We start from the raw sequence: 56,982 nt of genomic DNA, 5'->3' as shown, positions 1-56,982 counted from the left end.
TCACCGCCCTGCTGCTGTCCCTGCCCGGCTCGCCGATCCTCTACTACGGCGACGAGATCGGCATGGGCGACAACATCTGGCTGGGCGACCGCGACGGCGTGCGCACCCCGATGCAGTGGACCCCCGACCGCAACGCCGGTTTCTCCTCCTGCGATCCGGGCAGGCTGAACCTGCCGGTCATCATGGACCCGGTCTACGGGTACCAGGTGACCAACGTCGAGGCCGCGATGTCCTCCCCGTCCTCGCTGCTGCACTGGACCCGGCGCCTGATCGAGGTCCGCAAGGCGAACCCCGCCTTCGGCCTCGGCTCGTACTCCGAGCTGCCGTCGTCGAATCCGGCGGTGCTCGCGTTCCTGCGGGAGTACGGGGACGACCTCGTCCTGTGCGTGCACAACTTCTCGCGCTTCGCGCAGCCGACGGAGCTGGACCTGCGGTCGTTCAACGGGCGGGTCCCGGTGGAGCTCACGGGTGACGTGCGCTTCCCGCCGATCGGCGAGTGGCCGTACCTGCTGACGCTGGCCGGGCACGGCTTCTACTGGTTCCGGCTGCGCACCGAGTAGCCGGGCGGTACGGGGCGGGCGGCGCGAACGGGTCAATCGCCCGCCCTGTACGGATCATCCTGACCCGACACTCGCACACCACCGGAGAAGCACTGCCGCGATCCGGGACACTCTGCGGATTCTGCGCATTTCGTGACGGCCCGGGGAAAGGACGCGACGCCATGTCGGAGGCTGCATCCGCCGGGACCGGGACCACGGGCGCGACGGCACTCGGCCCCCTGGAGCCGATGCTGCGGGCCTGGCTCCCCGCCCAGCGATGGTTCGCAGGTAAGGGCCGGGAGATCGGCCGGCTGCGGATGATCTCGGCGGCCGAACTGCTGCCGCCGGGTTCCGCCCCCGGCCTGCTGCACCTGTTGCTCGACGTGGACGGCGACTGCTACCAGCTGCTGCTGGGCGTCCGTCCCGCCCTGCCGCCGGCCCTCGGGCCCGCGCGGATCGGGCGCGCCGAGGAGGGGCCGTACGCCGGCCAGATCGTCTACGAGGGGCTGGGCGACCCCCGGCTGGCGGCGCTGCTGCTGGAACGGTTGCGCACGCCCGGGAGCCTGGGCCCGCTGCGGTTCGACCGCGACCCGCTGACCCTGATCCCGGCCGCCCTCGCCCCCCGGCCGCTGTCCGGGGAGCAGACCAACTCCTCGCTGATCTACGGGGACGCCTACATCCTGAAGGTCTTCCGCAGGGTGGGCCCGGGCGTCAACCCGGACCTGGAGCTGCCGCGGGCGCTGGCCGCGGCCGGCTGCGCCCGGGTGCCCGCGCCGGTCGCCTGGTACGAGGCGGAGCTGCCCGGGGGCGAGCCGCTCACCCTCGGCGTGCTCCAGCCGTACCTGCGCGGGTCCGACGACGGCTGGCAGCTGGCGCTGCGCCGGCTGGGCGCGGGCGCCGACTTCACCGCCGAGGCGCACGCGCTGGGCCGGGCCACCGCCGAGGTGCACAGCGCGCTCGCGGGCGCCCTGCCCACCCTGGCGCTGGGCCCCGAGCAGACCGCCCGGCTCGCCGCCGGGATGACCGCGCGGCTCGCGGCGACCGTCCGCGAGGTCCCGGCGCTGCGCCCCTTCGAGGCCGGGCTGCGCCAGGCCTTCGACGCGCTGGCCGCCTCCCGGGCGCTGACCGTGCCCGCCCAGCGGATCCACGGCGACCTGCACCTGGGGCAGACGCTGCGCACTGCCGACGGCAGCTGGACGCTGATCGACTTCGAGGGCGAGCCGGCCCGGCCGCTCGCCGACCGCCGCCGTCCCGAACCGGCCGTCCGCGACATCGCCGGGATACTGCGCTCCTTCGACTACGCCGCCCGCTCCCACCGCCCGTTCGCCCCGGCCTGGGCGGACGCCTGCCGTGCCGCGTTCTGCGCGGGCTACGCGGTCACCACCGGCCGCGACCCGCGCGAGGACCCGGTGCTGCTGCGCGCGTACGAGACGGACAAGGCGGTCTACGAGGCCCGCTACGAGTCCCGGCACCGCCCCGACTGGATGCACGTGCCCATGGCCGCGATCCGCCGGCTGGCCGCGGGCGCGGCTCCCCCGACCTCTCCCCCTCCCCCCTCCCCCACCTCACCGCCGCCAAGGAGGCCGCACCCGTGAGCGCCGCCCGACAGCCGTCCACGACCGTCAGCGCCGAGGCCCCCGCCGAGACCGCGCGCCCACCCCGCACCCCCCGCGCGCCCCGGGCCCGCAGGGCCGCCCCGGCGAACGGGGTCCGTCCCGCGCCCGCGCTCGACGCGGACACCCGGCAGCGGCTGCTGGAGGGCCGGCACCACGATCCGCACGCGGTGCTGGGCGCCCGTACCCTGCGGGGCGGTGTGGCGTTCCGGGCCCTGCGCCCGTACGCCAAGGCGGTGACCGTCGTGGCCAAGGGGCTGCGGGCGGAGCTGCACGACGACGGCGACGGGCTGTTCTCCGCCCTGCTGCCGATGACGGCCGTGCCCGACTACCGGCTGCTGGTGACGTACGACGGCGACGACGTGGAGATCCACGACCCCTACCGGTTCCTGCCGGCGCTGGGCGAGCTGGACCTGCACCTGATCGGCGAGGGCCGGCACGAGGAGCTGTGGACGGCGCTGGGCGCGCGGCCGATGGAGCACCAGGGCGTGGCCGGCACCCGGTTCACGGTGTGGGCGCCGAACGCGCAGGGCGTGCGGGTCACCGGCGACTTCTCGTACTGGGACGCGGGGGCGTACCCGATGCGGTCGCTGGGCGCGAGCGGGGTGTGGGAGCTGTTCGTGCCGGGGATCGGCGAGGGCGCCCTGTACAAGTACGACATCGCCCGCCCGGACGGCTCGCACACGGTGCGCGCGGACCCGATGGCGCGGCGGACCGAGGTGCCGCCGGCGACCGCCTCGATCGTGACGGCCTCGCACCACGTGTGGCAGGACGAGGAGTGGATGGCGGGCCGCGGCGCCCGCCCGGTGCACCGGGCGCCGTTCTCGGTGTACGAGCTGCACCTGGCGTCGTGGCGGCCGGGCCTGAGCTACCGGCAGCTGGCCGAACAGCTGCCGGGGTATGTGAAGGAACTGGGCTTCACGCACGTGGAGTTCATGCCGGTCGCCGAGCACCCCTTCGGCGGCTCGTGGGGCTACCAGGTCACCGGCTTCTACGCGCCGACCTCCCGGCTGGGCACCCCGGACGACTTCCGCTTCCTCGTCGACGCCCTGCACCGGGCCGGGATCGGGGTGATCGTCGACTGGGTGCCGGCGCACTTCCCGCGCGACGACTGGGCGCTGGCCGAGTTCGACGGGCGGCCGCTGTACGAGCACCACGACCCGCGCCGGGCCGCGCATCCGGACTGGGGGACGCTGGAGTTCGACTACGGGCGCAAGGAGGTCCGCAACTTCCTGGTGGCGAACGCCGTCTACTGGTGCCAGGAGTTCCACGTGGACGGCATCCGGGTGGACGCGGTGGCCTCGATGCTCTACCTCGACTACTCGCGCGAGGAGGGCGAGTGGGCGCCGAACGAGCACGGCGGCCGGGAGAACTGGGACGCGGTGGCAATGCTCCAGGAGATGAACGCGACCGTGTACCGGCGCTGCCCGGGGGTGGTGACGATCGCGGAGGAGTCCACGGCCTGGGACGGGGTGACGCGGCCGACGGACTCCGGGGGCCTGGGCTTCGGGCTGAAGTGGAACATGGGCTGGATGCACGACACGCTGCGGTACGTGTCGAAGGAGCCGGTGCACCGCAAGTACCACCACCACGACATGACGTTCGGGATGGTGTACGCGTACAGCGAGAACTACGTGCTGCCGATCTCGCACGACGAGGTGGTGCACGGCAAGCGGTCGCTGGTGTCCAAGATGCCGGGCGACTGGTGGCAGCAGCGGGCCACGCACCGCGCGTACCTGGGCTACATGTGGGCGCACCCGGGCAAGCAGCTGCTGTTCATGGGGCAGGAGTTCGCGCAGGGCGCCGAGTGGGCGGAGTCCCACGGCCCGGACTGGTGGCTGCTGGACCCCTCGTACACGGCCGCCGACGACCACCGCGGGGTGCGCGAGCTGGTCCGGGACCTGAACCTGACGTACGCGGCGACGCCCGCGCTGTGGGAGCGCGACGCGGTGCCGGAAGGGTTCGCCTGGGTGGAGGCGGACGCGGCCGACGACAACGTGTTCGCGTTCCTGCGGTACGCGGCGGACGGCTCGCCGCTGCTGGCGGTCTCGAACTTCTCGCCGGTGGTACGGCACGACTACCGGGTCGGGGTGCCCGAGGACGTCCCCGTCTGGCGGGAGGTCCTCAACACCGACGACCCGCGCTACGGCGGCAGCGGGGTGCGCAACGCGCTCCGGCTGAAGCCGCAGCGCCGGCCGGCCCAGGGGCGGCCGCGGAGCCTGCGCATGACGCTGCCGCCGCTGACGACGCTCTGGCTCGTGCCGTAGCGGCCGCCGCCGGCCCCGCCGCCGCGCGGGGCCGGCCGGATGCCTTGACGTACGGGTCGGGGCGGGTGATCGTTTCGGCGGGGGCCCTCGCCACCCCCGTCGGGGAGGGCCCCCGTACCAGGGATCACGGGTGTGCGGAGTGGACGGTTCACCCCGCCTGGTCCGATTACCGGACAGTCGCCGGGAAAGCGGCCGAAAGTGCCGCACTTCCTAGGACTTTCCTACGAGTTGTGACCTTGGGCGAACAACCTGTAGTCGGATGACCCCATCAACTCCTACGGTGTGCCTCGTGCACCAGAGCCCCCCCTTCAACGCCCCCGCCGCCCGCCGCCTGCGGGCCGCGCTGGGTATGGCGCCCGGCCACGTCGCGTACGGACTGCGCGCCCAGTACGGAGTCCTCGTCGAACCCGAGACCGTCATGGCCTGGGAGCGCGGCGAGATCTCGCCGAGCCAGGCGGAGCTGACCGCGCTGGCCGGCGTGCTGTGGTGCTCCCCCGGGGAGCTGCTCGCCGAACCGGTCACCCTGCGCGAGCACCGTGTCGCGCGGGGGCTGGCCCCCGACGAACTGGCCCGGCGGCTGGGCCTGGACGCGAACTCCTACCAGAAGATGGAGGACACCGGCCGCTGGAAGGGCAACGAGCGCCAGTCGGCGGCGCTGGCGACCGTCCTGCAGCTGACCCTGCCGCAGTTCGTGGCCGCCACCGGCAAGCAGGAGGAGCTCGCCGGACTGCTGCGCAGCGCGGTCACCACGCGCTGGCAGGCGTACGTCAAACCGCTCGCCAAGCTGCTGCCGGTACCGCGCCCCCACCTGGAGCGGGTGCTCGGCAGGCTCCACGACGAGTACCAGGCGCGGATGGTGGCGACGCTCAGCTGGGGCGGCGCGGCCGGGGACGCCGGCAGCGGGGACGCGGGGCGGGAGTTCCTGGCCGGCATCGTGGACCGGTTCTGGGCGCTGGCGCGCTCGGCGGAGTGAGAGGACGGCCCCGGCCGGTCCGCGACGGGCACCGGGCGGGGCCGAACGGCCACGGGAAAAGGGGACCGAGTTCGCCGGCTCCCGGCCCCCGGCTCCCGGCCCCCGTACCCGCCGTACCGGTCAGAAGACCGATTCGGCCTCGAACATCCGCGACTCCGGGACGGTCTTGAGCTCGGTGACGGCCTCGGCCAGCGGCGCCATCACGATGTCGGTGCCGCGCAGGGCGGTCATGTTCCCGAAGTCGCCGCGGTGGACGGCCTCCACCGCGTGCCAGCCGAAGCGGGTGGCGAGCACCCGGTCGTACGCGGTCGGCGTGCCGCCGCGCTGGACGTGGCCGAGGATGACCGGGCGGGCCTCCTTGCCCAGGCGCCGCTCCAGCTCGACGGCGAGCCGGTTGCCGATGCCGGCGAAGCGCTCGTGCCCGTACGCGTCGATCGCGCCCCGCTCGTACGGCATGGAGCCCTCGGCCGGGTGCGCTCCCTCGGCGACACAGATGACGGCGAACTTCTTGCCGCGCGAGAAGCGCTCCTCGACCATCTTGACCAGGTCGTCGACCTCGAAGAGGCGCTCGGGCAGACAGATGCCGTGGGCACCGCCGGCCATGCCGGACTCCAGGGCGATCCAGCCCGCGTGCCGGCCCATGACCTCGACGACCATCACGCGCTGGTGGGACTCGGCGGTGGTCTTCAGGCGGTCTATGGCCTCGGTGGCGACCGTGACGGCGGTGTCGAAGCCGAAGGTGCGGTCGGTGGAGGAGATGTCGTTGTCGATGGTCTTGGGCACGCCCACGACCGGCATGCCGGCGTCGGAGAGCATCCGGGCGGCCGTCAGGGTGCCCTCGCCGCCGATCGGGATCAGGGCGTCGATGCCGTACCGCGTGGCCAGTTCGTGGGCGTTCTCGGCGGCTTCGTGCAGCCGGGCGCGCTCCATGCGGGCGGAGCCCAGAATCGTTCCGCCACGGGCCAGGATGCCGCTGACCTCGTTGATGCCGAGGGGGCGGTAGTGCCCGTCGAGCAGGCCCTTGAAGCCGTCCTCGAAGCCGATGACCTCGTCACCGTGGCCCACGACCGCGCGGTGGACCACCGAACGGATGACAGCGTTGAGGCCCGGGCAGTCGCCGCCCGCGGTGAGAACTCCGATACGCATCGTGCTGTGTCTCCTGCTCCTGGTCATGGGGCTTTGGGCCCACCGCTCGCGGGCCCTTTTTCCTAGCGGGCGCACTATCCATCCGCAAGGGTATTGTCAAGAGGTCAAGCCCACCTTAACGGGGAAATTCGACTCGTGAGTATGGACGGAGAGCACGCGTGACGCGCAGCGTGTACGTGACCGGTACCGACCGGGGGGACGGCCGGCAGGTCGTCGAGCTGGGAATCATGGAGATGCTGACCCGCCGGACCGGCCGCGTCGGCGTCTACCGGCCACTGCTGCACGATGCGCCGGACCGGCTCTTCGACCTGCTCAAGGCCCGCTACCGGCTGGAGCAGGACGCCTCGACGGCGTTCGGCATGGACTACCACGAGGCCTCGGTGATCCTGGCCGAAAAGGGCACCGACGAGCTGGTCTCCCAGCTGGTCGACCGCTTCCACCGGGCCGCCCGCGACTACGAGGTCATGCTGGTCCTCGGCACCGACTACGCCGAGACCAGCCTCCCCGACGAGCTCGCGCTCAACGCGCGGCTGGCCAACGAGCTCGGCGCGCTCGTCGTCCCCGTGGTCGGCGGCACCAAGCAGTCCGCCGAGGCCGTGCGCGCCGAGGCCCGCAACGCCTACCGCGCCTACGAGAGCCTGGGCTGCGAGGTCGTCGCCATGGTCGTCAACCGGGTGGCCGCCGAGGACCGCGAGGTCATAGCCGAGCGGCTCGCCGCCCGGCTGCCCGTGCCCTGCTACGTGCTGCCGGACGACAAGTCGCTCTCCGCCCCGACGGTCGCCCAGATCACCCGCGAGCTCGGCGGCGAGGTGCTGCTCGGCGACGAGGCGGGCCTGGCCCGGGACGCCCTCGACTTCGTCTTCGGCGGCGCGATGCTGCCGAACTTCCTCAACGCCCTGACCCCCGGCTGCCTGGTCGTCACCCCCGGCGACCGCTCCGACCTGGTGGTCGGCGCGCTGGCCGCGCACACCTCCGGCACCCCGGCCATCGCGGGCGTGCTGCTCACCCTGAACGAGCGCCCGGCCCCGCACATCCTGGACATGGCCTCGAAGCTCGCGCCCGGCACCCCGGTGGTCTCGGTGGCCGGCAACAGCTTCCCGACGGCCGCCGAGCTCTTCTCGCTGCAGAGCCGGCTGAACTCCGCCACCCCGCGCAAGCTGGAGACCGCGCTGGGCCTGTTCGAACGGCACGTGGACACCGGCGAGCTGCGCGACCTGCTGTCGGTGGCCCGCTCCGAGCGCGTCACGCCGATGATGTTCGAGCACGAGCTGCTGGAGCGGGCCCGCTCCGACCGGCGCCGGGTCGTGCTGCCCGAGGGCACCGAGGAGCGGGTGCTGCGCGCCGCGGACGTGGTGCTGCGCCGGGGGGTGTGCGACCTGACCCTGCTCGGCGAGGAGCAGGCGATCCTGAAGAAGGCCGCCGACCTGGGCGTCGACGTCTCCGGGGCGCAGCTGATCGACCCGGCCACCTCCCGGCTGCGGGAACGGTTCGCCGAGTACTACGCCCAGGCCCGTGCCCACAAGGGCATGACGGTCGAGCTGGCCGCCGACGTGGTCACCGACGTCAACTACTTCGGCACGCTGATGGTCCAGATGGGCCTGGCCGACGGCATGGTCTCCGGTTCGGTGCACTCCACGGCCGCGACCATCCGGCCGGCCTTCGAGATCATCAAGACCAAGCCGGAAGCCTCGATCGTCTCCTCGGTCTTCTTCATGTGCCTGGCCGACAAGGTCCTCGTCTACGGCGACTGCGCGGTCAACCCGGACCCGGACGCCGAGCAGCTCGCGGACATCGCCGTCCAGTCGGCCGCCACCGCCGCCGCCTTCGGCGTCGAACCCCGGATCGCGATGCTGTCGTACTCCACCGGCACCTCCGGCTCGGGCGCGGACGTGGACAAGGTGCGCAAGGCCACCGAGATCGTCCGCGAGCAGCGGCCCGACCTGCTGATCGAGGGCCCGATCCAGTACGACGCGGCCGTGGAGCCGTCGGTGGCGGCGACCAAGCTGCCGGGCTCCGAGGTGGCCGGGCGGGCGACCGTACTGATCTTCCCGGACCTCAACACGGGCAACAACACGTACAAGGCCGTGCAGCGCTCCGCGGGCGCCGTCGCGGTCGGGCCGGTGCTGCAGGGTCTGCGCAAGCCGGTCAACGACCTCTCGCGCGGGGCGCTGGTGCAGGACATCGTCACCACGGTGGCGATCACCGCCATCCAGTCCCAGGCCCCGGCCCCGGCCCCGGCGCCGTCCCGCTAGCCACCCCGCCCACCGCCCCACCGCCCCACCGCCCCACCGCCAGCGAAGGAAAGACCCTGATCGTGACCGCCGTGACCGCATCGCGCGTACTCGTCCTCAACTCCGGCTCCTCGTCCCTGAAGTACCAGCTGCTCGACATGGCCGACGGTTCCCGGCCGGCCGCCGGACTGGTGGAGCGGATCGGGGAGGAGAGCTCCCGGCTGGTGCACGAGCCGGCGGGCGGCGCGAAGCGCGAGCAGCTCGGCCCGATCGCGGACCACGACGCGGCGCTGAAGGCGGTCGCGGCGGAGCTGGCCGCCGACGGCATGGGCCTGGACTCCCCCGAACTGGCGGCGGTGGGCCACCGGGTGGTGCACGGCGGGACCCGTTTCACCCGGCCGACCGTGATCGACGACGAGGTGCTCGCCGAGATCCGCGCGCTGGTGCCGCTGGCGCCGCTGCACAACCCGGCGAACATCACCGGGATCGAGGTGGCCCGCGCGCTGCGCGCGGACCTGCCACAGGTGGCGGTCTTCGACACCGCCTTCCACGCGACGATCCCGGACTACGCCGCCCAGTACGCGATCGACGCGGAGACCGCCGCCCGGTACGCCATCCGGCGGTACGGCTTCCACGGCACCTCGCACGCGTACGTCTCCCGGGCGGCCGCCGGGCTGCTGGACAAGGCGCCCGAGGACGTCAACGTGATCGTGCTGCACCTGGGCAACGGCGCGTCGGCCTCGGCGGTGCGCGGCGGGGTCTGCGTGGACACCTCGATGGGCCTGACCCCGCTGGAGGGCCTGGTCATGGGCACCCGCTCGGGCGACCTGGACCCGGCGGTCGTCTTCCACCTGGCGCGGGTGGGCGGCATGTCGGTGGACGAGATCGACTCGCTGCTGAACAAGAAGAGCGGTCTGCTGGGGCTGTGCGGCGACAACGACATGCGCGAGGTGCTGCGCCGGGCGGGCAAGGGCGACGAGGCGGCGCGGAACGCCTTCGCGACGTACGTCCACCGGCTGAAGAAGTACATCGGCGCGTACGCGGCGGTGCTCGGCCGGGTGGACGCGGTGGTGTTCACCGCCGGGGTGGGGGAGAACGCGGCCGCGGTGCGGGAGGCTGCGGTGGCGGGCCTGGAGGAGCTCGGTCTCGCGCTCGACCTGGAGGCGAACGCGGAGCGCTCGTCGCGGCCGCGGCTGATCTCGGCGGAGTACGCGCGGGTGGCGGTGGCCGTGATCCCGACGGACGAGGAGCTGGAGATCGCCACCCAGGCCTACGAGCTCGTTACTCAGTAGTCACTTGGACTTTCCACCAGACGGAATATTCCGCTACGAAACAAACCGATAGGATCCGTCCATGCGCCGTTCCAAAATCGTCTGCACGCTGGGCCCCGCCGTCGACTCGCTCGAGCAGCTGAAAGCTCTCATCGAGGCCGGTATGAACGTGGCCCGATTCAACTTCAGCCACGGATCCCAGGCAGAACACCAGGAGCGGTACGACCGCGTCCGCCAGGCCAGCGAGGAGACCGGCCGCGCGGTCGGCGTCCTCGCCGACCTCCAGGGGCCGAAGATCCGCCTGGAGACCTTCGCCGAGGGTCCGGTCGAGCTGGTGCGCGGTGACGAGTTCACCATCACCGTCGAGGACGTCCCGGGCGACAAGTCCATCTGCGGCACCACCTACAAGGGCCTGCCGGGCGACGTCGCCGTGGGCGACCCGGTCCTGATCAACGACGGCAACGTCGAGCTGCGGGTCGTCGCGGTCGACGGCACCCGGGTCAAGACGGTCGTCGTCGAGGGCGGTGTCATCTCCGACCACAAGGGCATCAACCTGCCCGGCGCGGCGGTGAACGTCCCGGCCCTGTCCGAGAAGGACGTCGACGACCTCCGCTTCGCGCTCCGCATGGGCTGCGACATGGTCGCGCTGTCCTTCGTCCGCGACGCCAACGACGTCAAGGACGTCCACAAGGTCATGGACGAGGAGGGCCGCCGGGTCCCCGTCATCGCCAAGGTGGAGAAGCCGCAGGCCGTGGAGAACATGGCGGCCGTGGTCGACGCGTTCGACGCGGTCATGGTGGCCCGCGGCGACCTGGCCGTCGAGTACCCGCTCGAGAAGGTCCCGATGGTCCAGAAGCGGCTCATCGAGATGTGCCGCCGCAACGCCAAGCCGGTGATCGTCGCGACCCAGATGATGGAGTCGATGATCACCAACTCCCGGCCGACCCGCGCCGAGGCCTCCGACGTCGCCAACGCCATCCTGGACGGCGCGGACGCGGTCATGCTGTCGGCCGAGTCCTCGGTGGGCGCGTACCCGATCGAGACCGTGAAGACGATGTCGAAGATCGTCACCGCGGCCGAGGAGGAACTGCTCTCCAAGGGCCTGCAGCCGCTGGTCCCGGGCAAGAAGCCGCGCACCCAGGGCGGTTCCGTCGCGCGTGCGGCCTGCGAGATCGCCGACTTCCTGGGCGGCAAGGCGCTCATCGCCTTCACCCAGTCCGGCGACACCGCCCGCCGGCTCTCGCGCTACCGCGCGATCCAGCCGATCCTGGCCTTCACCACCGACCACAACACCCGCAACCAGCTCACGCTGAGCTGGGGCGTGGAATCGTACATCGTCCCGCACGTGGACACCACCGACGCGATGGTCGACCTGGTGGACGGCGAGCTGCTGAAGCTCGGCCGGTACAACGACAACGACATCATGGTCATCACCGCCGGCTCGCCCCCCGGCGTCCCGGGCACGACCAACATGGTCCGCGTCCACCACCTCGGCGGCGGCGACCGCGACTGACGCCCCCGCACCACCTGCCGCACAGCAGCGAGGGCGGCACCCCGACCGCGTCGGGGTGCCGCCCTCGGGTGTATCACTGGGCGGCGTCAGTCCACCGGTTCCTGCCCTATGGCCATCCCCCCGTCCTCGACGACGCACTCGTCGTAGCCGAGCCGCTCGCCGAGGGTCTGGTAGCGCGCGAGGCGTGCTTCGCCGACCGTGATCTGGTACGCCTTCAGAACTCTCAAGAGCATCCTGAACCCCAGATCCGGATCGACGTCCGTCACCGTCCTCCCCAGCGTGCGCACGACGTCCGGGACCATGTAGTGCGGGTGCTCTTCAACACGGCGCAGCGCGTCGGCGATGGACTCAACCTCAGCCAGCACGTCGTCCGCGAAGGATGCCGCCGGGGCGCTTCCCACGGGGGCGACCTTGAAGGAAGGGTCGTCCTGCCGGATCCGCTCCGCACAGACGTCCGCCACCTGCCGCAGCCACGCCCTCCCATCAATGCCGAAGAACTCGGGCCGGTAGGAACGCTTCGACGCCGCGCACCATAGGATGTCCACCTCCCTCGGGGACAGACCGGACTCCAGCACGCGCAGTGCATCCTCAAGGAGAGTCGGCGCGTAGGCCCCGCCACCCCAGTCCGCGACGGCCGCCACGACATCCATCACGGTCGTACCCGCAGGCCATCCGGCATCGATCATCCTGGCAAGGCCGCTCAGACCGAAGTCGATGTAGAACTGCTTCCGATCGTCTCTCATTATCAGTCCACCGGGTAGGCGGTGTAGACCATGTACCCCTTGTGTGCAGATCTCTTAAATACGATGGTCACCGTGTTCCCCGCGTTACGCACGCCACCATCGGCCTTATAGATCTTGCCCAGCGAGCCGGGAGTGTCGAGCTGTACCGTGACCGGCAGGTGATGGGCGGGGCTTTCTGAATGCACCGGGGTATCCTGCATCCACTTCTGCAGTTGCTTCTTGTGCGCTGCGGAGGAGTGCCACTTCTTGAACGCCGCGTCCACAGATCTCTGCGCAGTGTCGAGATCCGTCCACAGCGAAGTCTCGCCCCGGCTAGTTTGCGGGTGGTCCCGGAGGTCAATTTTCGCCTTTTCTATCGCCTGCTGGGGCGTGGGCTTCACGTGGTCCCTGATGGTATGAGCCCCACGGTCTCCCTCATGCAGCGAGAGATTCAGGCAATTGTGGACCAGAACATCCCGCGGACGGGCACCCGCCGTACGCACGAAGAAACTGTGGAGTCCATCGACCGTGATGTCGTGAACCCTGAGCGGACCGGGCATACCAACCTCGCTCATCGCAGTGACCATACGTGCCGAGCCGTCTGGTTCCCGCAGCTGATCGCCCGTTCGCAGGTCGGCGGCCACGGTCCAGCCGCGTCCGACGACGAAGAATTTGTGCCCAGGTGTGGTGCTCAGAGTGCTGGTGCCAGCGACCTCGACGCTCAGCAGACGGTTGGCATCATGCTGAAAGGTGTCCGTCACCCGCTGGGGCCGGACGGTTCCGGTCACCGGACCGCCCGCCATGACGAGGTCGTTCTCGCGGATCTGGCCGATGGGCTTGTGCGTACCGTCCGCCATCAGCACGAGAGTGGTGGCGCGAAAACTGTTCCTCTCACAGCTGGTGAGCGCGTCAATCGCCACGTCCGCCTCACGCTCCAGTGCGGCGGCCACCGAGGGGTCCATGTCGGCCTGCTGTGCGAGCAGCCTGGCCTCGTCCAGGTTGAGGCCGGTCCTCATCACCGCGTAGTAGGCCTGGACCGCCTTGAACATCAGCTCTACGCGCGCGCTGGCTGCAGTCATGGCCAGGTCGATGCCGGCCGACACGCAGGCCTCCAGCTTCCTGTGCTTGACGCAGTCGAAAAAGTCCTGTGTGAGCATCTGCCAGAACATCTTCAGGAAGGCCTTGTCGACGATCAAGGCGATCTCTAGCTTGCTGAAGTAGTGGTCCTTGAACTGCTCCTGCACGCCCAGGTCCAGATCCCCCGCCCAGACCACGTAATCAGCTGGGCAGTTGGCCTCGGTCACCGTCTCGGGAGCAGCGGGGTCCGTGCACAGGAAGTAGTCGACCTTGAGCTTGTAGGTCATCTTGAACTTGACCGTGCAGCCGTGGAACCCGATCTCCAGGACGCATTGGTTCTGCGGCTCCGGATCCCCGATGGGCTCGATCGTCGGGCGCGTGAACACGCCTCCCTGTCCGGTCGCACCGCCCGTGGTGATCGTCTGGCGGTTCTGCTGGTTCTCCGCGCGGGTCGCGGCGTCCTGGGCCTCCTTCGCCGCCTCCTGAGCGCGGCTCGCCGCCGCCTCCGCCGTGGTGGCGTCGTTCTCGGCCTTGGTTGCGACCGTGTTCGCAGTCGCCGCGTCGGTCTCCGCCGCCGTGGCCGCCTTACGTGCCGAGGAGGCGTCGCGCTCCGCGTCCGTGGCGGCCGAGTCCGCGGCGGACGCGTAGGTGCCGGCTGTGGTGGCCGCGGTCTGAGCCGCTGTGGCGTCCGCCGTGGCCTGCCGGTTGTACTCGACCGTCCTGGTCTCGGATGTCTTCGCGGCCTTCGCCGCCGCTGCCGCCTGGCCGGCCGAGTTCTGCGCGGCCTGCGCCGATTTGGCCGCCTTGGCAGCCCATTCGGCTGCTTGCAGTGCGGCCTGCGCTGCCACCTTCGAGTCCGCGTCCGCCTGCTCGGCGAGCTTCTTCGCCTCGGCCGCCGCCTTGGCAGCCTGGTCCGCCTTGGCCTGGGCCAGGGCCGCCTGCTGCTCGGCCGCCGTCTTGGCGGCCTGGCCGGTCAGCACGGCCAGACCCGCGGAGGAATCGGTCTCCTTGTACGGAGAACCGAGCTCGATGGCGTCGTTGGCCGGCTTGACCACCTGCAGCGCCGAATCACTGGCGGCCACGGCAGCCTGCGCCGTAGCGAAGGCGAATCCGGCCGTTCGAATGGATTCGGCTCCGGCCGCGACCGCTTCGCTGCGGGCCACCGCGGCATCCGTCTTGGCCTTCTCGGCCTTCTGCCGTGCCGTCTCCGCCTGCGACTTCGCGGTGATCGCGTTCCACTTGGCCGTGTCCGAGGCGTCGATGGCATCGGCTGCCGCCGCGTGCGCGTTCTTCACCGCGGCTTCGGTGACCGCGACGTCCCTCTTGGCCGCGTCCGCCGCCGCCTGAGCACGCTTGGCTGCCCCCTGGGCACGGGTCGCCGCCGCTCTCGCGTTGGTCGCGGCCTCGGTCGCGGCGTTCGCCTCGGCCCGTGCCGCCGTGGCCGCCGTGGCCGCGTTGTCGGCTGCCGTGCGGGCGGTGGTGGCCGCGGCGCGGGACCCCTCGGCCGCGGCCGTACCCTCGTCCGCGGCGGCCTTGGACTCCTTGGCGTACGCCTTGGCGTCCAGGGCGTCGCGGTGCTGTTCCGCGTCGACCGCCTTGTTCCGAGCCGTGACGGCCTTCTTCTCGGCGTCGACCGCCTCCTTCATCTTGTTCTCGGCGGTGGTTCCCGCTGTCTGCGCCGCGGACAGCTGCCTGCCTGCCTCGGTCCGCTGGTTCTGGGCCCGGGCCTCCGCCGCCGTGGCCTTCGCCCGCTCCGATTCGGCGAGTTCCTTCTGGGCCTTGGCGTAGTCGCGCTCCGCCTCGGCCTTCTCCCGCTTGGCCTTCGCGTCCTCCGCTGCTGTCTTCGCCTCCTTTTCGGCGTTCTCCGCCTTGACCTGCGCGGCCTTCGCCTTCGAGGCGTTCTCCGCGGCCTTCACGGCCTGCGCCGCGGAACCCTCCGCCGCGGACTTCGCCTGCGCGGCTGCCTCTTCGGCGGCCTTGCGGCGGAACTCCGCCTTCGAGGCGTGCGCCTGCGTCACGGCCAGCGAGTTCAGGGTCTTGCTGTCGGCCGCCGAGGCTCGCGTCGCGTTCAGCGCGGTCTCGGTGGCCTTGGCCGCCGCCTGCGTGGCGGCCGCCGACGCCTTGGTGATCTGTGCCGCCTGCTGGCCGTAGAGCAGACCACGGCCGCGGGGAAGGCCCTCCTGGTCGGCGATGGTGTACGCGGCGTTCTGCGCGGCCGTCACCTTGTCGGCCTGCGCCTGGGCGTCCTGGGCCGCGCGAGAAGCCACGTAGAGCCGCCCGGTCGCGCGGGCCTGAGCCTGCTCGATCCCCGTGCGGGCCTTGGCGAACTCGCTCGCCGGCGGCCGTCCACTGCCTGCCGGAACCTTGAGGAAGTGTGCCTCCCAGTCGGTGAGCCTGCTCGCGATCATGGACTGGCCCAGCGCCTCGGCCATGGCCTGCGCGGCGATCTGAAGGTCCTTGGAAGCGGCCTGCTCGGCACCGAGGATGATGTCCCGCTGGGTGTTCTGGCCCGCGATCTCGGCCTGCCACTCCTGCGAGGCGATGGCCACCTCGGCCGTCAGTACCTTGCGCGGGTCAAGCGGGTTGCGCGTGGCGCAGGAGGCGAAGCGCGCCTTCAGCTGCTCCACATCGATCCGGAACTCCATCGAGTCCGGGTCCGGGGCCTTGGTGGGGAAACCGCCGTTCTGCAGGAAAATGCGGGCGTCGTCGGCGTACATGGGGGTGGACCCCACCATGCCCATTTCCCACGCCTTGCGCTCCTCGTAGGTCTCGTGGACTTCCGGGTAGTAGCGGGCCTGCGCGATCTTGGTTGCCGCGTCGACCGACTCCTTGCCGGCCAAGGGGTGCGGATCGGTGTAGAAGTCGCCCTCGCCCGTCCAGAACTGGTCCGCGATCCAGCGTGTGTAGCCCGTTGCCATGAAGATCGTCGGGTCGTTCGGGGGCCACTGGAAGTCCGCGTTCGTATAGCCCGGCGGGATGTCCCACATGGTCAGACTGGTCTGCCAGGCCTTGTTGCGGTCGTCCATCTCGGCGAACTTGGCGAAGGTGGCGGCGTGATCCTTCTCGTACGCCGCCGACAGCGGCGTTGCGTCCCAGTAGTTGCGCGCCGCGGCGGCGAGCAGCTCGGACTCGGTGCCTCTCAGTCCCGCACGGGCGACGGCTTTCATCTCCGCGCCGCCCTTGCGGAGCACGTTGCCGAGCAGGCACTGGGCCTCGCGGACCTTCTGGGCCGCATCCAGGTTGTAGGGGGCCGGATCCGCGGCGGTGGCGGCCGAGCGTGCGCCGTCGAGGGGCTGCACCCCGCTGCCGGCGAAAGTGACGGCCGCGGCGGTCGCCAGGGCCGTGGTGGTCAGGAGTCGCGTCCAGGTGCCGGAATGACGGCGTCTGGACGGCTGTGCGTTCTTGCGCATACCCGTATCAGCCGTTCTGCTCAGAAGAGGACATCGAAGGCGGCCCAGCCCGAGGTGCCGATCTGCACCCGCGGCGCGAAGGGGGCGGCGGCATTGCCGGTGCCTTTGAACAGCCACAGCGCGCCTACGGCATCGGCGGCGATCAGGTCGGTCTTCCCGTCGCCGTCGGTATCGCCGGCGGAGGCGAGCGTCTTGTACGCCCCCCAGCCGGTGCCCGCGGCGTACCGGGTGCCGACCACGGCGTCCACTGTCGCCGCGCCCGTACCGGCGTAGATGACGAGCGATCCGTCACCGAAGCGGGCGAGGAGATCGGCCTTGCCGTCTCCCGTGTAGTCGCCGCGCCCCACCAGCGTCATGCCGTTCCACCCGATGCCGACCCTGATGCGGGCGGCGAGGGTGCCGTCGGGCTTGGCCTGGTAGAGCCAGAGGTTGCCGGAGCCGTCCCGGCCCATCAGGTCCGGTTCAGCCGATCCGCCCATGTTCCCGACGGAGACGATCGTGTCGTAGATGTCCCAGCCGCTGCCGATGACCTTGGTGTCATTGCCGTGCTCGGCGGTGTAGTAGAGCGTTCCGGCCGAACGGTGGTAGAGGTCGTTGGCCCTGCCGCCCTCGGAGACATTGGCCTGGACGAGCGCGGTCGCCTCGCCGAAGCCCCCGCCGAGCTCATAGGCGGACTTCAGGCCGCCCGTTCCGTTCGCCTCGTACGCCCGCAGCTTGCCGGTACTGGCGTGGCGCGCGAAGAGCGGGAACGTCTTCAGGGCCGGTCCCAGGGGCTGGGCCGCGGTGGAGCCGGCGTTGGCGGCTCCGCCCGGCCAGAGGGGCGGCGCCACGCCGGACACCCCCACCGCGACGGCGGCCAGTACCAGGCCGATCGCGCAGATCACCACCCGGCGCACCGGGCGGCTCATGGATTGCAGCATCGAGTTGTGGTTCCTCACGGGAGTCACGAGCGACGGGCGTGCCACAGGCACACCGAAGAGCTCGGAATCCCCCCTGAGACAGCCGACGCACCGCATTCGACAGCGGCGATGTCACGCTACTCGAATGAGTAACTCCCGTGAAGAGCAAAGAAATTGGCCATCAAAAAGCAGACAGCCCGCCCCCCGGGCCGAGGGACGGGCCGCTGCCCGGAACAGCCGGACAGCCTGGGATGACGCGGCTATTCCGGCGGGCCGATGTAGTTCTTCAGGCCCGGGACGGTGAGCGTGCCGCCGAACTGGCCGGCCTGGACGACCTTGACGTCCGTGAAGAACGCGAAGGGGACGTTCAGGGGCGGCGGGCTGGTCGGGCTGAACTCGATCGGGATGATCCCGAAGAGGTTGCCCTTGAGCGACTCGGTGTACATCGTCACCGTGCCGCCGCGGATCTTGGACGTGGAGCCCGGGCGCGACTTCAGGTGGGCGATGTTCGAGCCCTTGCCGACCGTCTGGTAGAGGTCCTTGATGTCGAGCGAGTCCGCCGTGAACTTCAGGACCTTCTTGGTCTTGCCGCTGCCCGTCTTCACCTCGACGATGCCCTCGTAGTCGAGGCCGTAGAGGGTCAGCAGGGAGCTGTCGAGGTACCAGGGCTCGTCCGGCAGGAGCGGGATGCCGGGTTCGAGCTGGGCGTCGGCGAGGGCCTGGGCGTCCAGGGTCGGGCACGGGAACGGCTGCTTGCCGTCGACGGCCTTGTCCTTGTCCGCCTCGTCGTCCTTGTCGTCGTCGTCCTTGTCGTCCTTGTCGTCCTTGTCGTCCTTCGTGCCCGTCTCGTCCTTCGGGTTCTTGGCGGTGTCCTTGACGTCCTCGGACAGCTCCTCGACCTCGACGCCCGCCTTCTTCGCCGCCTCGCGGATGGCTTCGGCCGCCGGGTCCTTGGCCGCCGGCTTGGCCGGGTCCGCGGGCGTCGCCGGCTTGGCCGGCGGGGTCGCGGTGGACGTCGGCGCCGGGGTGGCCGGAGCCTTCGCGTCCTTCGGCTTGCCGAGATCGTCGAAGAAGTCCTTGATCTTGTCGCCGACACCCAGCGGGTCCAGCGGGTTCGGGGTCTTCGTCGGGGAGGGGGTCGTGGACGGAGCGGCCGTCGGGGTGCCCTGCTTCGCGGCGGCCGACGGCCCGGTCGGCTTGCCGCCGGGCGCCGTGGCCGACGGGGACGCGCCGGGCTTCGGCGTGTTCGACGCGCCGGGCGAGGCACCCGGCGACGGCTTCGCGTCCGGCGTCTTCGTCGGGGACGCCGACGCCGACGCGGACGGCGAGGGCGACGCCGACTGGGTGGGCTCGTCGGACCGCGTCACACACGGTCCCGGCGCGAACGGGATCTCCTTGTCGTCGGCGACGGCCAGCTTGGGGGCCATGCCCATCCCGACGAACACCGCCGTCGGCATCGCGGCCAGCGCCATCGTCCTGCCGACGGGTATCTGGAACTTCGTCAGCAGCGACTTCCTGGGCGCCGCGTGGCGCGGGCCCCTCTTCTCACGGGACTCTCCGTCAGGGGCCGCGGCCCGCTGCGTCTCGTCACCCCGCACTGTTCCTCCCGCCGTCGGCGTGGGCAGTCTTCTCTGTCGCGTAGCCGGTCTCCGTCTCCCGCGGTGCGGGAACGGCCGCGGTGGTCGCGAGGGGCTGTACGTCGGGCTCGGATGCCGCTTCGGGCACACCCGGTGCCCAGGCCAGGGCGAGGCTGCCGCCGACCAGCGCGAAGATCAGGCCCAGGAACCAGCCGCCGAGGTTGGACAGCGGCAGGGAGACCAGGCCGAGCAGGATCGCGGCGACGCCGGCGAAGACCCGTACCCCCTGCTGGAACCAGAGCGTGAGGCCCAGGGTGATGAGCAGGATCCCGATGATCAGCGAGCCGGAGCCGGTGGTGGTGGCCAGCGTCACCGAGACGTTCGCCAGCCGGGTGTCGCCGAACGGGAAGTAGATGATCGGCGCGCCGGCCAGCATGGTGAACAGCCCGGCCCAGAAGGGCCGCTTGCCCGTCCAGGTGTGGAAGTGGTAGTACGCCACGGTGAGCCAGTGGTCGTCAGCGGCGTTGACCGGGGCCTGGGGGTTCATGGACAACAGCTCCCTGAAACGGTGGTACGAAGACTTCGGTGTCGCGCCCGGACGGGCGGACGGGACGACAGTGCCGCCCGCCCGTCCGGTCAAGCAACACGAGGACGGACTACTTCTCGTCCTCGTAGCACGGCTGGTCGCCGCTGAGCAGACGCAGCTTCAGGTCGGGCAGCGTGAAGGTACCCGCCGTCGTCGCCCAGGCCTTCTGGCGCACGTTCGTCAGCGTCGCCTCCTTGGCCCGCTGCGAGAACGCGAACGGGCTGGAGACCGTGCCCGGCTGCGGCTTGGTGGGGTTGCTCTTGTCGCCCACCGCGACACCGATGTCGAGATCCGTGAACTTGGCGTCCGCGTCCAGCTCGGCGACGTCCAGGTAGATGTTCTGGGCGATCGCCGGACGGCCCAGGTGGCCCGTCTGCAGCTTCAGGGTGATGTTGCCGAGGCCGGGCACCGGGGTGACCAGCGACTGGCACATGTTGGTGATCTTGGCCTCGCGGAAGCCGGAGATGGTGACCGGGTGGTGCTGGGGGTCACCCTTGAGGCTGTGGCCCTCGGCGATGCCGCCGTACTGGATCAGGTCCTTGCCGACGAGTTCGTCGGCGCGCACCTTGAAGTCCTGACCGGAGACGCTGAAGGACGCCGCGAGAGCGCCCTGCGCCAGACCCACACCGACCGCGGCGGTGGCCGCGATGCTCGGGACCATGACGAGCGCGAAGCGCTTCCATCTGGTCCCGCCACGAACCTGGGAATTCATGTTGTTCCTCCTTCTCGGACGTACATCTCCGGTCCGGGCCCTGCCCGTTCCTGGGATGGGAGAAGTGCTACGTCCTCGGGAAGGAGCGCAGGCGCGCCGTGCCGCGGATCCGCGTCAGGTACACCGGCGATCACCCCCGAGCGACAACCACTGGGCCACGCGTCCGCGCAGCCTGGAGGACAGGCCCTGCCGGGTACGGCAAGGACCCCCCTGTCCCTCGGCCGGTGCCACTGCCACCGGCCGGCCCGGTGGGGACCCGTCTCCGCGGCTCCGGGTGAGCGGCTCTGCGGGACGGACCGAGCGTGGCCGATCGTGGTCCATTCACGGCCGGGGCACAAGGGGGTTCGTTACTGGCGGGTAACGGCTGGATAACCGGGGTGCGACCCCACGCGGTCCACCCGCGACGCTGGGTGCCACCGAGGGCCACGACAGATGCCCTGAATCGCGGAGGAACCGGGCAGATCCAGGGGTTCGATTTACTGCGAGTAACAGCGGCCGCGATTGCCAAGTTTTGGCAAAGTGCGGCCGCTGTTTGTCTCCGTGTCAACAAATCGCCGGGTGCCGGAGGCCCTCACGGGGGCCGGGCCGGCACCGGCAAGCCGCGGCCTAGAAGAGCACCCGCGCGAGTGCGGTACGGGCCGCCGTGACCCGGGGGTCGTCCGCCCCGATGACGTCGAACAGCTCCAGCAGCCGCACGCGCACGGCGTCCCGCTCCTCGCCGACGGTGACGCGGACGGTGTCCACCAGCCGCCCGAAGGCGTCCTCGACGTGACCGCCGACCAGGTCCAGGTCCGCGGCGGCGATCTGGGCGGCCGGGTCCTTGGGGTCGGCGGCGGCCGCGGCCCGCACCTCCTGCGGGTTCATGCCCTGCACGCGGCGCAGCAGTTCGGCCTGCGCGAGCCCCAGCTTGGCCTCCGGGTGACCCGGGTCCTCGGCGAGCACGTTCTTGTACGCCTGGACGGCGCCACCCAGGTCACCGGCGTCGAGCGCGGACATCGCCGCCTCCAGCAGCGCGTCGTACGGGCCGGCCTGCGGGGCCGCCGGCTCGCCCGGCGCACCCCCCTCGGCGGCGGGGTCGACGGTGATGCCGGTGAGCCCGAAGCGCTCCTCGGCGACCTGGATCAGCTGGGCGAGGGTCTCGCGGACCTGCGGTTCGGGCGCCGCGCCCTGGAACAGGGGCAGTGCCTGGCCGGCGACGACGGCGAAGACCGCCGGGATGCCCTGGATGCCGAACTGCTGCACGAGCATCTGGCTGGCGTCCACGTCGACCCGGGCCAGCACGAAGCGGCCGGCCGCCTCGGCGGCGAGCCGCTCCAGGAGCGCGCCGAGCTGCTGGGAGGCCTCGGAACGCTCCGAACGGAAGTCGATCACCACCGCGACCTCGGTGGAGCGCTGGAGCACGTCGCGCTCGAAGCCGGCCTCGTCTACGTCGAAGACGAGCGCCGACGGCGGTACGGCGCCGCCGCCACCGCGCCGGGCGGCCTCGGCGCGCGCCTGCTCGGCCTTGGCCTTGGCCTCGCCGGCCGCCTTCACCGCGGCGAGGTCGACGACGCCGCTCATGGACATGTTTCTGGGCTGCATGCGTACATCCTCCCCCGTGTGCGCGCGCCGACGAAAAAGATCGCCTGAAATGAACCGCCCGGAATGAACGGGGCGCCGGGTCCCCACCTGGCGCCGGTAGCTGGGCGTGGTTGTCGCTCTTACGCTACGAGCCGTAGCGTAACTCTCCCGGGCGTCCGGCGCCCCGTGATCTGAGACACAGCGTCAGGGGCCGGAACGGTTCCCCTACCGACCGGTATGGTCTCGGCCATGCGACACCCACGTTCCGGAACAACAGGTTCCGTTTCCGGGGGGCGGACCGGCCGGCCCCGCAGCGCCGAGGCGGACGCCGCGATCCTCGGGGCGACCCGGGACGCACTGTGCGAGCTGGGCTGGTCCAAGCTGACGATGGGGGACGTCTCGGCGCGGGCCGGGGTCGCGAAGACCACCCTGTACCGGCGCTGGGCGGGCAAGAACGAGCTGGTCGTGGACGCCGTCGCGGAACTCTTCGACACCCTCGAGCTCCCCGACCGCGGCTCGCTGGAAGCCGACATCGAGTACGTCGTCCTGCAGTTCGCCGCGCTGCTGCGGCGGCCGGAGGCCCGTACCGCCCTGATGGCGGTCGTCGCCGAGTCCACCCGCGACGACGCCCTGCGCGACCGGATCCGGTCGGCGATCGTGGACCGGCAGAAGCGCCTGGTCGTCATGGGCCGCGAACGCGCCCAGGCCCGCGGTGAACTCCCCTACGAGGAGGACACCGCGCTCGCCGGGCGCACCACGGACCTGATCTTCGACGTGATCGCCGGCACCGTGGTCCACCGCGCCCTGGTCAGCTCCGAACCGGTGGACGAGCTGTGGGTGGCCACCTTCACGGCCCTGCTGATGCACGGCCTCCAGGGCGCCGCGGGAACCGGCTGACCCGCGCGGAACCGGAAAAAGCCGGCCGCGGCGCCACAGTGAGTGGCGCCACGACCGGCGGGCAGGAACCGCTGCGGCCCGGCCGGAAGCCCGGTCAGAAGCCCGGCGGCTCGGTGTAGGTGCCCCACTCCTCGCGCAGCACGTTGCAGATCTCGCCCAGGGTCGCCTCGGCCCGTACGGCGTCCAGCATGGCCGGGATCATGTTCGAGCCGTCGCGCGCGGCGGCCAGCATGGCGTCGAGCGAGGCCTTCACCTTCGCGTCGTCCCGCCGCTCCTTGCGCGCGCCCAGCAGGCGGACCTGCTCCCACTCCACCTCGTGGCTGACCCGCAGGATCTCCAGGTCGCCGGTGACCGAGCCGTGGTGCACGTTGACCCCGACGACCCGCTTGTCGCCCTTCTCCAGCGCCCGCTGGTACTGGAAGGCCGACTCGGCGATCTCGCCGGTGAACCAGCCGTCCTCGATACCGCGCAGGATGCCCGAGGTGATCGGCCCGATCGGGTGCCTGCCGTCCGGGTGGGCGCGCAGGCCGCGCTCCTTGATCTGGTCGAAGATCTTCTCGGCGTCGGCCTCGATGCGGTCCGTGAGCTGCTCGACGTACCAGGAGCCGCCCAGCGGGTCGGCCACGTTGGCCACCCCGGTCTCCTCCATGAGCACCTGCTGGGTGCGCAGGGCGATCTCGGCGGCCTGCTCGCTGGGCAGGGCGAGGGTCTCGTCGAGGGCGTTGGTGTGCAGCGAGTTGGTCCCGCCGAGCACGGCGGCCAGCGCCTCCACGGCGGTGCGCACGACGTTGTTGTACGGCTGCTGCGCGGTCAGCGAGACACCGGCGGTCTGCGTGTGGAAGCGCAGCCACAGGGACTTCTCGTTCTGCGCCCCGTAGACCTCCTTCATCCAGCGCGCCCAGATCCGGCGGGCGGCGCGGAACTTGGCGATCTCCTCGAAGAAGTCGACGTGCGCGTCGAAGAAGAAGGACAGACCGGAGGCGAAGTGGTCCACGTCCAGGCCGCGGGAGAGCCCGAGCTCCACGTACCCGAAGCCGTCGGCGAGGGTGTAGGCGAGCTCCTGCGCGGCCGTGGCCCCGGCCTCGCGGATGTGGTAGCCGGAGACGGACAGCGGCTTGTAGGCCGGGATGCCCTTCGCGCAGTACTCCATGAGGTCGCCGATGAGGCGCAGGTGCGGCTCGGGCTCGAAGAGCCACTCCTTCTGCGCGATGTACTCCTTGAAGATGTCGGTCTGGAGCGTGCCGTTGAGCACGGCCGGGTCGACCCCCTGGCGCTCGGCGGCGACCAGGTACATGCAGAAGGCGGGCACGGCGGGCCCGGAGATGGTCATGGAGGTGGTGACGTCGCCGAGCGGGATGTCCTTGAACAGGACCTCCATGTCGGCGGCGGAGTCGATGGCGACACCGCAGTGCCCGACCTCGCCGAGCGAGCGCGGGTCGTCGGAGTCCCGGCCCATGAGGGTCGGCATGTCGAAGGCGACGGAGAGCCCGCCCCCGCCGGCGGCCAGGATCATCTTGTAGCGCTCGTTGGTCTGCTCGGCGTTGCCGAACCCGGCGAACTGCCGGATGGTCCAGGTCCGGCCGCGGTAGCCGGTGGCGTGCAGGCCGCGGGTGTACGGGTACTCCCCCGGCCAGCCGATCCGCTCGAAGCCCTCGTACGTGTCGCCGGGCCGGGGCCCGTAGACCGGATCGACGGCATCGCCGGAGAGCGTGGTGAAGTCGGCGTCGCGCTTGCGAGCCCTGTCATAGCGGGCCTGCCAGCGGCGGCGGCCCTCCTCGATGGCGTCAGCGTCCATGCTTCGAATTTACTAGGACGTCCTAGTAAATGTCGATGGCCCACCCCGGGGAGTCCTCCCCGGGGTGGGCCGTAGAGCCTGGACGGACTACGCGTCGGCGGTCGCCAGACGGTCCGTGATCAGCGGCTCGACCTCGGAGCGGACCGTGCGCTCGACGAAGAAGGCGGCCAGCGGAATGGTGCCCGACAGCATGACCCAGAGCATCTTCCCGAACGGCCACCTGGCCTTGGAGCTCAGGTCGAAGGCGAACACCAGGTAGATCATGAACAGGACGCCGTGGACCTGGGAGACCACGAACGTCAGGTCGGCACCCTTGTCGAAGCCGTACTTGAAGACCATGCACGTGCACAGCACGAGGAGCATGACGGCGGTGGCGAAGGCCATCACCCGGTACCGGGTCAGCACGCTGCGTTTCATGCCCTTGAGCGTAGCCGTCCGTTTTGCTCGATCTTGACGGGGGCTACTTCTCGTCGAAGTCCTCGGCGGCCACGCGCAGCGGCCGCAGCATCGCGAAGATCTCCGCGCACTCCTCCGCGTCGTACACGCCCAGCCCGAACTCCATCGCCATCAGCTCCCGGGTCGCCGCCTCCACCACCTCGCGGCCCTTGTCGGTGATCGAGGCGAGGGTGCCGCGCCCGTCGTTGGGATTGGGTCGCTTGGCCACCAGGCCGGACTTCACCAGGCGGTCCACCGTGTTCGTCACGGAGGTCGGGTGGACCATCAGGCGCTCGCCGATCTTCGACATGGGCAGCTCGCCGGCCTTGGAGAAGGTCAGCAGCACCAGCGCCTCATAGCGCGCGAAGGTCAGGCCGTACGGCTTGACGACGGCGTCCACCTCGGCGAGGAGGATCTGGTGCGCCCGCATGATCGAGGTGATGGCGGCCATCGACGGCACGGGACCCCAGCGCTGCTGCCAGAGTTCGTCGGCGCGGGCGATGGGGTCGAAGGGAAGGCTGAGCGGCTTGGGCACGCCTCAGACCTTACCGGCCGGTCATTTGGTGGTCAGGCCCGTCTCATCCTTCGATCGCACCGGCGCGGGCGCGGCCCCGGGAGCGGTGGCGCGCAGCTCACCGAGGAGCCACAGGACGCAGACCGTACCGAGGGCGCCCGCCCCGGCCACGACCACGTGCAGCGGCAGGAACTCGGCGGCCAGGCCGGCCAGTGCCATCCCGGCCCCCTGAAGGGTCATCAGCCCGGTGCTCAGCAGGGTCATGGCCCGGCCGCGCGCCTCCTCGGGGACCGTCTCGACGTACCACTGGTCGAGGCCGAGGGTGTACGCGTGGGCCAGCCCCGCCAGCACCAGGACGGCGAGCAGGACCGGTACGCCCGGCCGCGCGAGGTAGCCGAGCAGCGGCAGCAGGCCCACGGCCGCCAGCGGCACGACGATGCGGGAGCGGGTCCGGGCGCTGAGCCGGGAGCCGGCCCACAGCTCGCCCGCGATCGTCCCGACGGGCAGCGCGCACATGGCCAGCCCGAGCGCGACGGTGCCCGCGCCCAGCCCGTCGACGTACGGGGCCATGAGGGCCTCGGGCACCACGACGAAGAACGAGGGCACCCAGAACATCAGGGTCAGCGCCCGGGTACGGCGCTCGCCCAGGACGGCGCGCACCCCGGCGAGCGGAGAGGTACGGGCGGCCCGGCCGGCGCGGGCGGGGCGGGCCCGGGTACCGAACCGCAGCAGCAGGGCGGAGCCGACGAGGCCGGCGGCGGTCAGGGCGATGGCGGCGCGCGGGGCGACGACGGCGAGCAGCAGGCCGCCCAGGCCGAAGCCGACGAGCTGCGCGCTCTGGGCGACCATGCGCAGCAGCGAGCGGCCGAGGACGAAGGCGTCGCCGGGCCCGAGGATGTCGGCGAGCGAGGCGTTGCGGGTGCCCTGGAAGAGGGGTGCGACGACGGCCATCGCGCACCGCAGCGCGAGCAGTACGGCGACGGGCGTCCCGGGCACCACCATCGCGGCGGCGCAGCCGGCGCACACGAGGTCGCAGATCACGAGCACCCGGCGGGCCGGGTACCGGTCGGCCACGGGGGCGAGCAGGGTGCCGCCGATCACGTAGGGCAGGAACCCGAGCGCGAAGGTCAGCGCACTCATGAGGGGCGAGCCGGTGAGCCGGTAGACGAGGACGGTGAGCGAGATCTCGGCGACGACGACGCCGAGCACGCTGAGCAGATGGGCGGCGAAGACGGCCCGGAACTCGCGGACGCGGAAGACGGACCGGTACCCGGGGGAAGGGGAAGGGGAGGGGGACGGGGAAGGCATGTCCCGAGCGTGGGGCGTGGCGTGCGCGGGACCGAGAGATTCGGCGGTGGCCGAATGTCGGGGCGCAGGGCCCCTTGTCCCCGGCCCGGCGCGCGGGGACAGTGAGAGCGACGGGACGACCCCGGTACCCCTCGGACCCGACGCCGGGGGGACGACTCCCCTTCGAGGACCATGCCGCTCCACCACCGCTTCACCCCCGCCGACCTGCTGCGGTGCCGGTTCGCCATCTCGCCGCTCTGGGAGACCCAGGAGGCCGTCCGCACCCTGCTGCGGCCCCATCGGCAGGCCTACCACCTGCCGTGGCTGCGCCGGATCCGGGCGGCCGCCGACCAGCTCGACCTCTCGCCCCTGTGGCTGCTGATGCCCCGGAGCGGCCACAGCCCCGATCTGCTCAGCCCTCCCCCGCTCGGCCCCACCACCGCCTTCGAGGACGAGCTGGACCGGGTCCGCGCCACCGACCCCGCCCTGGCCCGCGAAGACCTCCGCAAGGCCCTCGCCTCGACGCCCGGCGCGCTGGACACCCCCACCGGCCGCCGCTTCCTCGCCGATCCCGCCCGGGCCGTGGAGACCATCGCCGACCTGATGGCCCGGGCCTGGTACGGCCTCATCGAGCCCCATTGGCCTCGCCTGCGGGCCCTGCTGGAGGCGGACATCCTCTTCCACTCGCGCCGGCTGGCGGACGGCGGCCTGGAGGAGCTGTTCGACGGCCTGCACCCCGACGTGCGCTGGCACGGCCCGACGAACACCCTCACCCTCGACCGCCGCTCCCACCACGACCGCGAACTCGGCGGTCAGGGCCTGCTCCTGATGCCCAGCGCCTTCATCTGGCCCAACGTCGCCGGCGGCTTCGACCCGCCCTGGCAGCCGACCGTCGTCTACCCCGCGCGCGGGATCGGCGCACTGTGGTCGCGGACGGCCGAGCGGACCCCCGACGCGCTGGCGCGGCTGCTGGGCCGCGCACGGGCCGACGTCCTGTGCGCGCTGCACGAGCCGGCGTCCACCACCGCCCTCGCCCACCGGCTGCGGCTCGCGCCCTCCACGGTGTCCGCGCACCTGAAGGCCCTGCACGGGGCCGGTCTGCTCCAGCCGCACCGCCGGGGTCACCAGGTGCTGTACGAGCGCACGCCGCTCGGCATCGCCCTGGCGGCCGGAGCCACCCCGGGAGCTGGTGCCCCCGTGGTGTCGTGAGGCTCCGTCACCTGTCCCCTATGTCAGGATATGGGGGTGCCGGACCCCGCTCGTGGGCGCCTCGCGCCCCTCGCCCCGCTCCTGGCCCTGCTGCTGGCGGCCCTGACCGCCGCCTGTTCGCCGTCCCCCGGACGCCCCGCCCCTCCCGCCCCCGGTCCGCCTGCCGGACCGGCCGCGGCCGCGCCGTCGGCCGACGCGGGCACCGACACGGACGCGAACACGGACACCGACACCGACGCCTCCCCCTTCTGGGTCGACCCCCGCAGCGCCGCCGCCCGTCAGGTGGCCGCGTGGGACGCCCGGGGGCGCAGCGGTGACGCCCAGGTGCTGCGCCGGATCTCCGAGCAGCCGATGGCCCTGTGGGCCGCGCCCCGCGACCCGGGCCGGGAGATCAGGCGGGCGGCGGGTGAGGCCCGGGCGGCCGGGCGGACGCTGGTGCTGACGGCGCACCACCTGCCGTACCGCGCCTGCGGCCCGCGGGCGGCCGGTGGCGCCGCGCACGCACAGGCGTACCGGACGTGGCTCGACGCCTTCGCCGCCGCCATCGGTGACACGAAGGCGGTCGTCGTCCTGGAGCCGGACGCGGTGGTGCACCTGGTGGACGGCTGCACCGAGGAAGCGCGCCACGAGGAGCGCTACCGGCTGCTGTCGCAGGCCGTCGACCGGCTCAAGAAACAGCGCCACACCCGGGTGTACCTGGACGCGGGCGGACCGGCCTCGGTGCCCGACGCCGGCCGGCTCGCGCGGCCGTTGCTGAAGGCGGGCCTGGCGCGGGCGGACGGCTTCGCGGTGAACGTCGCGGGGTTCGGGTCCGTCACGGCCGCCCGGGCGTACGGCGCGCGGATCTCCGAGCGGACGGGCGGCGAGCACTTCGTGATCGACACCGGCCGGGCCGGTGACGGGCCGCCGCCCGGCGAGGGCCCCACGGCGTGGTGCAACCCGCCCGGGCGCTCGCTGGGCCCGGCGCCGACCGACCGGACGGGCGACCCGCTGGTCGACGCGTACCTGTGGGTCAAGCGGCCCGGGGAGTCGGACGGCGCCTGCCGGGGCGGCCCGCCGGAGGGTGCGTGGTGGCCGGACTACGCGCTGGGCCTGGCCCGGCGCGCCCGCTGACGGCGGCGCCGGCCGTACCCGCCCGGGACGGGTTCAGCCGGCGGCCACGCCCGCGCGGGAGGTGGTCAGCCGCCGGCCAGGTGCCGTTCGACCGTCTCGACCTTGGAGTCGAGGCCGCCCGTCACGCCGGGGCGGATGTCGGCCTTCATGACGACGGAGACCCGGGGCGCCCGCTCCTCGACGGCGGCGACGGCGCGCTTGACCACGTCCATGACCTCGTCCCAGTCACCCTCGATGGAAGTGAACATGGCGTCGGTGCGGTGGGGCAGGCCGGACTCGCGGACGACGCGGACGGCGTCGGCGACGTACTCGCCGACCTCCTCGCCGACGCCCAGCGGGGTCACGGAGAAGGCGATGATCACGCGGTGGCGCCTTCCCTGCCGGCGGCGTCGCGGGCGCGGGCCGCGATCACGCTGTCGGCCTCGTCGCGCTTGAGCAGCTTGTCGCCGTAGAGCCCGCCGAAGGGGATGAGGGCGAGGACGAAGAAGAGGGCGACCTTCTTCACCGGCCACTTGGCGCGGTTCCACACGTCCAGCAGGAAGAGCGCGTAGAGGACGAACAGGATGCCGTGGATGATGCCGAGCGGCATCATCAGGAAGTCGATGTCGGAGACCCGGCTCAGCAGCGAGCCGAAGATCAGCAGGGCCGGGAACGACAGTGCCTCGGGTACGGAGATGAGGCGCAGCCGGTGCAGGGCGGAAGCGGTCTTGATGTCCACGGGGAACCTTCGGGAGGGCGGCCTGGGTCGGTTCCAGTGTCTCAGCCCTTTTGCTGGATCTTGACCGGGGGCCCGGCCCGGCCCGGGCGCCCGGACCCGCTCCCGCCCACCGGCTCCGACGCGTGGTGATCGCGCCGGATATCGGGCCATGGGGCCCTGTTCGGGTCCGCCCGCTGCCGATAACGTCTTCCCGTGGCTCAGTTCCGACTCCAAGGCAGCAAAGTGCTCGCCGTAGACCTTTCCGGCGATACCGTCAAGGCCAAGAACGGCTCGATGGTCGCCTACGACGGCCAGATGGCCTTCAAGAAGATGACCGGTGGTGGTGAAGGCCTGCGCGGCATGGTCACCCGCCGCCTGACCGGTGAACAGATGACCGTGATGGAGGTACAGGGACACGGCACCTGCTACTTCGCCGACCGCGCCAGTGAGATCAATCTGGTCGGTCTCCGAGGCGAGAAGCTGTGGGTCGAGTCCAGCAACCTGCTGTGCACGGACGGGGGGCTGCGCACCGGCACGACCTTCACCGGTCTGCGCGGCGCGACCTCGGGCAACGGCCTGTTCACCACGACCGTCGAGGGCAGCGGCCAGGCGGCGATCGTATCGGACGGGCCGGCGGTGGTGATGCGCGTCAGCGCCCAGTACCCGCTCTCGGTCGACCCGGGGGCGTACATCGCGCACACGGGCAACCTCCAGCAGCACTTCCAGTCCGGAGTGAACTTCCGCACGTTGATCGGGGAGGGTTCGGGCGAGGCCTTCCAGATCCGCTTCGAGGGCGAGGGACTCGTCTACGTGCAGCCCAGCGAGCGCAACACCATCGGGGGCGACGTCTGATGCCGTTCCGCGAGATCAATTCGAAGATGATCGAGGCCCAGGTCGTTCCGGGGCAGCGCATGTACAGCCAGCGCGGCGCGATGCTCGCCTACCGCGGTGACGTCTCCTTCACCCCGAACATCACCGGCGGCCAGGGCGGCGTCATGGGCATGATCGGGCGCCGGGTGGCGAACGAGCAGACCCCGCTGATGACGGTCGAGGGCAGCGGCACGGTGATGTTCGGCCACGGCGGCCACCACATCCAGGTGATCAACCTGACCGGCGAGACCCTCTACGTCGAGGCGGACCGGCTGCTGGCCTTCGACGGCACGCTCCAGCAGGGCACGATGTTCATGGGCTCGCAAGGCGGTGTCATGGGCATGGTGCGCGGCCAGGTGACCGGGCAGGGCCTGTTCACGACCACGCTCAAGGGCCACGGCGCGGCGGCGGTCATGGCGCACGGCGGGGTCATCGAGCTCCCGATCACTCCGAACCGCCCGGTCCACGTGGACCCGCAGGCGTACGTCGCCCACCATGGCGAGGTGCGCAACAAGCTCTCGGCGGCGCTGGGCTGGCGGGACATGGTGGGGCGCGGCTCGGGCGAGGCGTTCCAGCTGGAGCTGTCGGGTCAGGGCGCGGTGTACGTACAGGCCTCGGAGGAGAAGCTGTGAATTTCGGTCCCGTGATGACCGGCCCCGGCGGCCCGACGGTCTTCGACCCGTACACCCTTCCTTCCGACGACAACGTCAACGCCTACACCTTCTGCGTGGAGCTCAAGGGGAGCCAGTGGTTCCTGCAGAAGGGCAAGATGATCGCCTACTACGGGCAGATCGAGTTCAACGGCATCGGCCACGGCCGCTTCGAGCGGCTGCTGCGCACGAGCTTCCACTCGCCGCTGCACGCGAGCGACTGGGTGGTGGCGGAGGGGCAGGGCAAGATGCTGCTGGCCGACCGCGCCTTCGACGTGAACTCCTACGACCTGGACAACGGGAACCTGACGATCCGGTCAGGGAACCTCCTGGCCTACCAGCCGTCCCTGGCGCTCAAGCAGTCGATCGTCCCCGGCTTCCTGACCCTGATCGGAACCGGGAAGTTCGTGGCGGCGTCCAATGGTCCGGTGGTGTTCATGGAGCCGCCGCTGCGCGTGGACCCGCAGGCCCTGGTCGGCTGGGCGGACTGCCCGTCCCCGTGCCACCACTACGACCACGGCTACATGTCCGGCGTGATGGGCGGGCTGCGCCAGCTCACCGGGATCGGCGGCACGTCGGGCGAGGAGCACCAGTTCGAGTTCGTGGGGGCGGGCACGGTCCTGCTCCAGTCCACGGAGCTGCTGATGGCCGAGCAGCCGGTGGGGGCGGTCGGCGCGGAGCCGGGCATCCCCGGGCAGGGCCACGGGCACGGCCAGCAGGGTCCCCTGGGACAGCTGGGCGTCCCGCGGATGCCGGGCCAGCTGGGTGATCTCCAGCGCCGTTTCGGCCTGTAATGTTTGTACGAAATTCAACTTTTTAGGTAGAGTTCAATCATGGAGACCATGGAGACCGAGACGGCCACCCGCTGGCTGACCGACGCCGAGCAGTGCGCCTGGCGCACCCACCTGGACGTCAGCAGACTGCTGATGCACCAGCTGGAAAAGGATCTCCAGCCCTTCGGACTCACCAACAACGACTACGAGATCCTCGTGAACCTCTCGGAGTCGCCGGACCACCGGATGCGGATGAGCGATCTCGCGACCGCGACCCTGCAGTCCAAGAGCCGGCTGTCCCACCAGATCACCCGGATGGAGACCGCGGGCCTGGTGACCCGCGTGAACTGCGAGTCCGACCGCCGCGGGCTGTACGCCGTGCTGACGCCCGAGGGCATGGAGACGATGCGCAAGGTCGCACCGCACCACGTGGCGTCGGTGCGCCGCCACTTCATCGACCTGCTGCCGCCGGAGGCGCTGGCGGCCCTGCACGCCTCGCTGCGTCCGGTCGCGGAGCACCTGCGCGACCACCGCGGCAAGCCGTAGCGGCGCCGGACCTCCCGGCGGGCGGTGGCCCGGGGCCGACCCTAGACTGGCCGTGCCGAGAATGTCCCCCGACGAGGGAGATGCGCACGATGTCCAAGCGAGGGAACAAGCGCCGGGCCCGCAAGAAGAAGAGCGCGAACCACGGCAAGCGCCCCAACGCCTGACCACCCGGCCCCATCACGCACGACGAGAAGGCCGGGCGGGCCGCCCGAAAGCCGCCCGCCCGGCCTTCTTCCCGTTTCCGGACGCCCTACGGGGTGTCCGTCAGCGTGGCCAGCAGGGCGTCCGAGGCCGCGTACGGGTCCAGCTCGCCGGCCGCGACCCGCGCCGCGAGCGCGCCGAGGTGGACGTCGCCGTGCAGGTCCGCGATCCGCGCCCGCAGGGCGGTGACGGCGATCGTCTCGACCTCGCGGGCCGCCCGCGCCGTACGCCGCTCGGCCAGCACCCCGCGCTCGTCCATCCACGCCCGGTGCTTCTCCAGCGCCTCGACGACCTCGTCGACGCCCTGGGCCCGCGCGGCGACCGTCTTGACGATCGGCGGCCGCCAGTCCCCCGGTCCCCGGGACTCCCCCAGGCCGAGCATGTGGTTCAGCTCCCGGGCGGTCGCGTCGGCGCCGTCCCGGTCGGCCTTGTTGACCACGTACACGTCGCCGATCTCCAGGATGCCCGCCTTGGCGGCCTGGATCCCGTCCCCCATGCCGGGGGCCAGCAGCACCACGCAGGTGTCCGCCTGGGCGGCGATCTCCACCTCCGACTGGCCGACGCCGACGGTCTCCACCAGGATCACGTCGCACCCCGCCGCGTCCAGCACGCGGATGGCCTGCGGAGCCGCCCACGACAGGCCGCCCAGGTGGCCGCGGGTGGCCATCGAGCGGATGTAGACGCCGGGATCGGAGGCGTGGTCGGACATCCGGACGCGGTCGCCGAGCAGCGCCCCGCCCGAGAAGGGCGAGGAGGGGTCCACGGCCAGCACCCCGACCCGCTTGCCGGCCCGCCGGTACGCCGACACCAGCGCCGATGTCGACGTCGACTTGCCGACGCCGGGCGAGCCGGTCAGGCCCACGACGTAGGCTCCGCCGGTCAGCGGGGCCAGCGCCGCCATCACCTCGCGCAGCTGCGGGGACGCCCCCTCGACCAGTGAGATCAGCCGGGCCACGGCACGCGGCCTGCCCTCACGGGCCTGGGCCACCAGCGAGGGGACGTCCACCGTCGTCACGAGCAGCCCCTTACGCCTGCGCGGACGGGACGCGCACGATCAGGGCGTCGCCCTGGCCGCCGCCGCCGCACAGCGCGGCAGCGCCGACCCCGCCGCCCCGGCGCTTGAGCTCCAGCGCCAGGTGCAGCACCAGACGGGCGCCGGACATGCCGATCGGGTGGCCCAGGGCGATCGCGCCACCGTTGACGTTCACCTTTTCCGGGGTCACGCCCAGGTCCTTCATTGACTGGACGGCCACCGCGGCGAAGGCCTCGTTGATCTCGATGAGGTCCAGGTCGGAGACGGTCAGGCCCTCCTTGGTCAGGGCGTGGGCGATGGCGTTGGACGGCTGCGACTGCAGCGAGTTGTCCGGGCCGGCCACGTTGCCGTGCGCGCCGATCTCGGCGAGCCACTCCAGACCCAGCTCCTCGGCCTTGGCCCGGCTCATGACGACCACCGCGGCGGCGCCGTCGGAGATCTGCGAGGAGGTGCCGGCGGTGATGGTGCCGTCCTTGCTGAACGCGGGGCGCAGCTTGCCCAGCGACTCCACCGTGGTCTCGGGACGGATGCCCTCGTCGGCGGCGAAGACGACCGGCTCGCCCTTGCGCTGCGGGATCTCCACGGGGGTGATCTCGGCCTCGAAGACACCGTTCTTCTGCGCGGCGGCGGCCCGCTGGTGCGACAGGGCGGCGAACTCGTCCTGCGGCGCGCGCTCGATGCCCAGGCGTCCGTTGTGCTTCTCGGTCGACTCGCCCATCGCGATGTTCTCGAAGGCGTCGGTCAGGCCGTCGTACGCCATCGCGTCGAGCATCTCGATCGCGCCGTACTTGTGGCCCTCGCGGGACTTCGGCAGCAGGTGCGGGGCGTTGGTCATGGACTCCTGGCCGCCCGCGACCACGATGTCGAACTCGCCGGCGCGGATCAGCTGGTCGGCCAGCGCGATCGCGTCCAGACCGGACAGGCACACCTTGTTGATGGTCAGGGCGGGCACGCTCATCGGGATGCCGGCCTTGACCGCGGCCTGGCGCGCGGGGATCTGGCCGGCGCCGGCCTGGAGCACCTGCCCCATGATCACGTACTGCACCTGGTCGCCGGAGATCCCGGCCCGGTCCAGCGCGGACTTGATGGCGAAACCGCCGAGGTCGGCGCCCGAGAAGGACTTCAGCGAGCCCAGCAGCCGCCCCATGGGCGTGCGGGCACCAGCGACGATCACTGAAGTGGTGTTGTTCGTTCCGGACATGAGGCACAGCCCCTTGGATGAGGAGTGAACGAGGGTTTACGTCAATGTACTGAGCGGTACGGCGGCGGTCACCGGGCTGTCGGTGTGATCGCGCGCACGTTGCGTGACCACCCTCCTTGGCAGTGCACTGGACCCATGCTGACAAGAATCGACCACATCGGGATCGCCTGCTTCGACCTCGACAGGACTGTCGAGTTCTACCGTGCCACGTACGGCTTCGAGGTGTTCCACAGCGAGGTCAACGAGGAGCAGGGTGTCCGGGAGGCCATGCTCAAGATCAACGAGACCTCCGACGGCGGCGCCTCCTACCTCCAGCTGCTGGAGCCCACCCGCGAGGACTCCGCGGTCGGCAAGTGGCTGGCCAAGAACGGCGAGGGCGTCCACCACATCGCCTTCGGCACCGCCGACGTCGACGGCGACGCCGACGCCATCCGCGGCAAGGGCGTACGCGTCCTGTACGACGAGCCGCGCCGCGGTTCGATGGGTTCGCGGATCACGTTCCTGCACCCCAAGGACTGCCACGGCGTCCTCACCGAACTGGTCACCTCCGCCCCCGCGGACCACGAGCACCCCGAGCACTGACCCCACCTATATCCCCGGCCGGTAGAGTGGCGTCTGGCTCGGCCGGGGTTCGGTGCGGAACGGGGTCGGGGCCTGTGACCCACGCCCCGGCATCTGACACCATTCCCCGGGGGCGTCGTTCAGCGGGCGGACGGTGCTCATTTGGGAGTGAGCTTGCGACCAGGGGACGGATGGGACCGCGCTGTGCGGGGCTACGAAAGCCAGGAGACTCATCAGGCTGAGGCCGACCATCTCTCGCGCTTCGAGGCCGAGATGGAGCGGCTGAAGAAGGAGCGCGAGAAGGCCGTCCAGCACGCGGAAGACCTGGGATACCAGGTCGAGGTGCTGCGTGCCAAGCTCCACGAGGTGCGTCGCGCGCTCGCGTCCCGCCCTGCCTACGACAGCCAGGACCTCGGCTACCAGGCCGAGCAGCTGCTGCGCAACGCCCAGATCCAGGCCGACCAGATGCGTTCGGACGCCGAGCGCGAGCTGCGCGAGGCCCGGGCCCAGACCCAGCGCATCCTCCAGGAGCACGCCGAGCACCAGGCGCGCCTGCAGGCCGAGCTGCACGGCGAGGCCGTCAACCGCCGCCAGCGGCTGGACCAGGAGCTCAACGAGCGCCGCCAGACCGTCGAGGCGCACGTCAACGAGAACGTGGCGTGGGCCGAGCAGCTGCGGGCCCGTACGGAGGCCCAGGCCCGCCGGCTCATGGAGGAGTCCCGCGCCGAGGCCGAGCAGGCCCTGAACGCGGCGCGCGCCGAGGCCGCCCGGGTCGCCGAGGAGACCCGGCGCCGGATGGCCGCCGACGCGGAGGCCGCCCGCAGCGAGGCCGAGGCGACGCTGCTGCGCGCCCGCAAGGAGGCCGAGCGGCTGCTGACCGCCGCCTCCGCGCAGGCCCAGGAGGCCACCGACCACGCGGAGCGGCTGCGTTCGACCACGTCCGCCGAGGCCGAGCAGACCCGGCAGCAGACCCTGGACCTCGGCCGGGTGGCCGAGCAGCGGGTGCAGGAGGCCGACGGGGCGCTGCGCGAGGCCCGCGCGGAGGCCGAGCGGCTGCTGGCGGACGCCAAGGAGAGCGCCGCCCGGCAGCTCGCCTCGGCCGAGTCGGTCAACGAGCAGCGCACCCGCACGGCCAAGGAGCAGGTCGCGCGGCTGGTCGGCGAGGCCACCAAGGAGGCCGAGGCCCTCAAGGCGGAGGCCGAGCAGCAGCTGGCCGATGCCCGCGCCGAGGCCGAGCGGCTGAAGACCGAGGCCGGCGAGCTGGCCCGGACGGCGGCCGCCGAGGACACGGCCGCGCAGCTGGCGAAGGCCGCGCGGACCGCCGAGGAGGTGCTGAACAAGGCCTCCGAGGACGCCCGCGCCACCACCCGGGCCGCCTCCGAGGAGGCGGAGCGGATCCGCCGCGAGGCGGAGGCCGAGGCGGAACGGCTGCGGGCGCAGGCGGCGGACACCGCCGAGGAGCTCAAGGGCGCGGCGAAGGACGACACCGAGGAGTACCGGGCCCGCACCGTCGAACTCCAGGAGGAGGCGCGGCGGCTGCGCGGCGAGGCCGAGCAGCTGCGCGCGGAGGCGGTCGCCGAGGGCGAGCGGATCCGCGGCGAGGCACGCCGCGAGGCCGTCACGCAGATCGAGGAGGCGGCCAAGACCGCCGAGGAGCTGCTGAGCAAGGCCAAGGCGGACGCGGACGAACTGCGCGGCGGGGCGAGCGCCGAGAGCGAGCGGGTCCGCGCCGAGGCCATCGAGCGGGCCACGACCCTGCGCACCCAGGCCGAGGAGACGCTGGAGCGCACCCGCGCCGAGGCCGAGCGGCTGCGCACGGAGGCCGAGGAGCGGGCGCAGGCCCTGCAGGCCGGGGCCGAGGCGGCCGTGCGCGAGCGGCGCGAGGAGACCGAGCGGGCGCTGGCCGCGAAGCGGGCCGAGGCGGACACGGAGCTGACCCGGCTGCACCAGGAGGCCGAGACCCGGCTGACCACGGCCGAGCAGACGCTGCGCGACGCCCGCGGGGCGGCGGAGACCATCCGCCGCGAGGCGTCCGAGGAGGGCGACCGGCTGCGCGCCGAGTCGGCCGAGCGGATCCGTACCCTCCAGGCGCAGGCGGAGGCCGAGGCCGACCAGCTGCGCACCGACGCGGCCGAGGACGCCGGCCGCACCCGGGCGGAGGCCGAGCAGGTCGCCGTACGGCTGACCGGCGAGGCGGAGGCCGAGGCCGAGCGGCTGCGCGTGGAGGCGCAGGAGACCGCGGACCGGCTGCGCGCGGAGGCGAAGGCGGCGGCCGAGCGGGTCGCGGCCGAGGCCGCCGAGGCACTGGCCGCCGCCCAGGAGGAGGCCGCGCGGCGCCGCCGGGAGGCGGACGAGACGCTGGCGTCGGCCCGTACGGACGCCGACAGCGAGCGGGCGCAGGCCCGTGAGCAGTCCGAGGAGCTGCTGGCCTCGGCCCGCAAGCGCTCGGAGGAGGCGCAGGCCGAGGCGGCGCGGCTGACCGAGGAGGCCGAGCGGCGGGCCGGCGAGCTGGTCGCGGCGGCCGAGGCGACGGCACAGGCGGTGCGCGACTCCGTGTCCGGGCTGCGCGAGGAGGCCGAGGAGGAGATCTCCGGCCTGCGCAGCGCGGCCGAGCACGCGGCGGAGCGCACCCGCTCCGAGGCGCAGGGCGAGGCGGACCGGGTCCGCGCCGACGCGTACGCCGAGCGGGAGCGGGCCACCGAGGACGCCAACCGCATCCGCGGCGAGGCGCGCACCGAGACGGACGCGGCGAAGGCGCTGGCGGAGCGCACGGTCGCGGAGGCGCTCGCCGAGTCCGAGCAGCTGCGCACCGACACGGCCGAGTACGCGCAGCGGGTACGGACCGAGGCGACGGACGCGCTGGCGGCGGCCGAGCGGGACGCGGCCCGGACCCGGGCGGACGCCCGCGACGACGCCAACCGCATCCGCAGCGAGGCCGGCGAGGCCCTGGAGGCGGCGCGCGCCGAGGGCGCGACGATCGTCTCGGACGCGACGGCGCAGGCGCAGCGGCACACGGCGGAGACCGAGCGGGCCGCGGACGCGGTGCGGGCGCGGGCCGAGGCGGACGCGGACGCCACCCGCGCGGAGGCGGCGGGCACCCTGGACGAGGCGCGCGCCGAGGCCAACCGGATGCGCAGCGAGGCCGCCGAGCAGGCGGACGCGCTGACCACGAAGGCGATCGCCGAGGCGGAGCGGCTCACCGAGGAGACCCGGGCGGCGAACGCGGCCACGGTCGGCGAGGCGGCCGAGGAGGCCGAGCGGCTGCGCACCGAGGCGGCGCGGACCCTGGACGACGCCCGCGCGGAGGGCGGCCGGATCATCGGCGAGGCCACCGCGGAGGCGGAGCGGGTCACGGCCGCGGCGAACGAGACGCTGGCGAGCGCGGAGCGGGACGCCGAGCGGACGCTGGACGAGGCGCGCGCCGAGGCCAACCGGATGCGCAGCGAGGCCGCCGAGCAGGCGGACCGGCTGATCACGGAGACGGTGGCCGAGTCGGAGAAGCTCACCGAGCAGACCCGCAAGGACAACGAGCGCACGGTGGGCGAGGCGGCTGCGGACGCCGAGCGGCTGCGTGCGGAGGCGACCGAGGCGCTGTCCTCGGCGCAGGAGCACGCCACCCGGACCCGGTCGGCGGCCGAGCAGGTCAAGGCGGAGGCGCAGGCGGAGGCCGAGCGCATCCGTACGCAGGCGCGCGAGGAGTCCGAGCGGCTCCTGGACGAGGCCCGCGAGAGCGCCAACAAGCGCCGTACGGAGGCCGCCGAGCAGGTCGACCGGCTCATCACCGAGGCCGCCGCGGAGTCGGAGAAGCTGACCGCCGACGCGCAGAAGCAGGCGCTGGCCGCCACCACCAAGGCGGAGGAGCAGGCCGACGCGATGGTCGACGCGGCGCGCAAGGAGGCCGCGCGGATCGCGTCGGAGGCGACCGTCGAGGGCAACTCGCTGGTCGAGAAGGCGCGTACGGACGCGAACGAGCTGCTGGTGGGGGCGCGTACGGACGCGGCCGCCATAAGGGAGCGGGCCGAGGAGCTGCGCGGCCGGGTCGAGGCCGAGGTGGAGGAGCTGCACGAGCGGGCCCGCCGGGAGTCGGCGGAGCAGATGAAGTCGGCCGGCGAGCGCGTGGACAAGCTGGTGAAGGCGGCGAGCGAGCAGAGCGCGGAGGCCGAGGCGAAGGCCAAGGCGCTGGTGTCCGACGCCAGCAGCGAGGCGTCCAAGGTCCGGATCGCGGCGGTCCGCAAGGCCGAGCAGTTGCTCAAGGAGGCCGAGCAGAAGAAGGCGGACCTGTCCCGGCAGGCCGAGAGCGTGCTGGCGGAGGCGAAGGCGGAGGCGGAGCGGCTGGTCGAGGAGGGCCGTCGTGAGCTGGAGGTTCTGGTGCGCAGGCGCGAGGACATCCAGGCGGAGATCTCCCGTGTCCAGGACGTTCTCGAGGCGTTGGAATCTTTCGAGGCACCGTCGGGCGGCGGAAAGCCGACGGTCGGCGGTCAGGGCGCGGGGGGCGTCAAGGCCGGCGCGACGGCGGGTTCCACCCGATCGGGTGGCAAGGCATCAGACGGCTAGTCGGGACGGCGGATGTGTGCTCCTGATGAAGGTTCAGGCGAACGAGTGACAAGCATTCCGTAGCCTTGCCACTCAAAAGGGGTGTCATTGTCCAGGGCAAACCCGGATTGACTCGATGACACGCCGCTCCGGCGCCTAGGATTCCCCTTAACACCTCACGTAGCACCTCATCGGTCTCACTTCGACAGGAACCCCATGAGCGACACTTCCTCCCCCTTCGGCTTCGAGCTCGTGCGGCGTGGTTACGACCGCGGTCAGGTGGACGACCGCATTACCAAGCTCGTCGCCGACCGTGACAGCGCCCTGTCCCGCATCAACTCCCTGGAGAAGCGCATCGAGGAACTCCACCTCGAGACGCAGAACGCCCAGGCCCAGGTCAGCGACGCCGAGCCGTCGTACGCCGGTCTCGGCGCCCGGGTCGAGAAGATCCTGCGGCTCGCCGAAGAGGAGGCGAAGGACCTGCGCGAGGAGGCGCGCCGGGCGGCCGAGCAGCACCGCGAGCTCGCCGAGTCGGCGGCCCAGCAGGTGCGCAACGACGCCGAGACGTTCGCCGCCGACCGCAAGGCGAAGGCAGAGGACGAGGGCGTCCGGATCGTCGAGAAGGCCAAGGGCGACGCGCAGCAGCTGCGTACCGAGGCCACCAAGGACGCGGCCTCCAAGCGCGAGGAGGCCGACGCGCTGTTCGAGGAGACCCGCGCCAAGGCCGCCCAGGCCGCCGCGGACTTCGAGACCAACCTGGCCAAGCGCCGCGAGCAGTCCGAGCGCGACCTGGCCTCGCGTCAGGCCAAGGCCGAGAAGCGCCTCGCCGAGATCGAGCACCGGGCGGAGCAGCTGCGCCTGGAGGCCGAGAAGCTGCGTACGGACGCCGAGCGCCGGGCCCGCCAGACGGTGGAGACCGCGCAGCGCCAGGCCGAGGACATCGTGGCCGACGCCAACGCCAAGGCGGACCGTATCCGCAGCGAATCCGAGCGCGAGCTGGCGGCGCTCACCAACCGCCGCGACTCCATCAACGCGCAGCTGACCAACGTCCGCGAGATGCTGGCGACGCTGACCGGCGCGGCGGTGGCCGCGGCCACGCCCGTGATCGACGACGAGCCGGTCTCGCGCGGCGTCCCGGCGCAGCAGAGCCGCTGACCCGGCAGGCGCCCCGCGGCGCCCGCCCGCCGACCCGGCCGGCTTCCGCCGGCACCCCTTCAGGGCCTCCCGTCACTCCGGTGGCGGGGGGCCCTGGGTCGTTCTAGCGTGAGGCGCATGATCGAGCTGGAGGCCCTCACCAAGCGCTTCGGTACGAAGACCGCGGTCGACTCCCTCAGTTTCCGGGTCAGACCGGGCGTGGTGACCGGGTTCCTCGGGCCCAACGGAGCGGGCAAGTCGACGACGATGCGGATGGTGCTCGACCTGGACCACCCGACCAGCGGAACGGTACGGATCGACGGCCGGCACTACCGCGAGCTGGACGAGCCGCTCAAGTACATCGGGGCGCTGCTGGACGCCAAGGCGATGCACGGCGGGCGCAGCGCGTTCGACAACCTGCTGTGCCTGGCCCAGTCGAACCGGATCCCGGCGACCCGGGTGGCAGACGTGCTGGACACGGTCGGACTGACGGCGGTGGCGCGCAGGAAATCGAAGGGCTTTTCGCTCGGCATGGGGCAACGCCTGGGAATCGCCGCCGCCTTGCTGGGTGATCCGGAGATCCTGATGTTCGACGAGCCGGTCAATGGCCTGGACCCCGAGGGAATCCACTGGATCCGCAATCTGATGAAGGCCCTGGCCGCCGAAGGAAGGACGATCTTCGTATCCAGTCACCTGATGAGCGAAATGGCTCTGACCGCAGATCATTTGATCGTGATCGGACAAGGCCGGCTGCTGGCCGACACATCGATGGCGGATTTCATCCAGGCGAACTCCCGGAGCTACGTACGGGTGCGCTCACCGCATCAGGAGCGCCTCAAGGACGTACTCGCGAGTAATGGAATTGCGGCGGTCGGGGTCGGCGCGGGCGCCCTGGAGATCGACGGCGTGAGCGCCGAGGCGCTCGGCGACCTCGCCGCCGAGCACCAGATCGTGCTGCACGAGCTCAGCCCGCAGCGCGCCTCGCTGGAGGAGGCGTTCATGCGGATGACCGCCGGCGCGGTCGAGTACCACGCGCACGCGCCGGGCGAGGACGCCTCCGGGCTGCCGCTCGGCGGACCCCGCTGGGGCGGCGACGACAGTGCGCTCGGAGGATCGTGACCATGGGCTCCCTCCCCGCCGTCCTGCGCTCCGAGTGGACCAAGATCCGCACCGTCTCCTCCACCACCTGGACCCTGGCCACCGCGCTGGTGGTCACCGTGGCGCTGAGCGCCGCCGTCTCCGCGCTGATGACGAGCCAGTTCGACAATCTTCCGGAGATCGAGCGCGCCGCCTTCGACCCGACGCTCACCAGCTTCTCGGGGATGGTGCTGGGCCAGCTGGCCATGGTCGTCTTCGGGGTCATGGTGGTCGGCACCGAGTACAGCACCGGCATGATCCGGACCTCGCTGGCCGCCGTGCCCCGGCGGACCACCTTCCTGCTGAGCAAGATCACCGTGGCCGGGCTGCTGGCCCTGCTGGTGGGGCTGGCCACCAGCTTCCTGTCCTTCTTCATCGGCCAGGCGCTGCTGGGCGGGCACCGCACGGGCATCGGGGAGCCGAACGTGCTGCGCGCCGTCGTGGGGGCCGGCCTCTACATGGCGCTGATCGCCGTCTTCTCGATGGGCGTGACCGCGATGCTGCGCAGCACGGTGCTCTCGCTGGGCATCCTCGTCCCGTTCTTCTTCCTGATCTCGCAGATCCTGATCGTGGTGCCGAAGGCCAAGGAGGTCGCCCGCTATTTCCCCGACCGGGCCGGGTCGAAGATCATGCAGGTCGTCCCGGACGCCATGGGCCGGGGCGAGGCGCCGTACGGGCCGTGGGGCGGGCTCGGGATCATGGTGCTGTGGGTGCTGGCCGCGGTGATCGGCGGCTGCCTCGTCCTGCGGCGCCGGGACGCCTAGAACCCGGGCCGGGGTCCCTTCCGGGGTCCCTTCCGGGATCCGGGCCGGAATCCGTACCGGCCCCTGCCGTGATCCGTGCCAGGGCTGGTCCCCGGGGGATTCCCGGGTCGGTCTCAGGGTTCCCTCAGGGATCTGGAGCAGGTGGGAACCGCGGACCACTCGTTATCCTCTTAAGCCTTACCCGGACGAATCCCGTCCGCCTGGCAAGGGACAGAGGATGATCGAAGCAGTCGGCCTGACCAAGCGCTACGGCGCCAAGACCGCGGTCGACCAGCTCTCCTTCCAGGTCAGGCCGGGTCAGGTGACCGGATTCCTGGGGCCCAACGGCTCCGGGAAGTCGACCACCATGCGCATGATCCTGGGCCTGGACCGGCCCACGGCCGGACGGGTCACGATCAACGGGCTGCCCTTCCGGGAGCTCCCCGACGCCCAGCGCAACGTCGGCGCGCTGCTCGACGCCCGCGCCGTGCACGGCGGCCGCCGGGCCCGCAAGCACCTGCTCGCCCTCGCCCAGCTCTCCGGGATCCCGGAGAAGCGCGTCGACGAGGTCCTGGGCGTGGTCGGGCTCCAGGACGTGGCCGGGCAGCGGGCCAAGGGCTTCTCCCTCGGCATGGGCCAGCGGCTCGGCATCGCGGCGGCGCTCCTGGGTGATCCGCAGGTGCTGCTGTTCGACGAGCCGGTCAACGGTCTCGACCCCGAGGGCATCCTCTGGGTGCGCACCCTCATGAAGCAGCTGGCCGCCGAGGGCCGGACCGTCTTCGTCTCCTCGCACCTGATGAGCGAGATGGCGCTGACCGCCGACCACCTGATCGTGATCGGCCGCGGGCGGCTGCTGGCCGACATGGGCGTGCAGGAGTTCATCGCGCACAACTCGGCCGGATTCGCCCGGGTGCGGGTGGCCGACACCGACCCGAACGGCTGGGAAACGCTGGGCGAGGTCCTGGTGAAGGCCGGCGGCCGGGTGCTGAAGGAGCCCGACGGCGCCCTGCGGGTGACCGGGCTGGACCTGCCGGGGATCTCCGATCTCGCGCACGGGGCGGGCGTACGCCTGTGGGAGCTGTCCCCGCACCGGGCCTCGCTGGAGGAGGCCTACATGCGCATGACCCAGAGCTCGGTCGAGTACACCTCCACCGACGACCCGCGCGCCGAGCTGGTCGCGCCCGCGCCGCTGACCGTGCCGGACTGGGAGGACGAGGTGGCGCCGGAGGTGCCGGCCGAGACGGCGGCGAGCTTCTACGCTCCCCCGCCGCCCGGGGCGGGCGGCCGGCCCTTCCTGATGCCCAGCAGCCCCGGCGACCTGGCCTCCGCCGCGAACGAACCCGAGGATTCCCGATGACCGCGCCGACCGCGCCGACCGCGCCGCCCGCGTACCGCTCGCCGCACTCCGGACCCCGGCCGAACCTGGCCCACGCGGTCGCCTCGGAGTGGACCAAGCTGATCTCGGTCCGCTCCACCCTGTGGACGCTGGGCTCGCTGATCGCCCTGGTCTGCGGCATCGGCACGCTCGCGATCACCCAGACCAGCGCCCGGGACTACGAGGGCATGCCCTTCACCGCGCCCGCCGTCTTCGGTCTGCTGGTCGGGCAGGTGCCGGTGATGGTGCTGGGCGTGCTGACGATGACCTCGGAGCACGGCACCGGGCTGATCCGCACCACCTTCACCGCGGCCCCCGACCGGTTCCGCGTGCTGACCGCGAAGTACCTGGTCTTCACGGGAACCGCGTTCGGTGTCGTGGCGGGCTCGGTCGGCCTGGTGAGCCTGGCCGCCGCCATCGTGCACGACGGGCCGGCGGCCGGCGTGCACCATCCCTCGGAGTGGGCCGGCGCGTTCTACGGCAGCGTGTACATCACCCTGCTGGGGGTGCTCGGCCTCGCGATCGGCGCGCTCGTACGGCACTCGGCGGGAGCGATCGCCGTGATGATCGGCATCATCACCCTGCCCCCGGTGATCGGCGCCATGCTCACCTCGTGGACCGTGCTCGCGCCGGTGGGCACGGCGGTCCTGCGCTACAACGCGCCGGTGGCGCTGATGCAGCTGTTCGGGCTGCCGAACGGCGACGGGGTCGGGGCCACGAGCGACGGTGCGCAGCTCATGCTGCTGCTCCTGGTGGCGGGCGCCGCGGTGGCCGGCTCGTACGCGGTGGTCGGCCGCCGGGACGTGTAGTCAGTAGCGGGGAGCGTTGCGGGACCGCTGCACCTTCGAGGTGCGGCGGTCCTTCGCGTTCCAGCACGCCTTGTGCCAGTGCCGCCGGTCGTCCACGCCGCCGTACTCCGGCCACGCCACCAGGTGCGGGGTGCCCGAGGGGATCTCCTGGTCGCAGCCCGGGCAGCGGTAGCGCTTGCCCGCCGCCGCGGCACCGGCGACATGGCGGACCTTCCAGTCCTCGCCCTGCCACTCCTCGGTGCGCTCCAGGCCGTAGCGGTCCATGCCGCCACCGTCGCCGCCTGGACGCTCGGCCGGATTCTCGCCGCCCCTCGGGCGGTTGTGGCGCGGAGACACGTATACCTCACGGATCGGTGTACGGAAGGGACTTTCACCCAGACTACGCGGCGCGAGGACGGGTACCCGCAGGGTGGCCTGGACGGGCCGCCGGCGGATTCCCCGACAATCTCAGTAACTTTCGTGTCAGGCCGTGCCTTTGGCACGTGTCAGACGTTGTTGCCAGCAGAAGACCCGACGATCGGACGACGGCGTCCGGTCCGGGGTGCCCGGTCCACCTGGGGAGGCCGCGTCAGCCGCGAGGAGGCTAAAGGCGATGCGCGTAGGAGCGTTTGTACTGGCGGCCCAGTTCCCGGGTCAGGGAGCCGGGGAGGCCCTGCACCGGGCGGTGCGGACCGCCGAGGTGGCCGAGGAGGCCGGACTCGACTCGGTCTGGCTGGCCGAGCACCACTTCGTGCCGTACGGGGTGTGCCCTTCGGCGGTCACCCTGGCCGCGCTGCTGCTGGGCCGGACCCGGCGGCTGCGGGTGGGCACGGCGGTGAGCGTGCTGCCCAACACCCACCCGGTGGTCCTGGGCGAGCAGGCCGCGCTGCTGCATCTGACGTCGGGGGGCCGGTTCACCGTGGGCGTGGGCCGCGGCGGGCCGTGGGTGGATCTGGAGGTGTTCGGGGGCGGGCTGGAGGCGTACGAGGAGTCCTTCCCCGAGGCGCTGGACCTGCTGCGCCGGTGGCTGACCGAGCCGCGGGTCCGGGCGGCCGGGGAGCGGTACGGCTTCCGTGAGGTGGCCGTCGTACCGCGCCCGTCGGAATCGCTGGACGCGGATGCGACGAGTCCGGAAGTGATCGTCGCGTGCACCTCGCCGGCGTCGGTACGGCTGGCCGCCGAACGCGCGCTGCCGATGCTGCTCGGCATGCACTGCGGGGACGAGGAGAAGGCGGCGATGGTCGCGCTGTGGCGGGAGACGGCGCTCGCGGCGGGTCACGCGCCGGAGGCCGTGCGGGCCGCCGGCCATGTCTCGGCGGGCGTGTGCCAGCTGGCCGACCGGACGGCGGACGCGCGCGAGACCCTGATCAAGGCGATGCCCGGCTGGCTGAAGCAGGGCCTGGACGCCCACGTCACCGTCGACGGCCGGCACCGTGCGATGCGCGATCCCGTCGCGTACACGGAACTGCTCTGCGATCTGCACCCCGTGGGCACCCCGCGGCTGGCGGCGGACCGGCTGGCGGCGACGGCCGAACGGACCGGGATCAGGCGGTTCGCGCTGCTGACGGAGGGCTCGGGGGACCTGGCGGCGACGGAGGAGAACCTGCGGCGCCTGGGCGGCGACGTCCTCCCGCGCCTGCTCTAGCCCCGCGCTCCCCGGCCGCGCGCTCCCGGCCGCTCGTGCTGCCCCCGCCCCTGGCTGCCGCTCCGGTACCAGGCACCTCCCGCGGTACGGAGCGGCAGCGCAGAGCCGGGGACGGGAGAGCATGTCCTCGTTACCGGAGTCGGTCGGACATGTCTTCGGAAGGTTCTTCGGATATGTCTGCGGGAATGTCCGGGACCGGGTCTAGCAGTCCCGGAGTTCCGGGGACTGGTTGAGCAGCTGCCCCCGGATCGACGTGAACTTGGCGAGCCGGTCGTCGGCCGAGCCGTCCAGCGGGAACACGGCGACGCGGTGGCAGTTCTGGAAGGCGAGCCGCACCCCGAAGTGCCGCTGCAGCGCACCGCGTATCGCGTCACTCGCCAGCGCGCGCAGCAGCTGGCCGCGCGCCTGCTCGTCCGGCGGCGGCGTCTGGTTGTCGGCGAACTCGCCGCCGTCGACCTTCAGCTGGGCCACCAATGAGCTGATCATCTCCCAGGCGTACGGCAGGGAGGTCCGGACGCAGTCGACGAATGCGGCTTCGTCGACCTCGCCTCGCTCGGCCTGTTCGAGTAGGGCCGGTGAGACGTCGAGCGACATGGGTTCTCCTCTCGCGACCCCGGCCCATTGGGTGACCGGGGTCTTACGGGCAGGGAAGGAGGCCGCCGCTCTCGCATGGCGACGCAGTGTGCGCGTTCGACAACCTCCCGCTTACACGGTAGGCGTCCCATGGGGTGCGCACCAGGAGAATGCGCATACAACGCGCCATCCGCGAACGGGGCTTTCGGGGGCGAATCGCGTGGAGGGGTGTCGGTCGAGTAGCGTTGCCGACCATGCGTCTCGTCATCGCCCGCTGCTCCGTCGACTACGCGGGCCGCCTCACCGCCCATCTGCCCTCGGCACCCCGTCTGATCCTCGTGAAGGCCGACGGCAGTGTCTCGGTCCACGCGGACGACCGGGCGTACAAACCGCTCAACTGGATGTCGCCGCCGTGCACCCTCAAGGAGGGGACGGGCGACGAGGCGGGCGTCTGGACGGTCGTCAACAAGGCGGGCGAGAAGCTCATCATCACGATGGAAGAAGTCCTGCACGACTCCTCCCACGAGCTCGGCGTCGACCCCGGTCTGATCAAGGACGGTGTGGAGGCGCACCTCCAGGAGCTCCTGGCCGACCGCATCGAGACGCTGGGCGAGGGCTACACCCTGATCCGCCGCGAGTACATGACGGCGATCGGGCCGGTGGACATCCTGTGCCGGGACGCCTCCGGCGCGACGGTGGCGGTCGAGATCAAGCGGCGCGGTGAGATCGACGGCGTCGAGCAGCTGACGCGGTACCTGGAACTGCTGAACCGCGACCCGCACCTGGCCCCGGTCCGGGGGGTCTTCGCGGCCCAGGAGATCAAGCCCCAGGCGAAGGTCCTGGCGGCCGACCGGGGCATGGACTGCGTGGTCCTGGACTACGACGCCATGCGCGGCATCGAGGACGACAAGCTCCGCCTGTTCTGAGGGCCCCGCCCGAAGCCGGACCGCGCCCCGCCCCCTGCGGGGCGCGTCCGCTTCTCCGGGGACGGACGCGAGCCTGCGGCGCCCCAGGGGCCGAGGGCCGACGCACCGTCGGGTACGGACGGCACACCCCGTCCGGGTACGGCCACCCGCCGGAGACCGTCGGCCGACCGACCGCCCCCTAGGGGGTGGGAACCCCGGCACGTGCACGGCCACCCGCCGGAGACCGTCGGCCGACCGGCCGGCCCTGCGGGTGGGAACCCTGGGCCGTGTGCGGCGTGCGGCTTGCGTCCAGCGGGCCGCGCGGGGTCAGTTGCCCGTGCCGCCGGCGTCCGCGCCGGCCGTCGGGCCCCCTGCCGCACCGCCGTCGGCCCCCGTCGACGTACCGGTCGACGTGCCCGATGCCGCGCCACCGTCCGCTCCGGTCGACGTACCGGTCGACGTCCCCGCCGTCGGCGTGCCCGACGTGCCGGCCGTCGGCGTGCCCGTGGTGCCGCTCGTCGGGGAGCCCGTGGTGCCCGGCGGTGTCGTCGTCACCGGCGGCTTGGTGTGCGGCTTCGTCGGCGCGGTCGACGGCTTGGTCCCCGGACGGCGGGTCGCCCCGCCCCCCGACGTTCCCGCACCCGCACTCGACCCCGCGGCCGGGCTCGCCCCCGGCACCTCGGGGGCCGGGCCGGCGCCGCCGTCACCCCCGGTCGGGGACGCGGCGCCCGGTTCCGGGGACACCGGGTCCGGCGCAGGAACGTTCCCTCCGCCACCCGGGGTCGGCCGGAACGACGTCGGCGCCGGCGTGGTCGCCGGCGTCACGGTGTCCTCCGGGCCCAGCGCGAGCGCGGCGACCGTACCCAGCGCGACCACCGCGAGCGCGCCGCCCGCGGCCAGCAGCACCGGGCGCCGCCGCCACGGCGGCGTCCGCGGAGCGACCGGGACGGGCGCGGCCGGGGCCGCGGGCCGCGGCTGCGGCACGGCCGCCGGGCCCGACGGGAACGCGTCCTCGAAGACCTCGGACAGGGTCACCGGGTCCGGCGCCGGGCCCGCCGCGGCGGGCCGTGTGACCTTCGCGAGCGGGTCGGGCCGCAGGACCGGTGTCACCTGGGTGACCGCCTCCGCCGGACCGGCCGACCCGGCCGACCCGGCCGACCCGGCCGGACCCGACCGCGCCGCCGGGCCACCCGGCGCCTTCGGCACCGGAACCGTGACCGCGGACGTGGACGTGGACGCGGGCGTGGGCGCGGCCGTCGGCGCGGCGCCGGCCGCGGGAGCCTCCAGCCGCAGCGGCGGCGAGGCCACCGCCCCGCCCTCCCGGTCCGTGACCAGCGCGAGCGCCCGCCGCCCGGCGACGGTGCCGTGCTTGTCGGCCAGCGCCCCGCGCAGCCCGATCGACGCCTCCAGCTCGGCCCGCGCCCGGTCCACGCGGCCCCCGCACAGGGCCAGCACACCCAGCTCGTGGTGGAAGTAGGCCTGTTCCGCGACCTCGCCCGCCGTCCGCGCGGCTTCGGCGCCGGCCCGCAGCACCCGCTCCCACGCGCCCCAGTCCAGCGACGCCGCGAACGCCGGCGCGGCGGTCCGCGCCAGCATCACGCCCGCCACCACGTCCGCGCCGGCCAGCGCGGCCAGCACCGCGTCCGCCTCCGCGGCCACCCGGGCCGGCGTCACCGAGGCGTGCCCGGTCCACCAGGCGTAGTGCCGGGCCGCCGTACGGGCCTCGTCGAGCACCTCGACGCCCGCCTCCGCCAGCTGCCGCGCGACGCCCTCCGCCAGCCGGTACCGGTTCCCGGAGGCGGTCAGCAGTCCGCACCCCAGGAGTTCCGCCACCGCCATGTCGGCGTGGGTGTCCCCGACCAGCGCCGGCAGGTGCGCGTGGTGCGGCATCTCGCCGCCCAGCGCGCAGGCGAACTTCAGGGCCGCCCGCGCCGGCTCGCTGAGCCGCGCGGCCAGGAGCTCCGCCGGTGCGGCGCCCTCGGCCAGCGTCGGCAGCGGCACCGTCGACCGGTCCTGGCGTTCCTCGAAGACGCCGGGCTCGTCACCGTCGGCGTCGGCGGCCTCGGCCACCCGCCGGTTCAGCTCGTCGCGCTGCCGCAGCAGCCCGCCCGCCTGGACGAAGCGCAGGGCGAGTCCTTCGGAGGCGAAGCGCAGGTCGCCCGCCCAGGCGGTCTCGTCCTCCGTCAGGGGCCGGCCGACGGCCTCCGCCAGCAGCTCCGCACAGGCCGCGCGCCCCAGCCCGCCGAGGAAGACCTCCTCCAGGTGGGAGTCGTCGGACGGCGCCGGAGTGTCGGGCGTGGCCGCCAGCAGCCAGGCGCATTCGGGGGTGGCGCGCAGCAGCTCGTCGAGCGCGACGCCACCGAGCTCCAGGTCGTCGAGGACGACGACGGCGCCGATGTCGCGGACGCGGTCGAGCAGTTCGGTGCGGTCGGGCCGCCGGCCGGGGGCGTCGTACACGGCGCCGTAGAGCGCGTACAGCAGCTCGGTGGGGTTCTGCCGGTGGCCGCACAGCCGTACGACGCCGTCGGGGGCGAGGTCGTCGCAGTCGCGGGCGACCGCGTCGAGCAGGGTGGAGCGGCCGGAGCCGGCGGGGCCGGTCAGCCGTACGGAGCGGCCCCGGCCGAGCAGCCGGACCAGCCGCTCGCGCTCCTCGGCCCGGTCCAGCAGCGGCAGCACGGGCAGGGCGGGGCCGGGCGGTACGGGCGGGCGGCCCGCGGCGGCGAGGGCGGCCCGGGAGGCGGCGTCGCGCCTGGCGGGGCGGTCGGCGGGGTCGTCGGGGCGGCGGGCCTCGATCTCGCTGCCGTCGACGGGGTTGACGGTGAGCCGGTAGTCCCCCGCGATCAGGTGCGCGACCCGGGCAGGCCCCTGTCCGGGACCGGAGGCGGCACCGGCAGCAGAACCGGAAGCGGAAGCCGACCCGGAACCGGAAGCGGAGCCCGAACCGGAGCCGGAGCCCGAACCCGACGCGGGAGCGGGCCCGGACGTACGGGCGCCGGGGCCCGTGGCCCGCGGCTGTCCCTCCGGCCGTCCCTCCGGTGCGGTGTGCCCCTGTGTACTGCGGTCCATGCCCCAGTCCCCCGATCGCGTCTCGCGTCGCGCGTCGCCGTCGTCCTGTCCGGCCGTCGCACACGCCGCGGTCGCTCCTGGTCCGGTTTCCGCCCGAACCCTAGACCGTGCCCGGTGGCGGGGGAAACGGCAGGGGGGCCATCACCACCAGACCGTTACCAGCCGCCCACCCCGGATACCGCCCCCGGATACCGCCCCGACCTGCGTGAACCGCCGCCGCGGACCCGTACTCAGACGCGAGGAAGCGATTCCGCTTCGAGGCCGCCCTCGATGGCCAGGATCCGGTGCAACCGGGTGGCCACGAGCAGCCGCTGCATCTGCGCCGGCACCCCGCGCAGGACCAGACGCCGTCCGCTCCGGCCGGCCCGCCGGTGGGCGCCCATGATGACGCCGAGTCCGGTCGCGTCCCAGGAGTCGAGCCCGGTGAGGTCGAGCACGAGATCCCCGGCGCCGTCGTCGAGGGCGGTGTGGAGGGCCGTACGGGCGTCCGCCGCGCTGCGCACGTCGAGGCGGCCCCCGACTGCGAGTTCGGCGTGGTCGCCCCTGATGTGCATATGTGCTCCCCGGAAGTGCTGCTGCGTACGCGTGCGTATGGTCGGCAACTCTCACTGCAACTGACTGTGTCGCGGGCAGTGAAGTTGCCGACCGTGAGCGAACCGATACCTAAATCACCCCGGGGGGTGACGGCGTTCGAACGGTCCCGCCCGGTGCTCGCGGCCCCGGTGTGCTCAGTCTCAGTGCTTGTAGAAGCCCTGGCCGCTCTTGCGGCCGATGTCTCCGGCGTCCACCATCCGGCGCATCAGCTCCGGCGGGGCGAACTTCTCGTCCTGGGACTCGGTGTAGATGTTGCTGGTGGCGTGCAGGAGGATGTCGACGCCCGTCAGGTCGGCGGTCGCCAGCGGGCCCATCGCGTGCCCGAATCCCAGCTTGCACGCGATGTCGATATCCTCGGCGGACGCCACGCCCGATTCGTACAGCTTTGCCGCCTCGACGACGAGCGCCGAGATCAGACGGGTCGTCACAAAACCGGCCACGTCGCGGTTGACGACGATGCAGGTCTTGCCGACCGACTCGGCGAACGCGCGGGTGGTGGCGAGGGTCTCGTCGCTGGTCTTGTAGCCGCGGACCAGCTCGCACAGCTGCATCATCGGGACGGGCGAGAAGAAGTGCGCGCCGACGACCCGCTCCGGACGCTCCGTCACGGCGGCGATCTTCGTGATCGGGATGGCGGAGGTGTTGGACGCGAGGACCGCGTCCTCGCGCACGATCTTGTCGAGGGCGCGGAAGATCTCGTGCTTGATCTCGATCTTCTCGAAGGCGGCCTCGACGACGATGTCGACGTCGGCGACCGCGTCGAGGTCGGTGGTCGTGGTGATCCGGGCGAGCGCGGCCTCGGCGTCCTCGGCGGTGAGCTTGCCCTTGGAGACGAACTTGTCGTACGAGGCCTTGATCCCGTCGGTGCCCCGGGTCAGGGCGGCGTCGGTGACGTCCCGCAGGACGACGTCCCAGCCCGCCTGAGCGGAAACCTGAGCGATGCCGGAACCCATGAGTCCGGCACCGATGACGGCGAGCTTCCCAGCCACTGCACACCCCACGCTCTTGAATACGACCTAGTTTCGTAGCCTCTCCGGCGGAGACTAGCGCCCGGCGGCGGTGGTGTGACCCGGAAGTAACACGCGTCACGTCTCAGCTGACGGACATCACACCGGGACGGCTCAGCGCGCCCTCCACACCGCGCAGTTCACGCCGGACCGCGGTCCGGATACCGCTCCTCGATCCCCCGCCACCGCGTGCGGTTTTCCGGGGCGGATCACTACGCTGGCCGCATGGTGAACCTCACGCGCATCTACACCCGCACCGGTGACAAGGGAACGACCGCACTCGGCGACATGAGCCGGACGGCCAAGACCGACCTGCGGATCTCGGCGTACGCCGACGCCAACGAGGCCAACGCGGCCATCGGGACGGCGATCGCGCTCGGCGCGCTGCCCGAGGAGGTCGTGAAGGTGCTGGTCCGGGTCCAGAACGACCTGTTCGACGTCGGCGCCGACCTGTGCACGCCGGTCGTCGAGAACCCCGAGTACCCGCCGCTGCGGGTGGAGCAGTTCTACGTCGACAAGCTGGAGGCGGACTGCGACCTCTTCAACGAGCAGCTGGAGAAGCTGCGCAGCTTCATCCTGCCCGGCGGCACCCCCGGCGCGGCCCTGCTCCACCAGGCCTGCACCGTGGTGCGGCGTGCCGAGCGGTCCACGTGGGCGGCGCTGGAGGTGCACGGCGAGTCGATGAACCCGCTCACCGCCACCTATCTCAACCGCCTGTCCGACCTGCTGTTCATCCTGGCCCGCGTGGCCAACAAGGAGGTCGGCGACGTGCTGTGGGTGCCGGGCGGCGAGCGCTGACGGCGCGGGGCCGGCCCGGAGCGGGGCGCGGGCCGACCCCCGTCCGGCCCGCGCCCCGCTCAGGACTCGGTCTTGGTGAGGGACGCCGGGCGCTGGGCCCCGGTTCCCGCGACCGCGTCCGAGTCCGGTCCGGTGGCCGTGGTGCTCGTCGACGGGGGTGCCGAAAGGGCCGTCGCGGTGTCCGTCGCGGCGGACGCCGGCGCCTTCGTCGGCCAGATCGTGTAGCAGAGGGCGACGATGGCGTGGATGCCCATCGCCCGCAGGGCCCCGAACTGCCAGGCCTGCAGGGAGCTGACGTCGCCGGCGTCCCCGACGTACCAGATGGCGCCCTGGAGCAGGGCCAGCGCGACGGCGCCGCCGAGCAGGGTGCGCAGCCACAGCCGCCACTCGTAGGCGGCGCGGGCCTTGCCGTAGGGCAGTCCGGCCGGCTTGGGCCCGCCCGCGAAGCGGTACGCGGCGTGCCGGTCGAGCCAGTTGATCGTGAGCTTGCCGTACCCGACGGTGTAGCCGATGTAGAGCGCGGCGAGCCCGTGCTTCCAGTCCGGTTCGGCGCCGTTCTTCAGGTCGATGGTGGTGACCACCAGCAGCACCAGTTCCAGCAGCGGCTCGCAGAGCAGGACCGCGGCACCCAGCCGGGGCATTTTCGCCAGGTAGCGCAGCGCCAGGCCCACCCCCAGCAGGACCCAGAAGCCGACCTCGCAGGCGATGATCAGCGCGAAGATCACGGGAAGACTCCGTTCGGCTCGGTGTGTGTGCTTCCAGCTTCCCGGCGCCGGGCGGCGCGTTCGTCGTCTGCGGCGACGATCTGTGACTGCATCCTTCGATGTACGACGGAATCGGCTCCCGCGCCGAGGCCCCGGCGGCCCCCACCGTGTTGGATGGTGCCGTGAAGATCTTCCGCCCGCACCGTGACGACGTGCTCCTCGCCGCTGCCGGCGTGACCCTCGGGCTGATCCTGTGGAGCCTGGGGGTGTACTCCAACGGCAACCGCCTCTTCCCGCCGTGGGCGGCCCTGGTCCCGCTGCTGGCGCTGGGCGTACTGGGACTGTTCCGGCGCACCTGCCCCGAGACGGCGATGAACCTCGGCACCGTGGCGATCGTCGCGGACCAGTTCACAGTCGGCAATCTGGCCTCGATCCTGATCTTCACAGACCTGATGTACGCCGCGGTGGTCTACGGCCGTCCCGCCCTGGCCCGGCGGCTGCCGATCGTCACCGGCCTGCTGACGGTGGCCGTCACCATCACGGCGGTCGCCTACTTCCGCACCCCGCAGGCCCTGCTGATCGGGATCGTGTTCGGCATCGTCAGCTTCGGCCCGGCCCTGACCGGCGCCACCTTGCGCAACCACCGCGAGGCGGCCGAGGCGGCCCGGCTGCGCGCCGAGCAGACCGCGCTGCTGGCGGAGATCGACCGGGCCCAGGCGGTGGTCGCCGAGCGCGCCCGGATGGCGCGCGAGCTGCACGACATGGTGGCCAACCACCTGTCGGCCATCGCGATCCACTCCACCGCCGCGCTGTCCATCGGCACCCCGGAGACCAGCCGGGAGGCGCTCGGCGTGATCCGCGAGAACAGCGTGCAGGGGCTGGCCGAAATGCGTCGTCTGATCGGACTGCTCCGGGACGCCGGGGCCGAGCAGGAGCCGGTGGCCGTGCCCAGTCTGGACGGGCTGGAGAGCCTCCTGGCCCAGGCCCGGGTCAACGGGAAGGCCAGCGGTCTGGACTTCCGCCTGGAGGACCTGCGGCGACCGGGCGAGGCCCTGCCGGCGCCGGTCGAGCTGGCGGCGTACCGGATCGTGCAGGAATCCCTGACCAACGCGGTCAAGCACGCGGTGCCCGGTACGGTCACGGTCCGGGTGGAGCGCACGGACACGGAGGTGAGGGTGTCGGTGGATTCGCCGTACGGGGACCGGCCGGGGCCGCGCGCGCCGGGCTCGGGTGCCGGGCTGGTGGGCATGCGGGAGCGTACGGAGCTGCTCGGCGGGGAGTTCGAGGCGGCGCGCGCGGGCGCGCGGTGGCAGGTGCGGGCGGTGCTGCCCGCCGAGGAGAAGGTGGTGAGCGCATGACGATCCGGGTGCTGGTCGCGGAGGACCAGAAGGCGGTACGGGCGGGCCTGGTGCTGATCCTGCGCAGCGCGGGCGACATCGAGGTCGCGGGCGAGGCGTCGGACGGCGAGGAGGCGGTGCGGCTGGCCCGTGAGCTGCGCCCGGACCTGGTCCTCATGGACGTGCAGATGCCCCGGCTCGACGGGGTCTCGGCCACCCGCCAGGTGGTGACCGAGGGGCTGGCGGACGTGCTGGTGCTGACCACCTTCGACCTGGACGAGTACGTCTTCGGGGCGCTGCGGGCGGGGGCGGCCGGCTTCCTGCTGAAGAACGCGGAGGCGCACGAGCTGATCGAGGCGGTGCGCACGGTGGCGCGCGGCGAGGGGCTGATCTCGCCCGCGGTGACCCGCCGGCTGATCGCGGAGTTCGCCGCGCCGGCCGCGGTACGCGCGCCGGCCCCGTCCCCGGAGCGCGCGGCGGCCCTGGAGAGTCTGACCCGGCGGGAGCGCGAGGTGCTGTCGTGCCTGGGCGAGGGCCTGTCGAACGCGGAGATCGCGCGGCGGCTGGAGATGGCGGAGGCCACGGTGAAGACCCATGTGAGCCGGCTGCTGGGCAAGCTGGAGCTGCGCAGCCGGGTCCAAGCGGCGGTCCTGGCCCAGGAGTTGGGCATCTAGAAGTCTGCTGAAGATCTTGTTGTAGGGGTCGTCCGGTCGTGGGCCGGGCGGCCCTTTGCGCTATGTGGTGGCGGGGTTGAGGCAAGGCCGC

The 56,982-nt window shown here is 72.3% G+C and carries 49 protein-coding genes (1 of these 49 only partly in view); 27 read left to right on the top strand and 22 right to left on the bottom strand.

All coding sequences use genetic code 11. From position 1 onward, the window contains the following. The 4 genes from treS to ACIPXB_RS22500 form a co-directional block, all read left to right on the top strand. On the top strand, positions 1-560 hold the 3' portion of the coding sequence (gene treS, locus ACIPXB_RS22515; protein WP_401452592.1) for a maltose alpha-D-glucosyltransferase. It extends 1,135 nt beyond the left edge of the window; 560 of the gene's 1,695 nt are visible here — the last part of the coding sequence; the start codon falls outside the window, past its left edge; it ends in the stop codon at positions 558-560. A 161-nt stretch (positions 561-721) separates the two neighbouring features. After that, positions 722-2,134, top strand: a complete 1,413-nt coding sequence (locus ACIPXB_RS22510; protein ID WP_401452590.1) for a phosphotransferase — start codon at positions 722-724, stop codon at positions 2,132-2,134. Continuing rightward, complete coding sequence (glgB, locus tag ACIPXB_RS22505) at positions 2,131-4,419, top strand: 1,4-alpha-glucan branching enzyme (protein WP_401452588.1); 2,289 nt, start codon at positions 2,131-2,133, stop codon at positions 4,417-4,419. The genes ACIPXB_RS22510 and glgB overlap by 4 nt, the downstream gene beginning before the upstream one ends. Positions 4,420-4,678: 259 nt before the next feature. Then, on the top strand, positions 4,679-5,392 hold the full coding sequence (locus tag ACIPXB_RS22500; protein ID WP_401452587.1) for a helix-turn-helix domain-containing protein: 714 nt from the start codon (positions 4,679-4,681) through the stop codon (positions 5,390-5,392). 120 nt (positions 5,393-5,512) lie between these two features. On the opposite strand, the gene ACIPXB_RS22495 is transcribed toward ACIPXB_RS22500, so the two are convergent. Further along, positions 5,513-6,538, bottom strand: a complete 1,026-nt coding sequence (locus tag ACIPXB_RS22495) for an ATP-dependent 6-phosphofructokinase (RefSeq protein WP_401452585.1) — start codon at positions 6,536-6,538, stop codon at positions 5,513-5,515. A gap of 158 nt (positions 6,539-6,696) precedes the next feature. On the opposite strand from ACIPXB_RS22495, the gene pta reads away from it, so the two are divergent. The 3 genes from pta (at position 6,697) to pyk (ending at position 11,553) form a co-directional block, all read left to right on the top strand. Further along, positions 6,697-8,790: a phosphate acetyltransferase gene (gene pta, locus ACIPXB_RS22490; RefSeq protein ID WP_401452583.1), complete on the top strand. Its 2,094-nt coding sequence runs from the start codon at positions 6,697-6,699 to the stop codon at positions 8,788-8,790. 71 nt (positions 8,791-8,861) lie between these two features. Continuing rightward, complete coding sequence (locus tag ACIPXB_RS22485; RefSeq protein WP_401452581.1) at positions 8,862-10,061, top strand: acetate kinase; 1,200 nt, start codon at positions 8,862-8,864, stop codon at positions 10,059-10,061. 61 nt (positions 10,062-10,122) lie between these two features. After that, positions 10,123-11,553: a pyruvate kinase gene (gene pyk / locus ACIPXB_RS22480; protein ID WP_401452579.1), complete on the top strand. Its 1,431-nt coding sequence runs from the start codon at positions 10,123-10,125 to the stop codon at positions 11,551-11,553. Positions 11,554-11,639: 86 nt separating this feature from the next. Here pyk and ACIPXB_RS22475 read toward each other — a convergent pair whose 3' ends face one another. From ACIPXB_RS22475 to ACIPXB_RS22445, 7 genes are all read right to left on the bottom strand, one after another. After that, positions 11,640-12,296: a hypothetical protein gene (locus ACIPXB_RS22475; protein WP_401452577.1), complete on the bottom strand. Its 657-nt coding sequence runs from the start codon at positions 12,294-12,296 to the stop codon at positions 11,640-11,642. A 2-nt stretch (positions 12,297-12,298) separates the two neighbouring features. Next, a complete protein-coding gene (locus tag ACIPXB_RS22470) occupies positions 12,299-16,762 on the bottom strand; it encodes a polymorphic toxin-type HINT domain-containing protein (protein WP_401452575.1) in 4,464 nt (1,487 codons plus the stop codon). A gap of 20 nt (positions 16,763-16,782) precedes the next feature. Next, positions 16,783-17,670 (bottom strand): FG-GAP repeat domain-containing protein, encoded by an 888-nt coding sequence (locus ACIPXB_RS22465; RefSeq protein ID WP_401452573.1) that lies wholly within the window; start codon positions 17,668-17,670, stop codon positions 16,783-16,785. A 251-nt stretch (positions 17,671-17,921) separates the two neighbouring features. After that, positions 17,922-19,259, bottom strand: coding sequence for a hypothetical protein (locus ACIPXB_RS22460; RefSeq protein ID WP_401452571.1), 1,338 nt, complete (start codon positions 19,257-19,259; stop codon positions 17,922-17,924). Beyond that, the gene (locus ACIPXB_RS22455) at positions 19,249-19,785 is read right to left on the bottom strand and encodes a DUF6114 domain-containing protein (RefSeq protein WP_401452569.1); all 537 of its coding nucleotides are present in this window, start codon (positions 19,783-19,785) and stop codon (positions 19,249-19,251) included. The genes ACIPXB_RS22460 and ACIPXB_RS22455 overlap by 11 nt, the downstream gene beginning before the upstream one ends. A gap of 109 nt (positions 19,786-19,894) precedes the next feature. Further along, positions 19,895-20,536: a DUF6230 family protein gene (locus ACIPXB_RS22450; protein ID WP_401452567.1), complete on the bottom strand. Its 642-nt coding sequence runs from the start codon at positions 20,534-20,536 to the stop codon at positions 19,895-19,897. Positions 20,537-21,142: 606 nt separating this feature from the next. Continuing rightward, positions 21,143-22,117 carry a tetratricopeptide repeat protein gene (locus ACIPXB_RS22445; protein ID WP_401452565.1) on the bottom strand — a complete coding sequence of 325 codons (975 nt, stop codon included), beginning with the start codon at positions 22,115-22,117 and terminating at the stop codon, positions 21,143-21,145. A gap of 228 nt (positions 22,118-22,345) precedes the next feature. Here ACIPXB_RS22445 and ACIPXB_RS22440 point away from each other — a divergent pair, with 228 nt between their 5' ends. Next, positions 22,346-22,993 carry a TetR/AcrR family transcriptional regulator gene (locus tag ACIPXB_RS22440; protein WP_401452563.1) on the top strand — a complete coding sequence of 216 codons (648 nt, stop codon included), beginning with the start codon at positions 22,346-22,348 and terminating at the stop codon, positions 22,991-22,993. A 94-nt stretch (positions 22,994-23,087) separates the two neighbouring features. Here the strand turns inward: ACIPXB_RS22440 and ACIPXB_RS22435 are convergent, their stop codons facing one another. The 4 genes from ACIPXB_RS22435 to ACIPXB_RS22420 all read right to left on the bottom strand — a co-directional run bounded on the left by ACIPXB_RS22435 (position 23,088) and on the right by ACIPXB_RS22420 (position 27,045). After that, positions 23,088-24,788: a methylmalonyl-CoA mutase gene (locus ACIPXB_RS22435; protein ID WP_401452561.1), complete on the bottom strand. Its 1,701-nt coding sequence runs from the start codon at positions 24,786-24,788 to the stop codon at positions 23,088-23,090. A gap of 87 nt (positions 24,789-24,875) precedes the next feature. Then, the gene (locus ACIPXB_RS22430; protein WP_401452559.1) at positions 24,876-25,205 is read right to left on the bottom strand and encodes a DUF3817 domain-containing protein; all 330 of its coding nucleotides are present in this window, start codon (positions 25,203-25,205) and stop codon (positions 24,876-24,878) included. Between the two features lie 43 nt (positions 25,206-25,248). Next, a complete protein-coding gene (locus ACIPXB_RS22425) occupies positions 25,249-25,758 on the bottom strand; it encodes a MarR family winged helix-turn-helix transcriptional regulator (protein ID WP_401452557.1) in 510 nt (169 codons plus the stop codon). Between the two features lie 21 nt (positions 25,759-25,779). Continuing rightward, positions 25,780-27,045 (bottom strand): MFS transporter, encoded by a 1,266-nt coding sequence (locus ACIPXB_RS22420; protein WP_401452555.1) that lies wholly within the window; start codon positions 27,043-27,045, stop codon positions 25,780-25,782. 171 nt (positions 27,046-27,216) lie between these two features. Here ACIPXB_RS22420 and ACIPXB_RS22415 point away from each other — a divergent pair, with 171 nt between their 5' ends. Both ACIPXB_RS22415 and ACIPXB_RS22410 read left to right on the top strand, forming a co-directional pair. Then, positions 27,217-28,233, top strand: coding sequence for a DUF5937 family protein (locus tag ACIPXB_RS22415; RefSeq protein ID WP_401452553.1), 1,017 nt, complete (start codon positions 27,217-27,219; stop codon positions 28,231-28,233). Between the two features lie 30 nt (positions 28,234-28,263). Beyond that, positions 28,264-29,346, top strand: coding sequence for a glycoside hydrolase family 6 protein (locus ACIPXB_RS22410; RefSeq protein ID WP_401452551.1), 1,083 nt, complete (start codon positions 28,264-28,266; stop codon positions 29,344-29,346). 65 nt (positions 29,347-29,411) lie between these two features. Here the strand turns inward: ACIPXB_RS22410 and ACIPXB_RS22405 are convergent, their stop codons facing one another. Together ACIPXB_RS22405 and ACIPXB_RS22400 are read right to left on the bottom strand one after the other, a co-directional pair. Further along, positions 29,412-29,708 carry an MTH1187 family thiamine-binding protein gene (locus ACIPXB_RS22405; RefSeq protein ID WP_401452550.1) on the bottom strand — a complete coding sequence of 99 codons (297 nt, stop codon included), beginning with the start codon at positions 29,706-29,708 and terminating at the stop codon, positions 29,412-29,414. After that, complete coding sequence (locus tag ACIPXB_RS22400; RefSeq protein WP_401452548.1) at positions 29,705-30,064, bottom strand: DUF3817 domain-containing protein; 360 nt, start codon at positions 30,062-30,064, stop codon at positions 29,705-29,707. The genes ACIPXB_RS22405 and ACIPXB_RS22400 overlap by 4 nt, the downstream gene beginning before the upstream one ends. A 192-nt stretch (positions 30,065-30,256) precedes the next feature. On the opposite strand from ACIPXB_RS22400, the gene ACIPXB_RS22395 reads away from it, so the two are divergent. The 5 genes from ACIPXB_RS22395 to ACIPXB_RS22375 all read left to right on the top strand — a co-directional run bounded on the left by ACIPXB_RS22395 (position 30,257) and on the right by ACIPXB_RS22375 (position 33,046). Beyond that, entirely contained in the window at positions 30,257-30,895 is a 639-nt protein-coding gene (locus tag ACIPXB_RS22395) for an AIM24 family protein (protein ID WP_401452546.1), read from the top strand. Next, the gene (locus ACIPXB_RS22390; protein ID WP_401452544.1) at positions 30,895-31,545 is read left to right on the top strand and encodes an AIM24 family protein; all 651 of its coding nucleotides are present in this window, start codon (positions 30,895-30,897) and stop codon (positions 31,543-31,545) included. Before ACIPXB_RS22395 ends, ACIPXB_RS22390 begins: the two co-directional genes overlap by 1 nt. A gap of 14 nt (positions 31,546-31,559) precedes the next feature. Continuing rightward, the gene (locus tag ACIPXB_RS22385) at positions 31,560-32,357 is read left to right on the top strand and encodes an AIM24 family protein (protein ID WP_401452801.1); all 798 of its coding nucleotides are present in this window, start codon (positions 31,560-31,562) and stop codon (positions 32,355-32,357) included. Positions 32,358-32,405: 48 nt separating this feature from the next. Then, positions 32,406-32,882, top strand: coding sequence for a MarR family winged helix-turn-helix transcriptional regulator (locus ACIPXB_RS22380; protein WP_401452799.1), 477 nt, complete (start codon positions 32,406-32,408; stop codon positions 32,880-32,882). 89 nt (positions 32,883-32,971) lie between these two features. Further along, positions 32,972-33,046, top strand: coding sequence for a 50S ribosomal protein bL37 (locus tag ACIPXB_RS22375; protein WP_374211945.1), 75 nt, complete (start codon positions 32,972-32,974; stop codon positions 33,044-33,046). Between the two features lie 86 nt (positions 33,047-33,132). On the opposite strand, the gene meaB is transcribed toward ACIPXB_RS22375, so the two are convergent. Continuing rightward, positions 33,133-34,089 (bottom strand): methylmalonyl Co-A mutase-associated GTPase MeaB, encoded by a 957-nt coding sequence (gene meaB, locus ACIPXB_RS22370; RefSeq protein WP_401452797.1) that lies wholly within the window; start codon positions 34,087-34,089, stop codon positions 33,133-33,135. A gap of 19 nt (positions 34,090-34,108) precedes the next feature. Further along, entirely contained in the window at positions 34,109-35,317 is a 1,209-nt protein-coding gene (locus ACIPXB_RS22365) for an acetyl-CoA C-acetyltransferase (RefSeq protein WP_401452542.1), read from the bottom strand. 135 nt (positions 35,318-35,452) lie between these two features. Here ACIPXB_RS22365 and mce point away from each other — a divergent pair, with 135 nt between their 5' ends. From mce to ACIPXB_RS22330, 7 genes are all read left to right on the top strand, one after another. Further along, the gene (mce, locus tag ACIPXB_RS22360) at positions 35,453-35,899 is read left to right on the top strand and encodes a methylmalonyl-CoA epimerase (RefSeq protein ID WP_401452540.1); all 447 of its coding nucleotides are present in this window, start codon (positions 35,453-35,455) and stop codon (positions 35,897-35,899) included. 183 nt (positions 35,900-36,082) lie between these two features. Then, entirely contained in the window at positions 36,083-40,432 is a 4,350-nt protein-coding gene (gene scy / locus ACIPXB_RS22355; protein WP_401452538.1) for a polarized growth protein Scy, read from the top strand. Between the two features lie 195 nt (positions 40,433-40,627). Then, positions 40,628-41,566 (top strand): cellulose-binding protein, encoded by a 939-nt coding sequence (locus tag ACIPXB_RS22350; RefSeq protein ID WP_401452536.1) that lies wholly within the window; start codon positions 40,628-40,630, stop codon positions 41,564-41,566. A 117-nt stretch (positions 41,567-41,683) separates the two neighbouring features. Continuing rightward, entirely contained in the window at positions 41,684-42,664 is a 981-nt protein-coding gene (locus ACIPXB_RS22345) for an ATP-binding cassette domain-containing protein (protein WP_401452534.1), read from the top strand. A 2-nt stretch (positions 42,665-42,666) separates the two neighbouring features. Continuing rightward, on the top strand, positions 42,667-43,446 hold the full coding sequence (locus tag ACIPXB_RS22340; RefSeq protein ID WP_401452532.1) for an ABC transporter permease: 780 nt from the start codon (positions 42,667-42,669) through the stop codon (positions 43,444-43,446). A 217-nt stretch (positions 43,447-43,663) separates the two neighbouring features. Then, positions 43,664-44,782, top strand: coding sequence for an ABC transporter ATP-binding protein (locus ACIPXB_RS22335; RefSeq protein ID WP_401452530.1), 1,119 nt, complete (start codon positions 43,664-43,666; stop codon positions 44,780-44,782). Then, a complete protein-coding gene (locus ACIPXB_RS22330; RefSeq protein WP_401452528.1) occupies positions 44,779-45,609 on the top strand; it encodes an ABC transporter permease in 831 nt (276 codons plus the stop codon). The genes ACIPXB_RS22335 and ACIPXB_RS22330 overlap by 4 nt, the downstream gene beginning before the upstream one ends. On the opposite strand, the gene ACIPXB_RS22325 is transcribed toward ACIPXB_RS22330, so the two are convergent. Further along, positions 45,610-45,945, bottom strand: a complete 336-nt coding sequence (locus ACIPXB_RS22325) for an ATP/GTP-binding protein (RefSeq protein WP_401452527.1) — start codon at positions 45,943-45,945, stop codon at positions 45,610-45,612. Between the two features lie 256 nt (positions 45,946-46,201). Here ACIPXB_RS22325 and ACIPXB_RS22320 point away from each other — a divergent pair, with 256 nt between their 5' ends. Then, on the top strand, positions 46,202-47,233 hold the full coding sequence (locus tag ACIPXB_RS22320) for an LLM class flavin-dependent oxidoreductase (RefSeq protein WP_401452525.1): 1,032 nt from the start codon (positions 46,202-46,204) through the stop codon (positions 47,231-47,233). Positions 47,234-47,434: 201 nt separating this feature from the next. Here ACIPXB_RS22320 and ACIPXB_RS22315 read toward each other — a convergent pair whose 3' ends face one another. After that, a complete protein-coding gene (locus ACIPXB_RS22315) occupies positions 47,435-47,827 on the bottom strand; it encodes an SCO5389 family protein (RefSeq protein ID WP_398120657.1) in 393 nt (130 codons plus the stop codon). A 233-nt stretch (positions 47,828-48,060) separates the two neighbouring features. Here ACIPXB_RS22315 and nucS point away from each other — a divergent pair, with 233 nt between their 5' ends. Beyond that, positions 48,061-48,732, top strand: coding sequence for an endonuclease NucS (gene nucS / locus ACIPXB_RS22310; RefSeq protein WP_401452523.1), 672 nt, complete (start codon positions 48,061-48,063; stop codon positions 48,730-48,732). Between the two features lie 306 nt (positions 48,733-49,038). Here nucS and ACIPXB_RS22305 read toward each other — a convergent pair whose 3' ends face one another. The 3 genes from ACIPXB_RS22305 to ACIPXB_RS22295 all read right to left on the bottom strand — a co-directional run bounded on the left by ACIPXB_RS22305 (position 49,039) and on the right by ACIPXB_RS22295 (position 53,360). Beyond that, on the bottom strand, positions 49,039-51,777 hold the full coding sequence (locus ACIPXB_RS22305) for an ATP-binding protein (protein ID WP_401452521.1): 2,739 nt from the start codon (positions 51,775-51,777) through the stop codon (positions 49,039-49,041). 230 nt (positions 51,778-52,007) lie between these two features. After that, positions 52,008-52,331, bottom strand: a complete 324-nt coding sequence (locus ACIPXB_RS22300; protein WP_401452519.1) for an STAS domain-containing protein — start codon at positions 52,329-52,331, stop codon at positions 52,008-52,010. A gap of 180 nt (positions 52,332-52,511) precedes the next feature. Further along, on the bottom strand, positions 52,512-53,360 hold the full coding sequence (locus tag ACIPXB_RS22295) for a 3-hydroxyacyl-CoA dehydrogenase family protein (RefSeq protein ID WP_037927951.1): 849 nt from the start codon (positions 53,358-53,360) through the stop codon (positions 52,512-52,514). 243 nt (positions 53,361-53,603) lie between these two features. Between ACIPXB_RS22295 and ACIPXB_RS22290 the strand changes: the two genes are divergently transcribed. Beyond that, positions 53,604-54,176: a cob(I)yrinic acid a,c-diamide adenosyltransferase gene (locus ACIPXB_RS22290; protein WP_401452516.1), complete on the top strand. Its 573-nt coding sequence runs from the start codon at positions 53,604-53,606 to the stop codon at positions 54,174-54,176. A 59-nt stretch (positions 54,177-54,235) separates the two neighbouring features. Here the strand turns inward: ACIPXB_RS22290 and ACIPXB_RS22285 are convergent, their stop codons facing one another. Continuing rightward, positions 54,236-54,901, bottom strand: a complete 666-nt coding sequence (locus tag ACIPXB_RS22285; RefSeq protein WP_401452514.1) for a hypothetical protein — start codon at positions 54,899-54,901, stop codon at positions 54,236-54,238. Positions 54,902-54,999: 98 nt separating this feature from the next. Between ACIPXB_RS22285 and ACIPXB_RS22280 the strand changes: the two genes are divergently transcribed. Together ACIPXB_RS22280 and ACIPXB_RS22275 are read left to right on the top strand one after the other, a co-directional pair. Further along, entirely contained in the window at positions 55,000-56,238 is a 1,239-nt protein-coding gene (locus tag ACIPXB_RS22280) for a sensor histidine kinase (protein WP_401452512.1), read from the top strand. Then, positions 56,235-56,891: a response regulator gene (locus ACIPXB_RS22275; protein ID WP_401452510.1), complete on the top strand. Its 657-nt coding sequence runs from the start codon at positions 56,235-56,237 to the stop codon at positions 56,889-56,891. The genes ACIPXB_RS22280 and ACIPXB_RS22275 overlap by 4 nt, the downstream gene beginning before the upstream one ends. The last annotated feature ends 91 nt before the right edge of the window (positions 56,892-56,982 follow it).

Origin of the sequence: Streptomyces sp. NPDC090022, from assembly GCF_044748145.1 — a bacterium.
Lineage (GTDB): Bacteria > Actinomycetota > Actinomycetes > Streptomycetales > Streptomycetaceae > Streptomyces.
The sequence above is the reverse complement of the archived record's forward strand: the minus strand, read 5'-3'. Positions and strand labels throughout refer to the sequence as shown.

Coding starts and splice junctions, on each gene's coding strand:
- ACIPXB_RS22315 (WP_398120657.1), bottom strand. CDS start 47,827: ATGTCGCTCGACGTCTCACCGGCCCTACTCGAACAGGCCGAGCGAGGC.
- ACIPXB_RS22450 (WP_401452567.1), bottom strand. CDS start 20,536: ATGAATTCCCAGGTTCGTGGCGGGACCAGATGGAAGCGCTTCGCGCTC.
- ACIPXB_RS22440 (WP_401452563.1), top strand. CDS start 22,346: ATGCGACACCCACGTTCCGGAACAACAGGTTCCGTTTCCGGGGGGCGG.
- ACIPXB_RS22510 (WP_401452590.1), top strand. CDS start 722: ATGTCGGAGGCTGCATCCGCCGGGACCGGGACCACGGGCGCGACGGCA.
- ACIPXB_RS22500 (WP_401452587.1), top strand. CDS start 4,679: ATGACCCCATCAACTCCTACGGTGTGCCTCGTGCACCAGAGCCCCCCC.
- ACIPXB_RS22380 (WP_401452799.1), top strand. CDS start 32,406: ATGGAGACCGAGACGGCCACCCGCTGGCTGACCGACGCCGAGCAGTGC.
- ACIPXB_RS22290 (WP_401452516.1), top strand. CDS start 53,604: ATGGTGAACCTCACGCGCATCTACACCCGCACCGGTGACAAGGGAACG.
- ACIPXB_RS22275 (WP_401452510.1), top strand. CDS start 56,235: ATGACGATCCGGGTGCTGGTCGCGGAGGACCAGAAGGCGGTACGGGCG.
- nucS (WP_401452523.1), top strand. CDS start 48,061: ATGCGTCTCGTCATCGCCCGCTGCTCCGTCGACTACGCGGGCCGCCTC.
- ACIPXB_RS22300 (WP_401452519.1), bottom strand. CDS start 52,331: ATGCACATCAGGGGCGACCACGCCGAACTCGCAGTCGGGGGCCGCCTC.
- ACIPXB_RS22470 (WP_401452575.1), bottom strand. CDS start 16,762: ATGCGCAAGAACGCACAGCCGTCCAGACGCCGTCATTCCGGCACCTGG.
- pyk (WP_401452579.1), top strand. CDS start 10,123: ATGCGCCGTTCCAAAATCGTCTGCACGCTGGGCCCCGCCGTCGACTCG.
- ACIPXB_RS22415 (WP_401452553.1), top strand. CDS start 27,217: ATGCCGCTCCACCACCGCTTCACCCCCGCCGACCTGCTGCGGTGCCGG.
- ACIPXB_RS22335 (WP_401452530.1), top strand. CDS start 43,664: ATGATCGAAGCAGTCGGCCTGACCAAGCGCTACGGCGCCAAGACCGCG.
- ACIPXB_RS22330 (WP_401452528.1), top strand. CDS start 44,779: ATGACCGCGCCGACCGCGCCGACCGCGCCGCCCGCGTACCGCTCGCCG.
- ACIPXB_RS22445 (WP_401452565.1), bottom strand. CDS start 22,117: ATGCAGCCCAGAAACATGTCCATGAGCGGCGTCGTCGACCTCGCCGCG.
- mce (WP_401452540.1), top strand. CDS start 35,453: ATGCTGACAAGAATCGACCACATCGGGATCGCCTGCTTCGACCTCGAC.
- ACIPXB_RS22475 (WP_401452577.1), bottom strand. CDS start 12,296: ATGAGAGACGATCGGAAGCAGTTCTACATCGACTTCGGTCTGAGCGGC.
- ACIPXB_RS22340 (WP_401452532.1), top strand. CDS start 42,667: ATGGGCTCCCTCCCCGCCGTCCTGCGCTCCGAGTGGACCAAGATCCGC.
- ACIPXB_RS22365 (WP_401452542.1), bottom strand. CDS start 35,317: ATGTCCGGAACGAACAACACCACTTCAGTGATCGTCGCTGGTGCCCGC.
- ACIPXB_RS22465 (WP_401452573.1), bottom strand. CDS start 17,670: ATGAGCCGCCCGGTGCGCCGGGTGGTGATCTGCGCGATCGGCCTGGTA.
- ACIPXB_RS22435 (WP_401452561.1), bottom strand. CDS start 24,788: ATGGACGCTGACGCCATCGAGGAGGGCCGCCGCCGCTGGCAGGCCCGC.
- ACIPXB_RS22410 (WP_401452551.1), top strand. CDS start 28,264: ATGGGGGTGCCGGACCCCGCTCGTGGGCGCCTCGCGCCCCTCGCCCCG.
- ACIPXB_RS22320 (WP_401452525.1), top strand. CDS start 46,202: ATGCGCGTAGGAGCGTTTGTACTGGCGGCCCAGTTCCCGGGTCAGGGA.
- ACIPXB_RS22495 (WP_401452585.1), bottom strand. CDS start 6,538: ATGCGTATCGGAGTTCTCACCGCGGGCGGCGACTGCCCGGGCCTCAAC.
- ACIPXB_RS22455 (WP_401452569.1), bottom strand. CDS start 19,785: ATGAACCCCCAGGCCCCGGTCAACGCCGCTGACGACCACTGGCTCACC.
- ACIPXB_RS22345 (WP_401452534.1), top strand. CDS start 41,684: ATGATCGAGCTGGAGGCCCTCACCAAGCGCTTCGGTACGAAGACCGCG.
- ACIPXB_RS22385 (WP_401452801.1), top strand. CDS start 31,560: ATGACCGGCCCCGGCGGCCCGACGGTCTTCGACCCGTACACCCTTCCT.
- ACIPXB_RS22350 (WP_401452536.1), top strand. CDS start 40,628: ATGAGCGACACTTCCTCCCCCTTCGGCTTCGAGCTCGTGCGGCGTGGT.
- ACIPXB_RS22390 (WP_401452544.1), top strand. CDS start 30,895: ATGCCGTTCCGCGAGATCAATTCGAAGATGATCGAGGCCCAGGTCGTT.
- ACIPXB_RS22420 (WP_401452555.1), bottom strand. CDS start 27,045: ATGCCTTCCCCGTCCCCCTCCCCTTCCCCTTCCCCCGGGTACCGGTCC.
- ACIPXB_RS22430 (WP_401452559.1), bottom strand. CDS start 25,205: ATGAAACGCAGCGTGCTGACCCGGTACCGGGTGATGGCCTTCGCCACC.
- ACIPXB_RS22280 (WP_401452512.1), top strand. CDS start 55,000: ATGTACGACGGAATCGGCTCCCGCGCCGAGGCCCCGGCGGCCCCCACC.
- ACIPXB_RS22305 (WP_401452521.1), bottom strand. CDS start 51,777: ATGGACCGCAGTACACAGGGGCACACCGCACCGGAGGGACGGCCGGAG.